Source organism: Syntrophorhabdaceae bacterium (genome assembly GCA_036504895.1).
Taxonomy (GTDB): Bacteria; Desulfobacterota; Syntrophorhabdia; order Syntrophorhabdales; family Syntrophorhabdaceae; genus PNOM01.
On sequence record DASXUJ010000024.1, the window covers coordinates 1 to 55,504 of the forward strand.

At 54.5% G+C, this 55,504-nt stretch carries 60 protein-coding genes (1 of these 60 cut by a window edge); 19 read left to right on the forward strand and 41 right to left on the reverse strand.

The features are described 5' to 3' along the window. Positions 1-638, forward strand: a 638-nt coding sequence (locus VGJ94_02975) for a hypothetical protein (protein HEY3275558.1), incomplete at its 5' end; no start/stop codon positions are given. A gap of 178 nt (positions 639-816) precedes the next feature. Here VGJ94_02975 and VGJ94_02980 read toward each other — a convergent pair. The 6 genes from VGJ94_02980 to VGJ94_03005 form a co-directional block, all read right to left on the reverse strand. Beyond that, positions 817-1,362 (reverse strand): arginine decarboxylase, pyruvoyl-dependent, encoded by a 546-nt coding sequence (locus VGJ94_02980; protein HEY3275559.1) that lies wholly within the window; start codon positions 1,360-1,362, stop codon positions 817-819. 193 nt (positions 1,363-1,555) lie between these two features. Further along, a complete protein-coding gene (locus VGJ94_02985) occupies positions 1,556-2,110 on the reverse strand; it encodes a hypothetical protein (protein HEY3275560.1) in 555 nt (184 codons plus the stop codon). A 193-nt stretch (positions 2,111-2,303) separates the two neighbouring features. After that, on the reverse strand, positions 2,304-3,602 hold the full coding sequence (locus VGJ94_02990) for a hypothetical protein (protein ID HEY3275561.1): 1,299 nt from the start codon (positions 3,600-3,602) through the stop codon (positions 2,304-2,306). A gap of 983 nt (positions 3,603-4,585) precedes the next feature. Next, positions 4,586-5,704: a hypothetical protein gene (locus VGJ94_02995; protein HEY3275562.1), complete on the reverse strand. Its 1,119-nt coding sequence runs from the start codon at positions 5,702-5,704 to the stop codon at positions 4,586-4,588. A gap of 1,283 nt (positions 5,705-6,987) precedes the next feature. After that, on the reverse strand, positions 6,988-7,077 hold the full coding sequence (locus VGJ94_03000) for an LPXTG cell wall anchor domain-containing protein (GenBank protein ID HEY3275563.1): 90 nt from the start codon (positions 7,075-7,077) through the stop codon (positions 6,988-6,990). Positions 7,078-7,259: 182 nt separating this feature from the next. Further along, positions 7,260-7,439, reverse strand: a complete 180-nt coding sequence (locus VGJ94_03005; GenBank protein HEY3275564.1) for a CsbD family protein — start codon at positions 7,437-7,439, stop codon at positions 7,260-7,262. Positions 7,440-8,014: 575 nt separating this feature from the next. On the opposite strand from VGJ94_03005, the gene VGJ94_03010 reads away from it, so the two are divergent. Continuing rightward, on the forward strand, positions 8,015-8,416 hold the full coding sequence (locus VGJ94_03010; protein HEY3275565.1) for a nitrilase-related carbon-nitrogen hydrolase: 402 nt from the start codon (positions 8,015-8,017) through the stop codon (positions 8,414-8,416). Continuing rightward, on the forward strand, positions 8,388-9,353 hold the full coding sequence (locus tag VGJ94_03015) for a transposase (GenBank protein ID HEY3275566.1): 966 nt from the start codon (positions 8,388-8,390) through the stop codon (positions 9,351-9,353). Before VGJ94_03010 ends, VGJ94_03015 begins: the two co-directional genes overlap by 29 nt. A gap of 356 nt (positions 9,354-9,709) precedes the next feature. Here VGJ94_03015 and VGJ94_03020 read toward each other — a convergent pair whose 3' ends face one another. Both VGJ94_03020 and VGJ94_03025 read right to left on the reverse strand, forming a co-directional pair. Continuing rightward, a complete protein-coding gene (locus tag VGJ94_03020; GenBank protein ID HEY3275567.1) occupies positions 9,710-10,267 on the reverse strand; it encodes a hypothetical protein in 558 nt (185 codons plus the stop codon). Further along, the gene (locus VGJ94_03025) at positions 10,264-10,683 is read right to left on the reverse strand and encodes a hypothetical protein (protein HEY3275568.1); all 420 of its coding nucleotides are present in this window, start codon (positions 10,681-10,683) and stop codon (positions 10,264-10,266) included. The genes VGJ94_03020 and VGJ94_03025 overlap by 4 nt, the downstream gene beginning before the upstream one ends. Before the next feature lie 535 nt (positions 10,684-11,218). Here VGJ94_03025 and VGJ94_03030 point away from each other — a divergent pair. Beyond that, positions 11,219-12,013, forward strand: a complete 795-nt coding sequence (locus VGJ94_03030; GenBank protein HEY3275569.1) for a DM9 repeat-containing protein — start codon at positions 11,219-11,221, stop codon at positions 12,011-12,013. A 146-nt stretch (positions 12,014-12,159) separates the two neighbouring features. On the opposite strand, the gene VGJ94_03035 is transcribed toward VGJ94_03030, so the two are convergent. Continuing rightward, positions 12,160-12,585 carry a helix-turn-helix domain-containing protein gene (locus tag VGJ94_03035; GenBank protein HEY3275570.1) on the reverse strand — a complete coding sequence of 142 codons (426 nt, stop codon included), beginning with the start codon at positions 12,583-12,585 and terminating at the stop codon, positions 12,160-12,162. Positions 12,586-12,742: 157 nt separating this feature from the next. On the opposite strand from VGJ94_03035, the gene VGJ94_03040 reads away from it, so the two are divergent. Together VGJ94_03040 and VGJ94_03045 are read left to right on the forward strand one after the other, a co-directional pair. Continuing rightward, on the forward strand, positions 12,743-13,780 hold the full coding sequence (locus VGJ94_03040; protein HEY3275571.1) for a 4Fe-4S double cluster binding domain-containing protein: 1,038 nt from the start codon (positions 12,743-12,745) through the stop codon (positions 13,778-13,780). Positions 13,781-15,170: 1,390 nt separating this feature from the next. After that, positions 15,171-15,446, forward strand: a complete 276-nt coding sequence (locus VGJ94_03045) for an NHLP leader peptide family RiPP precursor (protein HEY3275572.1) — start codon at positions 15,171-15,173, stop codon at positions 15,444-15,446. A 222-nt stretch (positions 15,447-15,668) separates the two neighbouring features. Here VGJ94_03045 and tatA read toward each other — a convergent pair whose 3' ends face one another. The 3 genes from tatA to VGJ94_03060 all read right to left on the reverse strand — a co-directional run bounded on the left by tatA (position 15,669) and on the right by VGJ94_03060 (position 18,368). After that, entirely contained in the window at positions 15,669-15,833 is a 165-nt protein-coding gene (gene tatA / locus VGJ94_03050) for a twin-arginine translocase TatA/TatE family subunit (protein ID HEY3275573.1), read from the reverse strand. A gap of 109 nt (positions 15,834-15,942) precedes the next feature. After that, positions 15,943-16,482, reverse strand: a complete 540-nt coding sequence (locus VGJ94_03055; protein HEY3275574.1) for a cytochrome c3 family protein — start codon at positions 16,480-16,482, stop codon at positions 15,943-15,945. Positions 16,483-16,565: 83 nt separating this feature from the next. After that, on the reverse strand, positions 16,566-18,368 hold the full coding sequence (locus tag VGJ94_03060) for an FAD-binding protein (protein HEY3275575.1): 1,803 nt from the start codon (positions 18,366-18,368) through the stop codon (positions 16,566-16,568). 235 nt (positions 18,369-18,603) lie between these two features. Here VGJ94_03060 and VGJ94_03065 point away from each other — a divergent pair, with 235 nt between their 5' ends. Both VGJ94_03065 and VGJ94_03070 read left to right on the forward strand, forming a co-directional pair. Then, on the forward strand, positions 18,604-20,154 hold the full coding sequence (locus VGJ94_03065; GenBank protein ID HEY3275576.1) for a sigma 54-interacting transcriptional regulator: 1,551 nt from the start codon (positions 18,604-18,606) through the stop codon (positions 20,152-20,154). A 414-nt stretch (positions 20,155-20,568) separates the two neighbouring features. Continuing rightward, a complete protein-coding gene (locus tag VGJ94_03070) occupies positions 20,569-21,339 on the forward strand; it encodes a radical SAM protein (protein HEY3275577.1) in 771 nt (256 codons plus the stop codon). A 107-nt stretch (positions 21,340-21,446) separates the two neighbouring features. Here the strand turns inward: VGJ94_03070 and VGJ94_03075 are convergent, their stop codons facing one another. The 3 genes from VGJ94_03075 to VGJ94_03085 all read right to left on the reverse strand — a co-directional run bounded on the left by VGJ94_03075 (position 21,447) and on the right by VGJ94_03085 (position 23,331). Then, on the reverse strand, positions 21,447-22,307 hold the full coding sequence (locus VGJ94_03075) for a hypothetical protein (protein HEY3275578.1): 861 nt from the start codon (positions 22,305-22,307) through the stop codon (positions 21,447-21,449). Positions 22,308-22,612: 305 nt separating this feature from the next. Further along, positions 22,613-22,822: a hypothetical protein gene (locus tag VGJ94_03080; protein HEY3275579.1), complete on the reverse strand. Its 210-nt coding sequence runs from the start codon at positions 22,820-22,822 to the stop codon at positions 22,613-22,615. Between the two features lie 170 nt (positions 22,823-22,992). Further along, entirely contained in the window at positions 22,993-23,331 is a 339-nt protein-coding gene (locus VGJ94_03085) for a hypothetical protein (GenBank protein HEY3275580.1), read from the reverse strand. A 225-nt stretch (positions 23,332-23,556) separates the two neighbouring features. Here VGJ94_03085 and VGJ94_03090 point away from each other — a divergent pair, with 225 nt between their 5' ends. Together VGJ94_03090 and VGJ94_03095 are read left to right on the forward strand one after the other, a co-directional pair. Beyond that, a complete protein-coding gene (locus VGJ94_03090) occupies positions 23,557-24,537 on the forward strand; it encodes a hypothetical protein (protein ID HEY3275581.1) in 981 nt (326 codons plus the stop codon). 3 nt (positions 24,538-24,540) lie between these two features. After that, complete coding sequence (locus VGJ94_03095) at positions 24,541-25,368, forward strand: site-2 protease family protein (GenBank protein HEY3275582.1); 828 nt, start codon at positions 24,541-24,543, stop codon at positions 25,366-25,368. A gap of 547 nt (positions 25,369-25,915) precedes the next feature. Here the strand turns inward: VGJ94_03095 and VGJ94_03100 are convergent. From VGJ94_03100 to thrS, 9 genes are all read right to left on the reverse strand, one after another. Then, on the reverse strand, positions 25,916-26,533 hold the full coding sequence (locus tag VGJ94_03100) for a hypothetical protein (protein HEY3275583.1): 618 nt from the start codon (positions 26,531-26,533) through the stop codon (positions 25,916-25,918). 1 nt (position 26,534) lies between these two features. Continuing rightward, positions 26,535-26,843 carry a MerR family transcriptional regulator gene (locus VGJ94_03105; GenBank protein HEY3275584.1) on the reverse strand — a complete coding sequence of 103 codons (309 nt, stop codon included), beginning with the start codon at positions 26,841-26,843 and terminating at the stop codon, positions 26,535-26,537. Between the two features lie 6 nt (positions 26,844-26,849). Beyond that, positions 26,850-27,137, reverse strand: a complete 288-nt coding sequence (locus tag VGJ94_03110) for an integration host factor subunit alpha (protein HEY3275585.1) — start codon at positions 27,135-27,137, stop codon at positions 26,850-26,852. A 12-nt stretch (positions 27,138-27,149) separates the two neighbouring features. Continuing rightward, positions 27,150-29,534, reverse strand: coding sequence for a phenylalanine--tRNA ligase subunit beta (gene pheT, locus VGJ94_03115; protein ID HEY3275586.1), 2,385 nt, complete (start codon positions 29,532-29,534; stop codon positions 27,150-27,152). 9 nt (positions 29,535-29,543) lie between these two features. Further along, positions 29,544-30,554, reverse strand: coding sequence for a phenylalanine--tRNA ligase subunit alpha (locus tag VGJ94_03120; protein ID HEY3275587.1), 1,011 nt, complete (start codon positions 30,552-30,554; stop codon positions 29,544-29,546). Between the two features lie 99 nt (positions 30,555-30,653). After that, entirely contained in the window at positions 30,654-31,025 is a 372-nt protein-coding gene (gene rplT, locus VGJ94_03125; GenBank protein HEY3275588.1) for a 50S ribosomal protein L20, read from the reverse strand. Between the two features lie 20 nt (positions 31,026-31,045). After that, positions 31,046-31,243 (reverse strand): 50S ribosomal protein L35, encoded by a 198-nt coding sequence (rpmI, locus tag VGJ94_03130; GenBank protein ID HEY3275589.1) that lies wholly within the window; start codon positions 31,241-31,243, stop codon positions 31,046-31,048. A 13-nt stretch (positions 31,244-31,256) separates the two neighbouring features. Further along, positions 31,257-31,781, reverse strand: a complete 525-nt coding sequence (gene infC, locus VGJ94_03135; GenBank protein ID HEY3275590.1) for a translation initiation factor IF-3 — start codon at positions 31,779-31,781, stop codon at positions 31,257-31,259. Further along, a complete protein-coding gene (thrS, locus tag VGJ94_03140; protein HEY3275591.1) occupies positions 31,778-33,493 on the reverse strand; it encodes a threonine--tRNA ligase in 1,716 nt (571 codons plus the stop codon). The genes infC and thrS overlap by 4 nt, the downstream gene beginning before the upstream one ends. 248 nt (positions 33,494-33,741) lie before the next feature. On the opposite strand from thrS, the gene VGJ94_03145 reads away from it, so the two are divergent. The 4 genes from VGJ94_03145 (at position 33,742) to VGJ94_03160 (ending at position 36,959) form a co-directional block, all read left to right on the forward strand. Continuing rightward, the gene (locus VGJ94_03145; GenBank protein ID HEY3275592.1) at positions 33,742-34,527 is read left to right on the forward strand and encodes a hypothetical protein; all 786 of its coding nucleotides are present in this window, start codon (positions 33,742-33,744) and stop codon (positions 34,525-34,527) included. Between the two features lie 237 nt (positions 34,528-34,764). Continuing rightward, complete coding sequence (locus tag VGJ94_03150) at positions 34,765-35,097, forward strand: hypothetical protein (GenBank protein HEY3275593.1); 333 nt, start codon at positions 34,765-34,767, stop codon at positions 35,095-35,097. A 191-nt stretch (positions 35,098-35,288) separates the two neighbouring features. Then, positions 35,289-35,489: a cold-shock protein gene (locus VGJ94_03155; protein ID HEY3275594.1), complete on the forward strand. Its 201-nt coding sequence runs from the start codon at positions 35,289-35,291 to the stop codon at positions 35,487-35,489. A 198-nt stretch (positions 35,490-35,687) separates the two neighbouring features. Continuing rightward, entirely contained in the window at positions 35,688-36,959 is a 1,272-nt protein-coding gene (locus VGJ94_03160) for a dicarboxylate/amino acid:cation symporter (protein ID HEY3275595.1), read from the forward strand. Positions 36,960-37,241: 282 nt separating this feature from the next. Here the strand turns inward: VGJ94_03160 and VGJ94_03165 are convergent, their stop codons facing one another. The 12 genes from VGJ94_03165 to VGJ94_03220 form a co-directional block, all read right to left on the reverse strand. Continuing rightward, entirely contained in the window at positions 37,242-38,003 is a 762-nt protein-coding gene (locus VGJ94_03165) for a hypothetical protein (GenBank protein HEY3275596.1), read from the reverse strand. Next, the gene (locus tag VGJ94_03170; GenBank protein ID HEY3275597.1) at positions 38,000-38,557 is read right to left on the reverse strand and encodes a GspMb/PilO family protein; all 558 of its coding nucleotides are present in this window, start codon (positions 38,555-38,557) and stop codon (positions 38,000-38,002) included. The genes VGJ94_03165 and VGJ94_03170 overlap by 4 nt, the downstream gene beginning before the upstream one ends. Continuing rightward, positions 38,538-40,088 carry a PilN domain-containing protein gene (locus VGJ94_03175; GenBank protein ID HEY3275598.1) on the reverse strand — a complete coding sequence of 517 codons (1,551 nt, stop codon included), beginning with the start codon at positions 40,086-40,088 and terminating at the stop codon, positions 38,538-38,540. Before VGJ94_03175 ends, VGJ94_03170 begins: the two co-directional genes overlap by 20 nt. 48 nt (positions 40,089-40,136) lie before the next feature. Then, a complete protein-coding gene (locus tag VGJ94_03180) occupies positions 40,137-41,177 on the reverse strand; it encodes a helix-hairpin-helix domain-containing protein (protein ID HEY3275599.1) in 1,041 nt (346 codons plus the stop codon). Next, positions 41,167-41,895: a prepilin-type N-terminal cleavage/methylation domain-containing protein gene (locus VGJ94_03185; protein HEY3275600.1), complete on the reverse strand. Its 729-nt coding sequence runs from the start codon at positions 41,893-41,895 to the stop codon at positions 41,167-41,169. Before VGJ94_03185 ends, VGJ94_03180 begins: the two co-directional genes overlap by 11 nt. Next, entirely contained in the window at positions 41,892-42,314 is a 423-nt protein-coding gene (locus tag VGJ94_03190; protein ID HEY3275601.1) for a prepilin-type N-terminal cleavage/methylation domain-containing protein, read from the reverse strand. The genes VGJ94_03185 and VGJ94_03190 overlap by 4 nt, the downstream gene beginning before the upstream one ends. Positions 42,315-42,322: 8 nt before the next feature. Beyond that, entirely contained in the window at positions 42,323-42,781 is a 459-nt protein-coding gene (locus VGJ94_03195) for a prepilin-type N-terminal cleavage/methylation domain-containing protein (protein ID HEY3275602.1), read from the reverse strand. Positions 42,782-42,788: 7 nt separating this feature from the next. Then, a complete protein-coding gene (locus VGJ94_03200) occupies positions 42,789-43,982 on the reverse strand; it encodes a type II secretion system F family protein (protein ID HEY3275603.1) in 1,194 nt (397 codons plus the stop codon). After that, the gene (gspE, locus tag VGJ94_03205; GenBank protein ID HEY3275604.1) at positions 43,982-45,508 is read right to left on the reverse strand and encodes a type II secretion system ATPase GspE; all 1,527 of its coding nucleotides are present in this window, start codon (positions 45,506-45,508) and stop codon (positions 43,982-43,984) included. Before gspE ends, VGJ94_03200 begins: the two co-directional genes overlap by 1 nt. A 175-nt stretch (positions 45,509-45,683) precedes the next feature. After that, entirely contained in the window at positions 45,684-46,121 is a 438-nt protein-coding gene (locus VGJ94_03210; GenBank protein ID HEY3275605.1) for an arsenate reductase ArsC, read from the reverse strand. A 21-nt stretch (positions 46,122-46,142) separates the two neighbouring features. After that, a complete protein-coding gene (locus VGJ94_03215; protein ID HEY3275606.1) occupies positions 46,143-46,601 on the reverse strand; it encodes a metalloregulator ArsR/SmtB family transcription factor in 459 nt (152 codons plus the stop codon). Further along, a complete protein-coding gene (locus tag VGJ94_03220) occupies positions 46,598-47,395 on the reverse strand; it encodes an arsenite methyltransferase (protein HEY3275607.1) in 798 nt (265 codons plus the stop codon). The genes VGJ94_03215 and VGJ94_03220 overlap by 4 nt, the downstream gene beginning before the upstream one ends. A 366-nt stretch (positions 47,396-47,761) precedes the next feature. Here VGJ94_03220 and VGJ94_03225 point away from each other — a divergent pair, with 366 nt between their 5' ends. After that, a complete protein-coding gene (locus tag VGJ94_03225) occupies positions 47,762-48,151 on the forward strand; it encodes a hypothetical protein (GenBank protein HEY3275608.1) in 390 nt (129 codons plus the stop codon). A gap of 134 nt (positions 48,152-48,285) precedes the next feature. On the opposite strand, the gene VGJ94_03230 is transcribed toward VGJ94_03225, so the two are convergent. Further along, a complete protein-coding gene (locus VGJ94_03230) occupies positions 48,286-48,732 on the reverse strand; it encodes a universal stress protein (protein ID HEY3275609.1) in 447 nt (148 codons plus the stop codon). A gap of 465 nt (positions 48,733-49,197) precedes the next feature. Between VGJ94_03230 and VGJ94_03235 the strand changes: the two genes are divergently transcribed. The 4 genes from VGJ94_03235 (at position 49,198) to VGJ94_03250 (ending at position 52,357) form a co-directional block, all read left to right on the forward strand. Then, on the forward strand, positions 49,198-49,587 hold the full coding sequence (locus VGJ94_03235; GenBank protein ID HEY3275610.1) for a hypothetical protein: 390 nt from the start codon (positions 49,198-49,200) through the stop codon (positions 49,585-49,587). A 104-nt stretch (positions 49,588-49,691) separates the two neighbouring features. Then, the gene (locus tag VGJ94_03240) at positions 49,692-50,081 is read left to right on the forward strand and encodes a hypothetical protein (GenBank protein ID HEY3275611.1); all 390 of its coding nucleotides are present in this window, start codon (positions 49,692-49,694) and stop codon (positions 50,079-50,081) included. Positions 50,082-50,263: 182 nt separating this feature from the next. Next, the gene (locus tag VGJ94_03245; protein HEY3275612.1) at positions 50,264-51,772 is read left to right on the forward strand and encodes an Ada metal-binding domain-containing protein; all 1,509 of its coding nucleotides are present in this window, start codon (positions 50,264-50,266) and stop codon (positions 51,770-51,772) included. Between the two features lie 51 nt (positions 51,773-51,823). Further along, a complete protein-coding gene (locus VGJ94_03250; GenBank protein ID HEY3275613.1) occupies positions 51,824-52,357 on the forward strand; it encodes a methylated-DNA--[protein]-cysteine S-methyltransferase in 534 nt (177 codons plus the stop codon). A 168-nt stretch (positions 52,358-52,525) separates the two neighbouring features. On the opposite strand, the gene VGJ94_03255 is transcribed toward VGJ94_03250, so the two are convergent. The 4 genes in view from VGJ94_03255 to VGJ94_03270 are tightly spaced (at most 49 nt apart) and all read right to left on the reverse strand, a layout consistent with a single transcriptional unit that may run on beyond the window. Beyond that, positions 52,526-53,032 carry a nitrous oxide reductase accessory protein NosL gene (locus VGJ94_03255; protein HEY3275614.1) on the reverse strand — a complete coding sequence of 169 codons (507 nt, stop codon included), beginning with the start codon at positions 53,030-53,032 and terminating at the stop codon, positions 52,526-52,528. A 49-nt stretch (positions 53,033-53,081) separates the two neighbouring features. After that, positions 53,082-53,825 (reverse strand): ABC transporter ATP-binding protein, encoded by a 744-nt coding sequence (locus VGJ94_03260; protein HEY3275615.1) that lies wholly within the window; start codon positions 53,823-53,825, stop codon positions 53,082-53,084. Then, positions 53,822-55,015, reverse strand: coding sequence for an ABC transporter permease (locus tag VGJ94_03265; GenBank protein ID HEY3275616.1), 1,194 nt, complete (start codon positions 55,013-55,015; stop codon positions 53,822-53,824). Before VGJ94_03265 ends, VGJ94_03260 begins: the two co-directional genes overlap by 4 nt. After that, positions 55,012-55,504, reverse strand: the 3' portion of a protein-coding gene (locus VGJ94_03270; protein HEY3275617.1) for a hypothetical protein. Its footprint extends 173 nt past the window's final position; the window shows 493 of its 666 coding nt (coding positions 174-666); its start codon lies off the right edge, out of view; the stop codon is at positions 55,012-55,014. The genes VGJ94_03265 and VGJ94_03270 overlap by 4 nt, the downstream gene beginning before the upstream one ends.

Sequence of the window (55,504 nt, forward strand, 5' to 3'; positions counted from 1 at the left end):
GTCTTTGCGTAATTGCGGGGCTGTTCGTCCAGAGTTGCGCATTTACTGATTCCGTGATCAAACTTGATTACACGCCTAACTATTCGGTTAAAGTCGCTTTCCCAACAGAGATTGTTGTGAAGAAACTCTCGGATGAGAGAGGGGTTGAACCAACACTTATAGCGCAAAAAGGGGTTGTACACAAGACCTCGGGCCGATATCTGAGCGAGCAGGAAATAGGGGATTTCTTGAGCGATGGAATAAAGGCGACGTTATCCCAATTAGGATACACAATTGTCAGAGACGGCGGCAATTTCACCTTGTCCGGACAGCTTATGAAGTTCGACTCCCACGGCATTATGGGTTTTTGGAGCGGGGCACTCGAAGCCAGTATCCAAGCCAATATGAAGTTGAGTGACGATAAAAGCAACACCATAGTCTGGCATGAAGTTGTAAGCGGGAACGGACGCCTGGAAAGTCTGCAGATGGATGGGGACGATAATAGAAAGGAAGTCACCGAGAAAGCTGTCGTAAACTTCATGAAAAGACTTGTTGAATCGGAAAGTCTAAAGAATGTTTTGGAGAGTCGCCAGACGGGAACAACGGCGAGAGGCACGAATCAATCTGCGGCGGTAGAGAAGCCCGAGAAGACCCCATAAACCAAGCAGAGGGGTCACCCATTGGAGGTGTCAAGAGATAAAGGAGCTCGACGCCCTTTACTTTTTCACTTTGTGTTTCCCTTGTCACAAAAGGCTGTAAGCGAGTTGCTTCTCAGGGATCATATGTCAAGGACGTCCCTCTAATATCTCCATGGTTTTTCTTTGCCTTCATTGCCTTTCAATCTATAATAAATACTGCTGACGCTAATACCGTGGTCCATAGACCGTCTTTATTTCCCTCTGCAGACTGGCAAATATTCGTAGTTTTGAATATGTGGCCGCTCGCAGTATAAACCTGTTTCCGCTCATCCCACGCCTGATTGGGGTCAAAAGGAACACCGAGGGTCGTAGCAAGCATTGTGGCTGCGATGTCTTCTGCATAGTCCCCAGATACCGTGGCTTTTTCACCGAAAGCATGATGTTCCGAGATATAACCATAGTAGGATTTATCCGTCGGTTTTGCGAAACCAACTGCTGCAGAAATAAGGCGGTTCGGTTCGCTTGTCTGATTTCGGGACATTACACAATAGGTAATTTGACCGGGGTTGAGAAGTTTTAAGCCGGCACGCTTGGAAAGAATCCTGCACTGGGGCGGAAATATGCTTGATACATACACAAGGTTACACTTCTCAATGCCTGCGTTTCTTAAGGCGACCTCGAAAGACGGTAGCTTGTCTTTGTGAACACCCACCCCTTTCGTAAAGAAAACCTTTTTGGGGGTCATTCCTGTGCCTCCTGTTAGATCCTGGTCTTAAAAACCAGTCCGGGAAAATGAAAGCAAGAATCATAGGGGACGTCCTTGACATATTGACATTTGGTGCTTTTTCAATTAAGGAAGCTGTTTATTCATGGACATCCCCCTAACCCCCCATCGTTATACAGACACAAGGGAGTACGATCCTGCCGCTGCAGCCTGCCTAGGGTACATACGTAGAGCCGCGGTCCACGAAATCCAACTTGTACGCGCGGTATGCGTCGCCGGTGTCATCCCAGACAACGTTGCCGGTTGTCTCGTCTGTCGACTTCAATTGCTGCACGACCACCACCATGTCGACACTGTTCGCGGTGTAGAGGGTGACCATGAGCTTGGGACCGATGAGGGTCATGACATTGTGCATGGCCAAATCGTTTACCGGTGTCGCCCAACGTCCATAGGACCAGGTATTAGCGGGCGCCCAGGCTTGCTTCGTTGTTTTTTCATGCGGGCTTAACGCTATCCAGGTGCCATGCTCAAGGACACCGTCTGCCTTCTGATCTTCGAAAACAAGGTCGAAGGCCCAGTCCTTGAAGCCCGTCGAATAGAGCGTTATTCTCCCGTCATATATGATTGGAGCAGCAATGAATCCCCGATCGCAAAGCCACATCTTTGTCCGGTACGGGTCTACCTGCCAATCTGTGCCGGCGTCCAGCATGGGCTCCCCCGTGTTACCAACCCATGGATAGCCGTAGGCATCCGGCTCAGTGTTTCTCATGTACGTCAAAGGGTAGTCCGTCAGATTTACAAGCGAGATGCTCCAGTAGCTCATATACTGCCATATCCCCGCGCCGAGATGTGTAGCGGCTGATGCGGTGCGCGGACCCCAGACAAACAGCGTCGACAGGATGACGACAACCACAAGAATGTTCTTTTGTATTTTTGTTGACATGGCCTGCTCCTCCTTTTGGCTACCGGTTGTCCGGGCTGAGTTTGATCTGTCCCTTCTGCATGGCAGAGATTGTTTTCTCCAGGAGGACGACCTCCTGGCGGGTCAACGGGTTGTCGCGCAGAAACGCCTCGATTGCCTCACGGAGCGTGTGGCGCTGTGATTTGTTGAGGGACTTGTATATGGAAGCGAACTGTTTGTATTTCTGCAGGTTTCCCGTCGCAAGCGCCTCGCCCAGCTGCGCGCCCAAGTAATGCGACGTCATTTGCGTTACGGACGCGAGCTGCGCATACGTGTATTGTTCCGGTGTCCACAGCGTCACATGCGCAATCGGGAGCCTGTAGTCCTGGAAGCCATAGTTGCCGTACTCGAGCCCGTTGTCTTTTCCCCGGAGCAGGTGCGTGGTGACGATGATCTCATCCGAGTAGCTGCCGGTTTCGCTGGCCCATTGCACGTCCACCGCGTCAGTGGTGCCCTTCGAAGACTGAGTGACCGTCTGCGGCGCACACCCGATGCAGTCCGGGTTACCCACCTTGCCGTCCGGTACGACGTAGGCAGCGAAATACATTTTGTCAGCGTCGGTCGACGTGTCTACACTGTTAAAATTGTTAAATGTCGCGTTCGCCAGCTCCTTAGCCCCTGCAAAGGCGTTAATCCAGGCGGCCGGATTCTCAGGCATAACGATCACCCCAATGAGTTTGGCAGCCTCTTTGACGGCAGAGCTGATAAACCCAAAGAGGTCGCTGTTGATAGCTTTTTTGGGATCGTTACGGGTGAACCACATGCGTAAGGGCACGTCTTTTGTGACCGGCCCTTGTCCTGCAGCATGGACCCCCTGGATCGTCCATCCCATCTGACTCTTCGTTACATTTCCGCCGTGATCGTCCCAGGCGACAACGAAGTTGTGGGGATGCACCCAGCTATTGGTAGCATCGGGCGTGAACAGCCAATTGCCGGTGCCTGGAATCTGTGACCAGGTTCCGTGCAGGCCACGCAGTGCGTCTGCTCCTCCCGGCCAGCCGACCGGAGCGAACATTCCGCTCTTGGCAGTGTGACGGTTTAGATCAGTGGCGCCGCTCATTGTGGAGATATGTGTCGTGTCTTGGACAACATTATAGGGCGTCATGTTGAGCAGGCGAATCACAAGCGTCTGGGATCGGCTTTTCATCATTACTAGATCTGCCGGTGTGGGTATCGCGGCACTGTCCCGTGAGTATTCCGCTCCCGCACCGGTCGCCAACCCTGAGGTAAGGGCCAGGACGAGTAAGGCCCATAACCACCGGTGTCCGGAAAGTCCTCTGCAAATTTTGTTTGCTTTCATTTCACTTCTCCTTTCTGATGGAGCCAATTGCGAGCCGCTTGCGTTGTTGATCCGGTATGCCCGCTTCTTGTCAAGAAATTTAGACAAACTCACCAGTGTTATGCATGCCCCGTGTTCTTATCTGCGAATCAAATAACACCACCTCCTTTCCTGACTGCAGACCCGCCCCTCTCAATGCGGGTGATTCGCGTTGAAAGGGCACTGCTCGTCAGACGACCTTCCAAGATAACCAAAATGGCCCCATATCTGCCTTGTCCTTTCTTACAATGAAGCCCCGGGATTAGAGCACCCTTGCTGCCGGCCGGGCCCGCTGAGGTCGGTCACATCGTACCCAACCGGTTGGAGGCGGTAGAGCAGTATCCTCTACTTTCCTCCCTTCGCCCGTTGCGACCCGCGTTACCAATGGCCGCGTTCGTCCATGCGTCAGAATCGGAAAATTTGCGCTGCTTCTTAAAAGAACTATAAGGAGAAAAGTGTCACTGTCAATTGTAGTCCCCAAAAGCCTGTAAAGGTGAGCGCAAATTGAAACTTAGGACACGGTCAGGGACGCTCTTAAAAACTTAAAACTCCAAATCATCGAAAGAGTTACTTCTCAGAAATCATATGTGGGCCAGGGAACAAAACACTATCCTTCTGCTGGAAAAGGTGCCGTCGCATACGTTCCGTCACACCAAGGCGATGCATCTTTCGCAGGCAAACGTGTAACCTGAGAAATCGGACGTAGCAACTTCGTCAAGTCGAAGTTTTCGCCAAATACACTTTAATTTCGCAGCCTTTCCAACGAATAGCAGTGGGTGCATGGGGATATTGATGCACTTCCACCATCCAATAATACCAGTAGTCTACAACCTATTTCCACGTTGAAGACCAAGAGTCACGCCAGTCACCTCGGCACTTCCACAAGACAACTTTGGGGACGCCCTTTCCTTTTTCACTTTCGGTACAACAAAGTAAAAAGGAAAGGGCGTCCCCTCGATCACCCATCATTTTGCAATAGGGATCGTGATTACCTTACTTGACGTATTCGCATTGCCTGACGCGTCCGCGCATCGTGCATAGTATGTATAGGTCACCCCGCATGACCACGTGAGAGGAACCGAGTGCGTTGTTCCTCCTGTTGTTGCGAATGTATACTTCATTGCGCCATAGCTCGCATCGGACGCATTCAGCTTGCACGTTGCCGCTTTATCGGTCGAGATCGAGAGAGTGCCGTTGCGGGGATTAGCGGTGCAGGCCTGGGTACCTGTCGGTGAAACGTTTGATATAACGGGAGGCGCATTGTTAGGTGGAGCAATCGTTACCGCCGCAGTTAATGGAGTCGACAGATTTCCTGCGGCATCCTTTGCCCAGGCATAGGCCGTCTGACTCCCTTGAGCGGTGAATGTGTAGCTTGCGGGTGCGGAGCCGGTCCATGTGCAGGCAGATGAATTATTCGCAGAGGTTACACAGTAGCCGGTTACTCCTACGTTGTCGATCGCGGTAAATGTCGTGACCGGTACCGTAAGCGAGGTGGAGGTGGCCGGCACACCGAAGGCAGTCACCGTGGGGCGAGTGGTATCTACAGGGCTTGCAGTGCCGACAGGAATCGTGATTACCGTACTTGAGGTGTCTGCGTTGCCCGCAGCATCCGCACATCTTATAAAATATGTGTAAGTTGTTCCGCACGCCAAACTGAGGGGGACCGAACTCGTGGTGCCGCCCGTCGACGGAAAGGTGTATTTCATTGCTGCATACGCTGCATCGGAAGCGTTTAGCTTGCAGGTGGCCGGCTTATTGGTAGCAACCGAGAGAGTAGTGGCTACAGGGCTGGACGGGCACGAGAGAGTGCCTGACGGGGGGGATATGGGGGTTATCACCGGAGGGGCGTCAGTAGCCGAACCATACTGGTTCGTGCCGTATATCGATAATTCGTCGATCCACATAACCTGTGCTACGGTAGAACCGCCCCCCATGTAAGGGCCTAGGAACAGCTGAGCGAATTTCTTCGCAGGCTGCTGCGCCGTTCGATACACAATGTTGTTGAACGATAGGGCCTGAGCGCCATCAACCCAAAGTTTGAGAACGCCATCCGCCCGTGCCGCGTTGTTCGATATTGTATTCATTTGGAGATAGTATTCGAATTTATGCCAGACGTTCTTGGTCAACGTCACCGAAGAAGCCCGCCATATTCTCCCATTGTACCAATCACCATTCAAATAACACGTCGGCTGGCCCGGATCGCCCAGATCGCCATTGCAGCCTGCGACCGCACGATTTTCGGTAACCGTTACGAGATTGTTCGGAGGGGTCCCATGAGACGTATTGATAAGCGCACTGTCCTGGATCGAAAATATCGGATTCGGTGAGCTCCCGTTGATCTCGAAGTAACTGTCCAGGTAAGAATAAGCCGGCCCCTGATATGCAGCATCCTGGTCACTTAGTATTTGGATCATATGAGGACCATAGGTAAGACCGTTTCCTTGCCAATTCGAGGCAATTTTCAAATAGAATCTAATGAAGACCTTGTCGTTGGGAGTAAAGAGGCGACGAACACCCGCTCCGTTGGTCGGAATCGTCGCACCGCTGGCCCACGACCATTGAAGACAATTTCCCGCGTAACAACCGGAAGTTGCCAATAGGCCGTGGGAGGTATTATCGTACCACCCGCGGGAAGACCAATTCAGGTTCTCGAAGCTTTCGGAAAGAAGCGTCTGCGCAAAGCAGCTGCCCACAATGAACACACTAAAGATGATCCCAAGAAACGTTGACCCCGACAACCTTTTCATACTCTTTTCTCCTTCGCCTTTATCGCTCTGGTCTGCATCGGTCCTATGCCTCCCAACCTTTCAGCTCCTCGCCAACAGGGTTGGGTCCTACTCATGGCCATACGCACGCTCTCCGTCCGTTTTTCCGCTTCAGACCGTACCCGCTTGTGTACCACTTGAGCAATTAAGCAAGTACCGTGCCGAAAAACGAAGGACGCGCCGGACAGACGCTCAGGGATCATCCGCTCCTACGGGAAAGCGGGCTCCAAGCCAGTGAAGTACCAGGCGGAGGGAGCTCTCATCACCCCTGGAGCAGCGGAAGGTGAACGATTTCACCTGAAGATCGGCGGTATGAATGACTGATTTTTCCGTACAAATTGGAAGGAGACTTTGCCTGTTTTCAGGCAAGTCGTGAACCTGCTTGATAACCTTTTCCTCCAGGACCACTAGCAGAGGTCCCTTGATCCACCATCAAAATAAAACCTGGGCGAATTCACCCAGCAGAAGGGAGTGCGATGGAGGCATCCATAACTACATCACTGGCTCAACGTCACCATTAACGGAGTTATTTAGTTATGGGATGTCCCCTTCGTCCCCCTATCGGGAAATTTCTTGCGTCAAAATAATGCGAGAAGTGGCCCCTACCGTCGCCTGGTCCAATAATAACCTCCACCACCACCGAACAAGAGGACCAGCACAATGACGACAATGATGAGTGTTGTGGTATCCATGGTAGCTTCCTCCTTTTTCTTCGTTTAATGCCTGTGTCAGGTTTGGTTTCTTCCGTTGGCCACGTGCTTCGCATCCTTCATTGACTTTGAGCCTCTACCTCTCGCTTGAGCCTTTTGCCGCCGGCAGGTCGCATACAGATCGCCGTCCCTATCCTGACTTGAAACATGGTGCAGCTCCTCCGCTACTTCCCAAGGACCTTTTTGACCTCACCGATCTTTCGCTGCATTTTGCCGGCTACCTTTTCGGCCTGGCCTTTGGCCTCCAGTTCGGGATCATCGACGATTTTCCCGGCCATTTCCTTGGCCTTGCCCTTTGCTTCGTGAAAGTTGCCTTCCGCCTTGTCCCTGATGCCAGATTTCATGGTATTCCTCCTTTAGAAATTCTATCTGACCGCTGCTACTTTAGCCGCAGTTGACTCCGTGATCAAAGCCTTATCTGAGGCGCGATTCTATTGCCTCTATATTCATGATATGTCAGATGTCGTCTCTTGTCTGTCGCAGAACCAACTGCTATTGTGTAGCGCTTTTAATACATCAGCGATAACTTACCCTTGACTTGCCTTTGGGCTCATGATTACACATCCGTTATGGAATATCGACGGCGATACTAAATCGGCTGCGCCGCGCACTTCGGATCCCTTATCGCGATACCGATTCTTGACGGAGGCACCGTATGGGACGGGTCGCTGTATCGCCGGTTGCAGTTGCAGCGCCGGCCGGCGCGATCGCCTGGTGGCCCCCATCTGGACAGGCCGCTGGAATTCGCGAAACGATACGCGGGCGCGACGCCTCATCAGCGAAGGAGGATCCCCATGAAACGATGCAATGCCGGGGCCGGATTGATTGACCCTACCCCTTTTGGTTCTCTCCATGTTGCATGGGCGATATGCTCGTCCCGGGTATTTCATGCCCCTCCTCGCCAGCCGGGGAGGTGGCAATGAAAGTCGTTAAGGCCGCCGCGGTTCAACTGAGTCCCGTCCTCTATAGCCGCGAGGGAACAATCGAAAAGGTCGTGCGGAAGATCCACGAGCTTGGCCGACAGGGGGTGCAGTTCGCCACGTTCCCGGAGACCGTGGTGCCTTACTACCCGTATTTTTCGTTTGTCCAGTCCCCCTACCAGATCATTGTCGGACCCGAGTACCGCAAGCTGCTCGACCAGGCGGTGACAGTGCCCTCTCCTGCCACCAACGCTATCGGCGACGCGTGCAGGCAGGCGGGCGTTGTCGTCTCCATCGGCGTCAACGAGGGGGGTAACTGGGGTCAAATCTTTATTCTTGACATTCATCTCCTCTCCCTGATATCCTTCCCCCATGAGCCGCCCTCTTCGCATCCAGTTTAAAGATGCATATTATCATGTCACCTGCCGGGGCAATGGAAGACAGAGTGTCTTTCTGTCGGACCAGGACAGGAAGAAGTTCCTTGACCTTCTAGAGCGCTCCCTTGACATATACCAGGTGAATCTCCTCGCCTTCGTGCTCATGACCAATCATTTCCATATGATGGTAACCACGCCGCGAGCCAACCTTCAGGAGTTCATGCGCCATTTCACCATCTCCTATACCTCCTATTTCAATAAGAGACATCAAAGATCCGGCCATCTCTACCAGGGCCGCTACAAATCCTTTTTAATCGAGACAGACAGCTATCTTCTCGAAGTGTCACGATACCTTCACCTTAATCCCATCCGTATAAAGCAGTTCTCGGAATCCTCCTTCGAAGAGAAGAAGGCCTACCTTGATAAATACCCGTGGAGCAGCTATCGCGATTATCTCTCCTCTTCCCGGTATGATTTTCTCTCCCGTACCGATATCCTCTCCCGCTTCAGTACTCAATCATCCTATAGGGACTTTGTGGAAGAAGGCATCCAGGGTGTGGTCAATCCCTTAGAAAGAGGACAAGGACATGGGATAATAGGTACTGCGCCGTTCATTAAGGAAATTCTCAAGATGAAGATGTTGAGTTCTTCCCGCGAACAGCCTGAAGCACGGCGTATTATCAAAGAGGCGGGACCCGATGAGGTCCTGGCGATCATTGCGAAACATTTCAAAATTACCCCGGAAGAGGTGCTTGAGAAAAGACCCGCCAAAAGTGTGGCCATGGAATTTCTCTACCGCTATGCGGGCATGAACCAGCGGGAGATCGGGGAACTCATGGGCCTGGACTACAGTTCCATAAGCGTGGCGAGGAAACGACTACGGGAAGCAGCCGTAAAAGATAAAAAACTCCAAAGGCATATGAAGGTGATCGAGGATGGTATTTCTCAAGTAAAGATTTGACACCAAGCTCTCCCCACATGGCAGGGGCACGCCCAGGGTGGGGCGAGCGTTTAAAGAGAGATTTTTCAACTGCTTTAGAGGACCTCGGAAGGCCCTTCTGTTAGTCTTCACGAGGCGCGACGGGTCGGACGTTCCTTTGAAACTCATGGATGGTTTTCTCGGGGAGATAAATCCCCAATGATTTCGCGAAAACGAACCGACACCCTCCCTCCCCCCCATGGTGAGTCACAAGAGGCACAAGAGTGTCCGCTCCACGGGCCGCGGCGGAAGCACTGCTCTTTGACAATTGAATATGGGGCACTTCTCGCGCCCCCCATAGGGCCCGATCAGCCATTTAGGGATATGGGGAAATGATATTATCGACCCTGCGGTCTTCCTGGAGTTTTCGGAAACAAAATGACATTGTTTCCCTGTGCCGGACCTTCGGGCTCCTCGGCCATAAGGCCGAACGCATCTCGCGGGTACCCATATTTGAGAGATGACATAGGGGTCTTGTTAAGGAGGGACGAAACATCGAAAGGCGATATTTCGTCCCTGATCAAATGATACTTCCCACGCCAGATCATGTCGTTCATCGAACCGGTCACGGAACGGTTGGCGGTTTTCGACAAAAGAAATTCACCAGTCTCGGGTCCTATGCGTTTTTCATATATCGATTCAAATCCATCTTCCGTCATAATGTCCCGCAAGCTATCGAGCACCCGGTTAATCAGCTGATTTGCGTCGGTGACCCCTTTGCCGTAAAAAACCGCAGAATACAAGGCGGAGGTATTGGAAACGAGGATATACTGGGTACGATCCGCCGTGAAAAGACGGGCCGTCCAGTCGGCAAACGGGCTAGAACTCGGAGGTACAGGCGGCAACACCGTCTCTTTTATTTTCTTCGCAAGGGTATTCCCGAGCCGGATAATCATTGCCCCTCCTCCGTTATCCTCACCTTTATCTGCCATCCCTCGTGCATGGACAATACCCGCCCCAAGTCACCCATGCTCATCTTTTTTCCGTCAACCACGAGACACGCCTCATGGATTTCCGAATCCGTTGTTATGCTTCCCTTGAAGTGGTCAAAATTCATGGTGCCGAAAGCCTCGCCCGCCTCTTCGGTGAAATAGCGGGTATTGAGTTCCTGAGGTATGCGCTTCCTCAGTTTGAAGAGAGCATTCCACGGACTCGCGGGATCGTAGGCGCTGAACACTCGAGGGTATTCGCTTTTTGTCACCTCCCGCGCCCGGAGTGAAAAGATGTTTCCGGCATCGATGAGATCATATCTGAACCTTATCGTCTTCCCGCGACAATCCTGAAAAGAATCGAAATCCGGAACATCATCCATCTCACTTCTCCTTTCTCATTTTGGTGAATTTTACAGACTGCGGGGGAAAAATGCAAACATTCCTCTGACGGCATATGTGATCGTCTTCTTGGAGGTCGGGTGTGGTTCGAATCTTTATTGATAAAGGGTTGGCCTGGATGCGTCTTTTATCCCGTTTCCGAAAATACAGGAACAGAACTGACCCCAATAACGTTCCGACCGTCTGTGTGTCCAAAATATTGCGGAAGGATCAGCCCCTTGACAGCGGACATAAACGGTATTAGGTCACATTTGTCTCTCTGTCAATTCTATGGGAATCAATTGTATGTGAGCTTTATAGGGAAAGATGGGAAAGCAAATCCTATCTGGCAGATGTTGAAGGGAAATGGTGCAACTATGGCCCTTTGCCTCGTGAGCAAAATCAACAGGTCTTATAATGATACGCAATAGGCAATGCCAAGAGCCAGGATCTTCAGGTGATACACTTCGGAGAGCACTTTCTCTCTACCGCTGCGGGACGTCCGGCACGGTAAATATCAACCAAAGGAGGAACGGTATGAAAAAGTGGGCCTTGGTTCTTCTCATGATTTGTGTGGTGATCGGAGTGGAACACTATGCACTTGCTCAAGTTCAAACTGGCATAGACTGTCCTGTAAAAGTCAATGCAGTTGTTCAGTCGCAGGAGAAGTGGGAGCCATCCACATTCATTCGTTGCGATTTGATGGGTGCGAATATCTATACCGCACCCAGTGGCAAACACGTGCTGAATTGCAGTTACGATTCTCACATTGCTAATTACACGCACGGCTTGTCTAAGGAAGTGCCGGTAGGTTGTTCAAACTGCATCGTAAGGACGGACAACAAAGGATTTACATGCGCGTGCACCACTCAAACACCTGTTGCACAATGGATCAGATCTTCATCCTCTGTCCCTCCAACAAATGCCTTAGTAGGCGGCCATATCTCTGACACGCCCTATCAAGTATATATTTGCAGAGCTAATCACAATGGCAATCTTCATCCGGGTAAAACAGCTTTTTACAATGGACGCTGGAGCTGCTTTATTGGCAATGGAGGAAGAGAAGAACGATATGAAAACTACGAAATATTTGTTGCGAATTCGGCAGAATACGTTTGGTCAACAGGAGTGACAAATTCTTTGCCAACCGGTGCTGTTCAAGGTGGTCACATTTCAGATACTCCCCAGCCTGTTTATATAGGCAGAGCATATCACAATGGAAATGCCCATCCCGGCAAGGTGGCAGTTTACGACGGGCGTTGGAGCTGCTTCATAGGTAATGGTGGTAGAGAGGAACGATATGAAACGTATGAGGTCCTAGTGAAAAAATAGTTTCGTCGAGTGTGTCAACGCCGGTGGTATACGTGGGGAAAATGAGGGACGCCCAGGGGATAGGGGATGGCCCTAAATAATAAAATAACTCTCAAAGAAAGGGGATCGTATGGGATATCCCTGCATTAAGTTCTTAAGAGAATCCCCTACCGGGCCTCCCCTTCCCTCGCTGCAAGCCGTTTCGACATCTCCTCTATGGCGCCCTTCTTATCCTTCCTGATTTTTCCGGCAAGCACGTGAATTTGCTCCGGGGTTTCGAAGTACTTGTCGCCCCATAGGATGATCTCAAAGAGGATGGGCATCAGATCGATCCCCTTGGGAGTCAGTTGGTAGAGATTTTTTACCTTGTTTCCGGGAAAGGCCTTTTTTTCAATGATCCCGTTTTGTTCCAAAACGAGAAGGCGATCGGCGAGGATATTGGTCGCGATCTTTTCCGGGGACTGGAGAAATTCGCCGTAGGTTTTTTTTCCGCTGAACATGAGGTCCCGTATGATCAGCAGGGTCCATTTATCGCCCAATATCTCGAGGGTAGAGCTGATCGGGCATGCCGATCTCCGGATAATTCTCTTCATGTAAAAATATATACAAATTGCTTGCATAACACAAGTTAATGTTTTATACTACTTTTAAATAGCAAGTACTATGCCGGACCGGGAGTGATAACCGCCGCCGGTTCCCGCAAAGCAGGTAGTTTCAGAAAGGGAGACCATCAGAAGGAGGATGTGTGATATGGAACACAAAATACGGGAAAAGGCCCTGGAACTTGGATATGAAGACTGCGGCATCGTAGGGGTTGGTGCGTTGGCCGGTTATCGCGAAAAGCTGGAAGAGCGTATCTCGCGGATACCCATGGGAGAGAATATATATGGAAGGTTCAGGGATTACGCGGACCCCTCGGCGGCCAATCCCGCGATAAAATCGATCGTGGTCGCCATCGTCCCCAATTACAGGTACAAGGTGCCCGGCGAATTCGACGGCGTCTACGGCAAAGCCTACATGTTCGACAGCAGAACGGATGAAAATGCCCCTTTTTTCAGGATAGGCAGGGAATTTGCCCGATTTCTGGAGGGTCTCGGCCTTAAGGTTACGATGGGGAGCGGCCATGGCCTCCCGGCGCCGGCACGGTGGGCGGCGTATCAGGCAGGGCTCGGAATCATTCGGAAGAACAACTTTTTCTACACGGCGCAAGGGTCGCATAATCATATAGAGATGTTCGCGATAGACCGGGAGCTCGAGCTCGTTCGCGACATCAAGCTCAAAGCATGTCCTGAAAAGTGCGGCAAATGCATCGAAGCCTGCCCGACCCGAACGCTCAACGCGCCCTATACCATGTCGATGATCGGGTGCATCAGCTTTCAGACCACCTTATCGACGAACATGGGAATGGGGGTACCTTCTCCCGAGATGGCGGAACAGATAGGCGGAAGGCTGTACGGGTGCGACGCGTGCCAGGACGCATGCCCTTTTAACAAGGATAAGTGTACGGGCGAGGAGGAGTTTCCGGGGCTTGGCGCCCTGGCGCCTTCAATGCGTCCGGAACAGATTATGGCCATGAGCTACGATGAGATCGGGAGCACATTGGCCCGGAAATTCTGGTACATAAAGCCGGAAAATCTCTGGAAATGGAAACTGAACGCCCTGACCGTGATGATGAACCGTTACTGCAAAGAATATGAAGCGCCCATAAAGCTCGGTCTCGAAGATACCAACGAAAAGGTGCACGCTTTCTCGCGCGGCGCCTGCTCGAAGCTCGGGATATGGCATTGAGCTGGAGCGATGGAGGGGCCATCCCCATCGCTCCCTGATTCTACCTTCTATGGTCCGACTCCCCCCCTTCGGGTCTTCCCTGGGGTTGAGAGTGTTGCGGCTGCTGGGCTTCAGGTCTTTGCTCCTGCTGAGGATGCGGAGCCTGAGGCTGGACGCGTTGCGGCTGCGGAGCCTGTGGCTGAAAGTGTTGGGGCTGCGGAGCCTGAGGTCTTTGGTCCGGTCTTGGCGTCTGCGGACCCTGAGGCTGGACGTGTTGCGGCTGCGGACCCTGAGGTCTTTGGTCCGGCCTTTGTGGCTGCGAGGCCTGGGGCTGAAAATGTTGTGGTTGCTGAACTTGAGGTCGCTGCTGTGGCTGCGGGGCCTGAGGCCTTTGATCCGGCCTTTGTGGCTGCGGGGCCTGAGGCTGCATTCGTTGCTGATGTTGCTGGACCTCGGGCCTCTGGTGGTATTGCTGCTGCCTCTGGCTTCTTAGCTCCTGTCTCTGTTGCGGCGGTCGGGGTTGATAGCCCTGGACGCCCCACGCATGCTTTTCCCAGCGGCGGTCGTTTTGCCAGGTCCTCCAGTTCTGTTGAAGCCGTCTGTTGGGAATTCGTTCGTACCTCCAGGGATGGCCGTACCAGTTATGCTCTCTGTAGTGTCCCCTCCAACCTGGATCTATGTCAAAATAGAAGCTTGGAACACTGCGATAATAACCCCAGCCACGGTTATAATAGTGCGATCGATACCAACGGCCTTCCCACAGACGCCACCACCAGCCGTTCCAGAAGAACAGTTCTGCATCGATATCAGGGACAACATAGACACCGGTCGTATCAGGCAGGACTATTACATCGGGGGGCGCCTGAAATACGATGGGCGGCGGCAGACCAATCCTCACGCTAATGTCTATCTGCGCCATGGTTGGAAGGGGAGTGAAGCCCGCCAATACAAAAAGCATTGCGCCAAAAAGTAGCTTCTTCGTCTCGTTTTCTCCTTATTTCCCGAATTGAGCATAGATGTCTTCAAGTTCAGCGACGCACCTCCATAATGGGCCAATCTATTGCGAGAGCTATATATCTTTGTCTTTCCATCGGCCGAAACCGAGTCGATCCGTTTATGCCGGTCCTTTCTCAATGTAAGGCATCTTCGGCAGGACCGCAACCGGGGAAATCCCGGGCAAATTCTTTAATTGTTCACTTTCTTTCGGCCCTTGTGCGTGCGGGGCCGGATCGGGTCCGGTGGTCGAAAGAGGAGGACCAACCTGCGATCAGGTGAAGAAGGTTGGAGCCTTCAACAAGGAGATCGACTGTACTTGTTGAGTTTATTCCCTGAATATGTGAAAATATGCAGCCGGCCTCCCGATAATCACGGGACAAAGCATTCGTAGTAGAGTGTATAAGGAGTGGGTGAGATGAAGAAAGACACCAAAGAGTATAGAAGAAGAATAGCGCAGGTGATCGAGAAAGCGGGCACGGATGCATCTTTTAGAAAGAGATTTCTTGCCGAGCCTAAGGCGGTACTGGAAGAGCACGGAATCATTCTTCCAGATAATTTTGAAGTGCAGGTCGTGGAGGAGACGGAAAAGTCCAAGTATATTCTGCTGCCCTACAAGCCGATAGATGCAGAAGGCGGGGCATGGTTATGTGGGGACGACTCCTACGATGCGCCGTGCATTCGATGTAACTGAAGCGAAAGCGCCTCATCATACGACAATTCTCATGGGAAGCAGCGGTATGGGCGAATCTATGCGGGTCAGCTGCACCGGGCCGCGTGTTTTATTCGAATCCGTCATCGGGAACTGTCCGTTCCTGTTGGTATCAAACCTGATTCATTTCAACAGCATGCAGCCGGTCAGGGTTAGATGGCTACCGGGGTGGAGCGATTATCTCCCGTGAGTGGGGACGCACCCTTATGCCCTCGGCCGGTTTTCCTTGTCGGGCTCCTGGATCGCCCTTTTAAAACCCCTTATCGATTTTCCTAATCCGGAGGCGATTTCGGGAAGCTTACCGGCTCCGAATATAAGAATGACGATTACCATAATGATAATAAGCTCCTGCATTCCCAGTCCGAACATTTCCTCTCCTCTGTCTAGGGTATGGTCTTTTTGCTCCCATGGCCTCTATCCGGACCGGTAGCGGCCTTGGCCCTCTGGGTCTCCCGGCTAACCGCGGTTTTCGGCGCGATCAGGAATGGCATTTGGCGCAGGCGAATTCCCCGGTATGGTGGCACCCCATACAATACTCCATGGAATTCGGGTTTGCCTTATGCTCTTTGTGGCAGTTGGCGCACTCGTCCACTTTTGCATGCTTCGGGATATTGGGGATATCGTGGGGGTTGACCACTTTCCCCCTGGTATCGGTCAGGATTTTGCTTTTTGCCGTTGCTTTCGCAAGTTCGGCAGGCGTGCCGTGACATTTGAGGCAAAACTCCCGGGAATACCGGCGCGCCTTTACAGGCCGGCTGCCGGTCACATTGACGTGCGATTTCTTGAGCGCCGCCTCCTCATGGCAGCCGGTGCAGGTATCGACCCCTTTATTCGCATGGGAGGACACGTGCATGGCGCTGTCTTTCATCGACTTCACCTGTTTCTCGTGGCAGGCGGAGCAATTCGCGGCCCCCGGTGACGGGGCGTCCGCCCGCAAAGGCCCTTCGCAGACGGCAAAGGTCGCCCACCACAGCACCAGGAACGCCACGGCAAGGAAACTCCCTATCCCTCTTATCATTTCATGCTCCTTTGTTCCTGTCGTCTATGGGCGGGAGCCCGGACAATTTCGGGCTCCCGCCTCACGGAAAAGCCGGATGCCGCTTATACGGGTACGCCTGCCGCATATTTGGCGGCAAGGTAGCCGGTTACGCAGCACCGGGCGAGACTTCCGATGTCGGCGTCCATGGAGTATTCGTACTGGTTGAATCCGCCCGCGTTATTTCCGCACGCGTAGAGGCCGGAGATCACCTTCCCTTCCTTGTTCATCACCTGGAACTTATCGTTGACCAGGGGACCAGCCTGGGCGACAAGGATGCCGACCGTGGTCCTCACCGCATAATAGGGCGGCTTGTCGCAGGGAAAGAGGGTTTGGGGGTCCTTTCCGAAATCCTTGTCCCGCCCGGACTTTGCAAGCTCGTTGTACCGCGCGACGGTAGCCTTGAAGACATCCACATTCAGATCGCCGCCGATGCCCAGGGCAGGGCCCTCCTTGATCATCTTCGCCGCGAGCTCTTCGATGGAATTCGCTTTTATGATGATACCCGCCTCGATCATTTTTTCCGTGGCCTTCTTGCTGTTCATGGGCAGGACCAGGGGGATCCTTCTGGTGGTCATCCTCCTGCAGACGGTGCCCGCGAGGTTCTCCAGCACATTGTCGTCCTTCCACCTCTCGTCGAATATGGTCCACATCATGCTTTTGGGCTGCATGAACATTGCTTTTCCGATACCGCTGAAGGGGGCGTTCTCATTCATGAACCTCTCGCCGAAGGCGTTCACATAGAGCCATGGCTGCCGGGCGATACCCACGTAGTCGAGGCGAAGCTTCTCCAATGCCTCGGGGTTCATGCCGTCCCACGTCATGGGGCAATGTGGCCAGGGGTCCATGCGCGCGCCGATCCATTGGGACATCAGGTACCCGTCGCCCGTGTTGGTCTTCTTGCCGAATACCTCCTTGTATGCCCCTGCTTCGGGCAAATACTTCCTCATCATCTCGGGGTTGCCTTCATAACCGCCGGTGCAGAGGATGACCGCCTTTTTGGCGTTGATCCTTACATAGCCTTTAGGGCCCTTCGCAATGAGCCCCGTAACCCTGTCCCCTTCCTTGATGAGCTGCTCAGCCGCGGTCCCGTAGGTGATCTGGAAGCCCATTTCGTTGAGGTGCTTTTCGAGGGCGGGCTCCACCCGCACCGCGGTGATGATGTGAGCCCCGGGGTGCCAGTATATCCACTGACCCGGCCTGGAATGGGCCTGGCTCGGAAGGGCCTGCTGGTTCATCTCGCCGTGGACCTCTATGGGGATGGAATCGGGGTTTATCCCCTGCCCCTCCAGGATGTCGAGCCACCAGTCGGCGACTTTTCTGCCGTAGTTGACGACCTTATTGATCTGCCTCTGGTCGCACCTCCAGAGCGAGGCTCTCACCTGGGCCCCTGCCTGCAGCTCCTTATCCTTTTTGATCCCTCTCTTTTCCATGAGCCTGCTGTCGGAGAAACCGTACCAGGCGCCTATCGCCCTCGATTTGTAGATCCTTCCCGGGCTCTTTATGTATTCTTTCGTCAGTTTCTCGATGGCGATCACCTTCGCCCCTGTCTCGACGGCGGAAATGGTACACGGCATACCGGAGGCCCCCGTGCCGACCACCACGATATCGGCAGTCAAAGTCTCCACAATGGCAGACGCGGGCACGGCTCCGGGTTGCTTCTCAAATTCCCATACCTGCTCCTCGAGTGGCAGGTTTCTCAATTTTTTTGGCTCGACCCTTACCGCGTCGTCATTTCCCGCTGCCTTCACCCGTGTAGCGCCTGTCGCGGCAAGTACGCCGGCCGCAAGTGTGGCGCCCGCGCCTGCCAGGATCTGGCGTCGTGAAAGAAGCTTCTTTTTTTCCTGGCCCTTTTCCTCTTCGGACATATAATCCTCCCCAATCAATAATTTTGTAAATCCTCGATAAATTGTGTGTGCCAACAGGATGAGGTAATTGCCGTTGAAATATCCAAAATGCGTGCCAATGGAAAAATGTCGCAGATTCAAGGAAGATGGAATCGAGAGAAGAGCCATAATGCGAAATATGGTCGAAATGCAGTGCCATATATGGTATGTCAGTAAGTGGAATGTCAAATATCGCATTTGCCTTTTCTTCGGAGGAATGATGATCAACGAGCTCGATTTCTTCAACCAGGCGACCCTTCGCATCTGCAGCAGCCTCGATATCGATGAGGTGGCCCAGGAATGCCTCGATTACCTGGAGAATTACATCCCCCTCGACGGGGTCACCATGAGCTACTACGACGAGAAGAGCAAATCTGTGGTCATGATGGCCATCAAAACACGGATTCCCCTCAACACGCAGGTGAAAGTCATACCCATCTCTCCGGAAGGGCAGCAGGATTTTAAGACAACAAAGAGCGTCGTCATGATCCACAATAACCCGGAGCAGTACCCCGTGCCCCGGGCGGTGTGGCAGGCCCTCGGGCTGATGGAGAAATCGAGCATCGTGCTCTTTACGTGGTCGAAGGGGCGCCGGCTGGGACAGGTAGGCTTCTTCGTGCGCGGGCGCAACCGATATACGGAAGAGCACACTCGCCTCATCAAGCTGCTTCACCGGCCTTTTTCCATAGCGATGGCAAACGCCCTGCAATACCAGAAGATCGTGAACATGAAAGAGCTTTTTTCCGCGGACATCCGGCGGCTGCGCCACGAGCTGAAACAGATCTCCGGCGCCGAGGTCATCGGTGCGGACGGCGGGCTGCACAATGTGATGGAGGTGATCTCCCAAGTCGCGCCTTTGACGACCCAGGTACTCCTCCTTGGTGAGACCGGGGCGGGAAAGGAAATCATTGCCAACAGGATTCACCTTTCCTCGCCCCGCAGGGACGGCCCCTTCATAAAGATCAACTGCGGAGCCATTCCGGAGGGACTGATCGACAGCGAGCTCTTCGGACACGAGAGAGGCGCCTTTACCGGGGCTGTTTCCCAGAAGCCGGGCCGCTTCGAGCGCGCCCACAGGGGCACGATCTTTCTCGACGAGATAGGAGACCTGCCCGCATCGGCCCAGGTGAGGCTTCTTAGGGTGTTGCAGGAGAAAGAGATAGAGCGCGTGGGAGGTTCAAATCCGATAAAAATAGACGTCCGCGTCATTGCCGCGACCCACTGCGACCTCGAGACACTGGTACGGCAGGGAGTATTCAGGGAGGACCTCTGGTTCCGGCTCAGCGTGTTCCCCATCAAGATCCCGCCGCTTCGGGAAAGAAAGTCCGACATACCGATGCTGATCTATTATTTTGTGATGAACAAGTCGCGGGAGCTCAACCTCAGGATCAATCCGGAGCTTGCCCCGGGAGCCATGGAACGTCTCGTCGCCTACGATTGGCCGGGGAACGTGCGGGAGCTGCAGAATATCGTGGAGCGGGCCCTGATCCGCGCCCAAATTACGGACCCTTCGCAGCCTCTCAGGTTCGACGAGCTTTCCCTCGCGGCGGGCGACGCGAAGCAGGACATCCTGCCCGAAACAGACGGGACATTTTCTACCCTGGACCAGGCGATGAAAGGGCATATCGAAAAGGCCCTTCACATCACGAAGGGAAGAGTTCAGGGTAAGGGCGGAGCGGCAGAGCTTCTGGGAATAAATGCAAACACCTTGAGGCACCGGATGCGCCAACTGGAGATACCTTTCGGCAAAGGGCAGAAGAACGCGTAAAGAGCAGATTAAGGCCCTTCGCTTTTTCGCCTTCCCTCTTCCCTTCCGGGGAGGGGTTGTGCCGACGGTGGATACCTTATTATTCAATATCTTGGGCGACAACGAGATTATTCACTCACCCGCAAAGCGCGACCGGCCATGCGCCTGCCAATGACCCATGTACCCGAGGTTTCGAAGAGCGCCTTGTCACGGCCATTTGTTCCTCCACGGTCTTTAATTATGGACAGATTATCATGGGGGAAAGGAACATGGACTCGTCGTATATATGAGGGCAAATTTTTGCAAGAGGATGGCCTTCGGGAGTGCAGGACCGGACGCGGAGGCCGAACCTTCCCTCCAGGGATCGTGCCATGGCGGAAAATGGGTGAATGTGGTAAAATAAGCCCATCGCGATTGTCGCGATATTCCCTCAGCATGCAAGAAATTATCCGAAAAAGCCTATTATACCGGACCGCCGTCGAGTATGGCGATTACACCATCAACCATGTGAGTGGGTGCGGCCACGGCTGCACCTATCCCTGCTATGCATTTATGATGGCGAAGCGCTTCGGCAAGGTCAAAGCCTATGACGAATGGTGCAAGCCCAAGATTGTCGGCAATGCCCTCGATCTGCTCGACAGGGAACTCCCGAGGCTTAAGCATAGGATACGGTATGTCCACCTCTGCTTTTCCACCGATCCGTTTATGAGGGGCTATGATGAGGTGACCCGCCTTTCCCTCGAGATAATTGCCCGGTTAAATGCCAATGGGATCAGGGTCACCACCCTGACGAAGGGACTATATCCTGCGGCGCTTTCAGACAAGGGCTTTCTCCGGAATAACGAATACGGCATAACCCTGGTTTCTCTCGCGGAAACACACCGGGAGAAATATGAGCCCTATGCCGCCTCCTGCATGGAGAGGATCGAGCGCCTCAAGGCCCTGCACGACGCGGGCCTCCGGACGTGGGTCAGCATCGAGCCTTACCCGACTCCGAATATTATCGGGCAGGACCTGACGCAATTGTTGGCCGAAATCGATTTTGTAGACAGGATCGTATTCGGACGCCTCAATTATAGTAAAGAAGTCGGTCTTTACGGCGATTCTGCCGGTTTTTACAATAGATGTGCAATGGAGGTAAGGCAATTTTGCCGCGACCACGGAATAGAAGCCTATATCAAGCGGAAAACTGCCGCGCAGAAATAAGAGGTCTTCTCCCGGTTATCGATACAAATAGGGGGTGAATACCCCGTGCTCAACGAGACATCCACCCCGGTACAACCGCTGCAAGATGAACAAAGATGGGGGCGTTTTCACGTCACGGGGATCCTCCTTCCTTCGGGAGCTTTTGCCTCCCGCCCGGGCTTTGCCTGAATCGATACCAGCTCGAGATCTTTCTCGTAACCCGGGGCTACCGCCTCCCAGGCGAACTCATAAAGGCTGCCTCGTCCCGGTCCGTAACCGATGCCTCCCTCCGGTAACCCGGCCCCCGAACGTTTACCTGAGAATGTTATCTCGTTCGTGACAAAATCCCAGAACGGTTCTTTGACGCGCATCAGCGTGAAGAGGGGGGCCATGTCCTTCTCCGCCACAATTGAGACCAATTCGCCTTCCTGTTTTTGCACTTTCAGGTTCCCGTGGGGATCGGCCAGGCGGTCGAACACTGTATTTGCCGGCCCGGTCAATACCATGGCGGCTGCTTCCGAATCGGCCAAAAACAGCGTGGTACTGCCGGACCTCACGACCCTGTCCACCACCGTATAATCCCTGCTCCATCGGTTGATCCGTGCCAGTTCCCGCACTGCTTCCGCGATCTCGGCCTTATTTTCGATCTCATCCACGAAACATTCCATGGCGTCGAAACAGAAGGCGCCCTGACAGGCGAATGTGAGCGCAGCCGTGCTTTGTGCGGGCAATGGAGCCTCTTCTATGGATGCACTCGATTCGCAGAGAAGATTCGCGTCCGACCGATAAGAAAAATCCATCGGCTCAAGACCCTTGCGAACCTTGATTTTCACCCCAACTTTCTCCAACGAGGTAAGGCGGTGAAAAAAGTGGCCGTCTTCTTTTCGCCCGATATCGCCCAGTTGGGGAGATAGGCCCGGAAGCCATGCGGCAAAATAGTTAAACTTGCGATACATCTCTTTTACATAATGGTGACCGACATTTGGCATGATACCCTCCTTCGTTTTTTAGATTGCAAGGTATGAAGAGCGGCGGATGACTGGAGAGCCCACTGCGTGGTCTGACGACAGAAGAATAAAGGTAAGCTGGGAAACTGCAATCTGGTTTTAGGGACTATAAGTCTCCGGGGGAAACCTGTCAATGAGGTTAGTACTGCCTTTTTGCTGCGAGATTATCTATCGGGAAGAATGACCTCTCGTCCCCTCGACTGACAGGGTCGTTTAAAAGACCCTTTCGGCCCTAAATCCCTGTAATGATATTATTTGCCGCAGCCATGACCGGAAAAAGGTGATTTTCAGGAAAGCTCACGCCCGTCCCGCACAGAGCCATGATAGGGTCTTTGCTGTGAAAAGTTCTTACATCGCCTGCAAATCGTTTTTATTCTCCCTTTCGCTTTTTCCATCAACATCCCATATCGTTCGGCCGCATGGAGCAGTATCGTCACCTCGCCATTGCACTTGTGGGTAAAGATGTTCTCGCAATTGGCAAAACCATACTCGTTCATACACCACCTCTTGGTAAATCGTTGAATAAAACCCTTATCGGCTGTTCAGATCTAAAGAGTATAAGAAATCGAATCACTCCCTACACCGTCCGAACATGGAACAGTTACCGTAGTGAAAACCTAAGGACTTTCTTTTCTGATTTCAACCGGTCGTCACAAATATTCTTACTTCAGCCCGGCCTGTTGAGAAACTCTTCCACCTTTCCGTTCCACTGGGGGAGGGTTTGGGCGATGGTCTCCCACACCTGTTTCGCGTCCACGCCATCGAAGGCGCCTGTGCTACGGTTCCATGTGCCGGTCAGGGCATTCCAGTCGAGAGGTCCCAGCTCCCGTCGCACCTGAGCGGGAAGCCAGGCCCACCTTTCCTTCATAATCAACAACCGTTCGACTGCGGATTTCAACGTCTTGGGGTCAGCGGTAAATTTTTCGTAGGGCAGGCCGCCGAATTCCCCGGTCAAGGTCCCGATAAGCTTGTTGATGTCGTAAAGGTATAGTTTTTCAGCTCTCATACTCTCACCTCTTTTTGGGGCTATAGGACCCCGCACACCCCCTGTGTCCGGCGCCCTGACTGTCTCTAATCGAAAAGTAATCCGCCGGCTATTTATTATCAAGGGCAGGGCGACCAATAGTCTCCCGTCCCGGAGCGGGCCTTTCCTTGAAAAAATCGAGCCGGTATAGTAATCTAGCTGAGCGAGGGACTTATCGGCCCCGACTAATTCGTCATGACGCACAATGTGAAAGAAACCCATCAGGGAAATGAAGTCATTATCGCAGTGGGCTCCAAAGATACTGCGGCGGAGGATATCCATATCCTTTCACACGAGTGGTCCAAGTACCCTGAGGTGGATATTGCCGCAGGGAAGGATATCAAGGCCAGGGTGGTCGAGCATGCCTCCGCCTTATTCCTCAACCCCGACCTCGTGCTCGTCCTCGTAGACCCCGACCGGGAGACGCTCCACGACGTAAAAAAGCAGATCCTTTCACTTAAGGAGCGGGCCCATGTGATCGTCTATCTCACCGCGCCGGCCCCGGCGGGACACCGGCTCATCGAGGGGAAGACCATTGTCCTCGAGCAGAAGAAAGAGCGGCGCATCGAGGAGAGGGTCCGGGCATTCATCAGAAAACACGACAAAAAGATGACCCACCAGGCCCTCCAGCTCCTGACCAACCGGATAAAAGACGAATCGATCCTGGAAATGGAGCTCGAGAAGCTCGTCACCTACGTGGGCGAGCGGGGCGAGATCCGCTCCAAGGATATCCTTGCCGTGGGCACCGAAACCCACGAGGAGAGCCTCATCACCCTCTTCGACGCCTACGCGCGTAAGGACACGTTGGGCGCCCTCGCCATATTCGAGAACCTCCTCTCCAACGGGCTGCCGGTCCTCGCGGTCCACAGTTTCCTCACCAAGCAGATACGCCTTCTCCTCCACGCCAAGGACATGGAGGAGATATTCGCTGCAAGCTCCGAGTTCGGGGTTTTTTCGAAGCCTTTTACCAAATGGAAGGACGGCATGGAGATAAAACCCCTGGAGAAGAAGCAGTACCTGCCCTTCCAAAAACCTTATTACGCCTTCAACCTTTCGAAGACGAGCCGGAAGATATCGAAAAGGGAGCTCATCGCCTTTCTCGATATGCTGGCGGCCCTCGATTTGAGTATAAAGAGGGGCAGCAAATTCGACCGGGTCCGTCTCGAAGAGGGGTTGATCGGCTCATAACCCATGGTCCTCAAGGTCATCCTTTTTCTCCTCACCTGTGCTTCCACCTATTTCGTGCAGGGCTTCGCTTACAGTGTGGCCCTTATGGCCATACTTCTCTCCCACGAGATGGGCCACTACTTTATGACCATGAGGTACGGCATACCCGCCACCCTCCCCTATTTCATCCCCTTTCCCCTTTCTCCCTTCGGCACCTTCGGGGCGATCATAAAGATGAAAGGTGTGGTCACGGACAAAAGGGCGCTCTTCGATATCGGTGTTGCAGGCCCCCTTTCGGGATTTATAGTCGCCATCCCCTTCATCGTGCTAGGCATAAAGTGGTCTACGGTGCGGGCCATCACCCCTGATATGGATGGATTTATCCAATTGGGAGACCCCATGATGTTCAGGCTCCTCGAAAGCCTGCTCGTGGGACCCATACCCGCCGGTCACGACCTGGTGCTCCACCCTTTCGGATACGCGGGATGGGTGGGCCTCTTCGTCACCGCCTTAAACCTTCTGCCCGTCGGCCAGCTCGACGGCGGCCACATCCTCTACGCCCTCTTCGGCCAACGAAGCAAGTGGGTCTTCATGGCCGTAATCTTCGCCCTCGCCGCAACCGCCATCCTCTACAATCCCGGCTGGCTCCTCCTCGTAGTCCTCCTCCTCATCTTCGGCATGCGCCACCCCCAGCCCACAGACGCCTCCACTCCGCTCGACAAAAGAAGAAAGCTCTTCGCCCTGGTGATCCTCCTAATATTCCTCCTCTCTTTCACCCCCGCCCCCTTTCCGGAAACCACCTTCGATAAAATTTTCGAGCCCGAGCCCGCCACCGAGAAAATAGAAGTGTAGATTAAAGGCAGTCTCTAGTCTCTAGTCTCTAGTCTCTAGTCAAACAATAAGGTAAAAGTCTTCGAGCTGCGCGAGCGAAAAAGGAGGTTTTTGTTAGCTTTTGCGGATTGGCTAAACCATGTGAGTCGTGACGGGCTGTATTCTTTCGCTCAGCTAGGCGACTAGGAAAAGCGAAAGAAAGTCCGCCCATGGCGACAGCACATAAGCGTGAATTGGAAGTGGGAACTGTGAGGAATATTCCAGCGTGATGTAGCTCGCACAGCGAGCGAGAGGGGGAGGCTCGGTCGGCTTTTGCCGAGCGAGGGGGCGACGTGAGCCCCCTTAAATTGCACGTCGAGGAGAGGGACGACGCGGGCAACGACGCTGTGCGGAAGAAGACAGGGCGGCCACAGAGCGAAATAGAGTTCGCTCCTCCCGATCGCACACCAGCGGATATCGAAACATGTAAATTATTGGAATTGTCCTAGCGTGATGTAACTCGCACAGCAAGCGAGAGGGGGAGGCTCGTTCGGCTTATGCCGAGCGAGGGGGCGACGCAAGCCCCCTTTTATTGGAAGACGGGGGTGTAGTGGGTGGGGGGCCCCATGTTCAGGCTTGCGATTACTTCCGAGTCGGAGACGGTCTCCGCGAAGCTTTTGTTGCCGTTCCTGATGTTTTGCAGGTCGTCATTGCTCAGGTAGAGGATGACGTATTCTATGAAGCCGCCTGCTTCCTTGCATTGAGAATAGTCGCGTACGGGCCAGAAGATCCCTAATGCCAGGCCTTCGGCGCCGCTTTTCTCGATCTCTTCTTTTTTCGCATAGGCCAGGTATTTTTCGGCGTAGGCGCCTACGACCTTGGAGAACCTCTGCTCTGGCTTGGTGGAGGCCTCGTCGAAGACGATTTCGGAGGGCCTTACGCTGACCATGAGGTAGTAATGGGGTACATCGACCTCGTCTTTCAGGGTGGTAAAACCGATCCCTTCTTTATAGACGTCTATTTTTGCCCTTGTGAGGCGGGTATATATCTCATGAAGGAGGGGCTTGTTCTTTTCATGGAGGGTCCTGAGCTGGGCTTCCGCGTAGGTGGTCTTTATGCCTTCCTGCTCGTTCTTCGCCATTTGTACGGGTCCCGCGGCGCAGGAGAGGACGGACAAGGAGAGAAGGATCGGGATGAGAAATTTCATGTCATACTCCTTTTTTTAGGATCTCCACGATCTGGATCAGCTCGTCCCTGATCTCGTCGAGGATGTGGCGATCGGTCAGGTACTTCTTTGCCCCGTCGATGGTAAACCTTTTTTCATAGAGAAGTTTCTTGATGGCGATGATTGCGTCCAGGTCTTTTCGCTTATAGAGCCGCTGTCCCTTCGAGCTCTTGGCGGGTCTGATATCCTTGAATTCCTGTTCCCAGTACCGGAGCACATGAGGTTTCAGGCCCGTTATAAGGCATACCTCCTTGATCCGGTAGAACATCCTTTCAGGGATATTTTCACGCATTTTTTATCATTTTCTGCTTCTGCTATTTATCTCATCCTTAAGAACCTGGCTCAGCCGGAAATTGAGCACCTTTCGCTCCGATATCTCTATCTCTTCCCCTGTCTGGGGGTTTCTGCCTCTTCTGGCCTTCTTCTGTTTCACGATAAAATTGCCAAAGCCCGATATTTTTACGTTTTCCCCATCGGCGAGTGTCTTCTTTATCGATTCGAAGAAGGCATCCACGATATTTGCACACTCCCTTCTGGAAAATCCGAGTTTCTCATATAAATTAGTTACGATTTCTAATTTTGTCATGCTCCATCCTCCTTACGTTCTCAACGTGACGCCGTTTATATTAGTAAGCTCTCTTATGATCCGCTCCTGCAGCTCATTCACGGTCTCGTCCGTGAGCGTATCTTCCAGGGATTGGAAGATTACCCTGAGCGCAATGGACCGCATCTCCTTCTTAAATACATCGAATATCCCCACATGACGTATGAGGGGGGAAACTTTCTTGATGATCTCCACGAGATCCGCCACCGGGACCGAATCTTCGGCGAGGAACGAAAAGTCTCTCGATGCCTGGGGATACCGGGGTATGGGACTATATTGCACCCGGGCCGGTCCTCTCGCGAGCATTATATCAAATCTCAATTCCCCGCAGTAGACTTTTTGCTCGATCTCATAGGATGCGGCCACCTCGTCCTTCAGTTCGCCTATCCACCCCGCGTTCATGCCGTTATCGAGGATCACATCTCCTGCCCGGCTCGCATTCAGAAAAGGCTGGCTGCTTCTTACGAGGGTGAAGCCGATGCCGAAGCGCGCGAGAAGCCCTTCAAGCACCCCCTTCAAATCAAAAAAATCATCCTCCGCGACAGGCTCCCTCCAGTAATAGTCCCTCTCCTTACCGGTCATGACAAAGGAGATGGAAGGGTGTTCGCGGGGCAGGTCTTTGCCGGGGTCCGGAATAAAGACCTTTCCCGTCTCGAAAAACCTGAGGTTTTTTGAGCCCCTGTTGATATTATATCCCACCGCCTTCAGGATGCCCGGAGTGATGAGGGTCCTCATTACGGCATAATCCTTGGCCAGGGGGTTCATGATGGGGACGTAGGAGGCCCTCTCGTCCGTAGGGGGCAAAAGGAAATTGGCGATATCGGCGACGCCCGAGAAGCTGAAGTTTATGAGCTCGTAAAAACCGGCGGCGATGAGGTATTCTTTTACCTTCGCCCCATAGCGCTCGGTATCACTTATTTTCGGAGGTTGGACGGTGATGACGGGCATGGTGGCGGGAATGCGGTCGTATCCGTAGATGCGGGCCACTTCCTCTATCAGGTCCGCATATTCCACGATATCATGCCTGAAGGGCGGGATGGAGACGGTAATCTTCCCCTGGGCCTCTTCGAGGACAAAGACATCGATCGATTTCAGGGCGCTTATCACCTGGTGCTGCTCTATGGGCGTCCCCACGATCTCGTTTATCCGTGCGAAGCTCAAGGTGATGGTCCTCTTTTCACTCCGCTCGTAGACCTCCTGCTTTCCCTTTACCACGGCGCCGCCGGAGATGGTGTGCATGAGGTAGATCGCCCTCTCGGCCGCGAGATCGGTGGTATCGATATCGATACCCTTCTCGAACCTCAGGGATGCTTCCGATTTGAGCCCAAGCCTTCTGGCGGTCCTTCTGATATAGAGGGGGTTGAAAAAGGCGCTTTCCAACGCGACGTTCGTGGTATTCGCGCTGATCTCCGAATTCTCGCCGCCCATGATGCCTGCCACGGCAACCGGGCCCTCGCCGTCACATATGAGGATGTCGCCGGCGAATAGGTCGCGGTCCTGACCGTCCAGGGTCCTGAACTTCATGGCGTCTTGCGCGACCCTCACATCGATTCGTGTGCCCCTGATCTTGTCGTAATCGAAAGAGTGGAGAGGCTGGCCGAGCTCGAGCATGATATAATTGGTCACATCGACAATGGAATTGATGGGCCTCATGCCCGATTTTATGATTCTGTTGCGCATCCAGAAAGGCGAAGGCACGATGGAGATGCCCTTCAGCATCATGAGCACATAGCGGGGACAGGCGGCGAGGTCGTGGATCTGAAGGGAGATATGATCCTTCACGTTCCCTTCCCCGGAGTCGATCTTGAAGAGCGGCAGCTTCGCCCGCTGTTTCAGGATGCTTCCCACTTCCCTGGCTATGCCGTAGATGGAAAGGCAGTCGCCCCTGTTGGGGGGCACGCTCACGTCGAGCACCGTGTCCCGGATACCGGGCTGGTCCGCGAGTGCCTGGCCGATCACGAATTCTTCCGGCAGGATGAAGATGCCGCTATGGTCGTCGGAAATGGTGAGCTCCTTTTCCGAACAGAGCATGCCTTCCGACTCTATGCCCCTGACTGGCCTTTTTTCAATCAGGAAGTCGCCCTGGAGCCGGGCGCCCACAGTAGCCACGGGGACCTTGTCCCCAACCTTGATATTACTTGCGCCGCAGACGATCGAGAGGGCGTCGCCCCCTGCATCCACTTTGCATAGAGTCAGCTTGTCCGCTTTCGGGTGCTTCTCCATGTGGACGATCCTTCCCACCTTCACGCCTTCGAAGGAAGGAACGATCTCCTCCACGGACTCTACTTCAAGGCCCCTCATGGTAAGCCTTGACGCCACCTCATGGGGACCCATCTCGATTACCACAAACTCCTTCAGCCACTCGAACGGGATTCTCACGATCTTACCTCAGAACTGGGAAAGAAATCTGATGTCATGGTAGTAAAACTGCCTGATGTCGTCTATTCCAAATTTCAGCATGGCAATCCTCTCGACCCCCATCCCGAAGGCGAAGCCGCTCACCTCTTCGGGATCGTAGCCCACGCCCCGGAGCACCTGGGGATGGACCACACCGGAACCAAGTATCTCGAGCCACCCCGTCTCTTTGCAGAGCCTGCACCCTTTGCCCTTACAGATGACGCACCCTATGTCTATCTCCGCGGAGGGCTCGGTAAAGGGAAAATAGCTCGGCCTGAACCTGACGGGCGTCTCCGCCCCGAATATCTCCTGGATAAAAAGGGTGAGAATGCCTTTCAGATCGGAAAACCTTACTCCCTTGTCCACCATGAGCCCCTCCACCTGATGAAACATGGGGGTATGGGAGACGTCCTGATCGCATCGATAGACGGAGCCGGGTGAGATAATCCTCACGGGAGGCAACTGGGACTCCATCACGCGCACCTGCATGGGCGACGTATGGGTGCGAAGCACCACCCCCGGCTTTACGTAAAAGGTATCCTGCATGTCCCGCGCAGGATGGTCCTGGGGAATATTCAGGGCCTCGAAATTGTAGTATTCGGTCTCGATATTCGGCCCTTCGGCCACGGAGAAGCCGAGAGAGGAGAAGATGCGGACGATCTCATCGAAGGTCTGGGTTATGGGATGTTTCCTGCCCACCACAGGCTGCTTGCCGGGCATGGTGATATCGATCCACGACCGTGCCTGCTGCCTCGCCTTCTCTTCCTCCACGAATTGGCTCTCGATCCCGGAGAGCCTCGCCTCTGCGCCTACCTTTAGGTTGTTGATCTCTTTTCCGAAGACCTTCCGCTCTTCTTTATCGAGGGATTTCAGCCCTTCCAGGTACTCCGCGAAGAGACCTTTTCTTCCCAGGAGGGAGAGTTTGAGGTTCTTGAGGTCTTCAATAGTCCGAATAGACGATATTCCGCCTTCGACCTTCTCACTCAACTCTTCTATATTCAAGATTCACCTTTCACGTAGAAAACGGGCAGGACCCGCCTGCCGACAAAAAATCCGGAAGTTGACGGGGCCTCATACGAGCGTCTCTCTTCCGGATTCCGATCATGCTGACGGCTGCGCCACCATCACCTCTTTCACCTTCGTCACTACCTTCGCGAACCCGGAGGGATCGTTGATCGCCATATCGGCGAGGGACTTACGGTTAAGGTCTATACTGGCGGTCTTCAACCCGTTTATGAACCTGCTGTAGGTGATTCCGTAGGGTCTGCATGCCGCGTTGATCCTCACGATCCACAGGGCCCTGTAATCCCTTTTCCTCTGCTTCCTTCCGCTGTATGCGTACTTGAGCGCCTTGAAGACCGCGCGCTTGGCCACGCTATAGGTAGTCCTCCTGCTCTCATACATACCCCTCGCCAGCTTAAGGATCTTCTTCCTTCTTCTTCTCGCTTTTACTCCACGTTTTGCCCTTGGCATGTTCTACTCCTCAAAAATTATTATAGGTAAGGTATGAGTGACCTGATCCGTTTCGCATCGGTGGAATGGACCGTGTCGGGCTTGGACAGCCGTGCCTTCTCTTTCGGTGACTTGGAAGAGAGGAGGTGGCTATGGTACGCCTTTGACCTCTTTATCTTTCCCTTTGCGGTGATCTTCACCCGCTTTGCTAATCCTCTGTGCGTCTTTACCTTCGGCATCTAAAATCCTCCTCTATATCGGAGCGAATACCATCACGATATTCCTTCCGTCGAATCTCGGCTTCTGTTCCAGGTCTCCTATATCCTTCAAAGATTCTATAATCCTTTGGGCCATCTTCTCCCCCATATCTACATGGAGAACTTCTCTGCCCTTAAACATTATAATGATCTTCACCTTATCTCCCGCTTCAAGAAAATCCCGGATATGCTTGATCTTGAACTGGAGATCGTGTTCTTCGATCTTGAGACCGAGCTTCATTTCCTTGAGCTGGATTATGGTCTGCTTCTTCTTCGCTTCCTGCGTCTTCTTCGCAGTCTGGTACTTGAATTTCCCGTAATCCATGATCTTGCACACAGGGGGAACTGCGGACGGTGAGACTTCCACCAGGTCCAGTTCCTGCTCTTTCGCCATCCTCATGGCGTCCAGCGTGGGAACTACACCCATCTGGGTCCCGTTTGCGTCGATCAGCCGCACTTCCCGTGACTTGATCTTCTCGTTGATATTGGCGTCTTTACTGTCCTTTGCTATGGAGCTCACCTCCTGGAGATATTTTCTTCCCTGATCCTGTCTATAAAATCTTTTATTTCAATATTCCTGAGTTCTTCGCCATCGCGGAGACGGACGGTGATAACCCCTGCTTCCATCTCTTTTTTGCCCGCGATCACCATGTAAGGTACCTTTTTTACCGTGGCCTCTCTTACTTTAAGACCGAGCTTCTCGTTGCGCACGTCCATCTCCACCCGGATCCCCTCGTCGATCATCCGGTCATAGAGGGATTTTATATAGCCTTGCTGGTCGTCGGTAATATTCATGAGCACCGCCTGGACAGGCGAGAGCCACACAGGGAAACGGCCGCCGTAATGCTCGATGAGGACGCCGATGAACCGCTCCAGTGCGCCGAGGATCACCCTGTGGAGCATGACGGGCCGCTTGCGCTTGCCGTCGCTGTCTACGTAATGGAGGTCGAACCGCTCGGGCAGGGCAAAGTCGCACTGTATGGTGGCGCACTGCCACTTCCTGCCGATGGCGTCTTTCAATTTAATGTCGATCTTGGGTCCGTAAAAGGCGCCGTCCCCTTCATTGATATCATAAGGCAGGCCCTGGTCGTCGAGCACCTCTTTCAGGACCTTTTCCGCCTTGTCCCAGTCCTCGATGGAGCCTATGAATTTCTCCGGCCTCGTGCTGATCTCCATCTCGAACTCGAAATTGAAGATCTTCATCACGTCCTGGACAAATTTGATGATGGCCACGATCTCCTCATGGAGCTGATCCTGCCTGAGGAAGATATGGGCATCGTCCTGGGTGAACTCCCTCACCCTCATGAGGCCGTGGAGAACGCCCGATTTTTCATGCCTGCAGACCGTGCCGAGCTCGAAATATCTGAGGGGCAGGTCGCGATAGCTTCTGATCTTCGATTTATAGACCATGATATGGGCGACACAGTTCATCGGCTTTATGCCGTAATCGACCTCGTCCACCTTGGTAAAATACATGTTTTCGCGATAATTCTCGTAGTGGCCCGATTTTTTCCAGAGATCGACCTTGAGTATCTGGGGACCGACGACGAATTGATACCCCCTCTTCAGGTGCTCCTTCCTCTCGAAATCTTCGAGGAGGTACCTGAGAAGCGCGCCATTGGGGTGGTAAATGACCAGGCCCGCGCCCACCTCGTCGGAGAGGCTGAAAAGCTCCAGGTCCTTCCCCAGCCTCCGGTGGTCCCTCTTCTTCACCTCTTCGAGGAACTGGAGGTACTCTTTTAAAGAAGCCTCATCCGGGAAGGCGGTGGCGTAAATCCTCGTGAGCATCTTGTTTCGCTCGTCGCCTTTCCAGTATGCTCCCGCGAGACTCAGGAGCTTGAACGCCTTTATTTCACCCGTGGAAGCGAGATGGGGTCCCCTGCAGAGGTCCGTGTACCCTTCCTGGGTATAGGTGCTCACCTCGTCATCCTCAATGGATTCGAGAAGCTCCACCTTATATTTTTCGCCCATTTTGGCGAACATTTCCCGGGCTTCCTCCCGTTTTATCACTTTTCTGACGATAGGAAGGTTCCTCGCGGCAATCTGCCTCATCCGTTCCTCGATCTTCGGGAAATCCTCTTCCGTAAAGCCGGGGTCGTACTCGAAATCATAGTAAAATCCCGTCTCTATGGCGGGTCCGATCGCCACGAGGGCTTCGGGATAGAGCTCCTTCACCGCCTGGGCCATGAGGTGGGAGGCGCTATGTCGCAGTACTTCGAGGTCTTCTTTCATCGTTTCCGCTCTTCTCCGGTACTGATAAATAAAAGCACGCCGGACCTTAGGGTCAAATCAAGAGATATTATTACCATTTTTATCTTTCCCTTGTCAATTCTTATAGTTAACTCCGGCAAAAGAAAAATGGCGGTCTCGCCGGTTTTCCACGCCCCTGTCGGGCCCCGGGTCCTTGCCCCTCAAAAAAGCCTGTATTACAGTTATCGGAAAAGGCCGGGTTTTCGAAAGAGGCCGTGAAGGACAGGGAAATGAGAATCGGAATATTTTCCCGGGGGGCGCTCGCCGCATGGACGGTCATCCTCTGCCTCCTCGTCAGCCCCATTCATGCCATGACCCCGGACCAGATGCGCGAGCTGCCCGGGGGAGACCTCATCTCCTCAAACCCCGAGACCGTGTTCAGTCAATACGGCCTTCCCGCCGCCATCATCGATTTCGGCGTCATCAGCCGAAGACCGGTGAGGACCCTGCGGTGGGGCGGGAACACCATTCGGCTCACCGACGACGATTGGACCCTCATCTATTCCCGCGAAGGGGAAAAGAGGAAAGACCCGACGTACTGGATCAATCCGGGGCCGGTCATGCCCGAAAAGCTCGCGGGCCTCAAATCCCTCACCCTCTTCACCTACGGCAGGGAACGCATGGTAATCGAGAGGAGCCGCCGCACGAATAGGCTCGTGATGAGAATCCCCGCCAACCTCTTCGAGGCCCATATCGTCTACCAATTGATTGGCGTTCCCCTGGACCCTTTGACCTCTCCGGATATCGTAAAGATTTACGGAGCTCCCCAGGAGGAGGTTCGGGATAAAAGGGACCGTAGGGTCCTCAGATACCGGGTCGCCGAAAACCTGGCAGACTTCCCTCCCAATATCTACGTCGTCGATTTTACCTTTGAAGAGGGCGGAATGCTCGCAGACTACGGCATACAAGGCGTCAGCGTAGACCACGTGAGGGAAAAATACAGAAGACCGATTGAAAAGTTCAGGCCGGGCTGCGAGGAAGACGAACAAGGCAGAGGCTCGTGCTCCCCCATATGATCTCAAAAAAACCGATGGAATCATTATTTTTTATGCGGTGAAATTCCTTTTGCCGGAGGAGTCCGGCAACAATCCGACACCTCCTGTCTAAAGGGTGACTCTTTTTCGATGCCCGGGGCGCTGTCTTTTCCCTTTCCTTGAATTGGCCGCCTTTTAAGAAACGGCATCTATCTTGCTCGGTTTTTAATAAAGTTCTGAAAAGGGGGCTTTAACTATCGCAGTTTTCAGGAGGATCACATGGGAAGACGAGACACCACGATAACCGGAGTCATGACCCTCTCAGGCTCCTATCCGACCCCCGAGGCTTTTGCGAGCGGCCTCTTTTTCCCGTCTTTTCCCCGGTGTCTCAGGCCCGGCTGCGGCGAAGGGCATGCCGACGGCTCGCTGCCCTTAGAAGCTGATCCGCTGTGGGAAGGCCCCGATGAATCGACGACCCTGACGGGGGCGACGCCCCATAGTGCGTGCGAATTCGAGGATTTCTGCAATCGTGTATATGGGGCGGATCTTTTGTGCGATTGCGAAAAGGCATGGAAAAGAAGGGCGGGCCTTGTCCTGCCCACCCTCACGTGAGGGGTAAAATTAAAATATTAAAAAAAATTAAAAAATTATTTGCATTCGAATTATTTTTGTGTATACTAAGTGTTATAGAGAAGTATCGGAATATTCTGTTATTAGAGTACCACAGGAATTTTCTATTTTTGTAGTCCCTGTAACACAGTTCCGTATCCTTCCATTTTAAATTTCAGGAGGTAGTAGATAGCATGGCAAAAGGAACTGTGAAGTGGTTTAATGAGTCCAAGGGTTTCGGCTTTATCACGAAAGACGATGGCTCGGATGTATTCGTTCATTATTCTTCTATTCAGGGCAGCGGCTTCAAGTCTCTCTCCGAAGGCGACAGCGTAACCTTCGACGTCACGAGCGGCCCGAAAGGCCCCGCCGCAGCAAACGTAGTAAAGAGCTAAGCCTTTTACGGCGGGTTCGGTAAATCCGAACCCGCCATTTTTTTAATCTGCCGCAACGATAAGGGCATGCCCGTCTTCAGGGGACCTTCTTTTTTTCCTCCCCTTCCGACCTTTCCGGCAGCGATTCCCCCCTATATTAGGCTTTACATCACCCGCCGCCTCGCATAAAATAGATTCGATCACATGCACATACGGTAAATGCCGGCGTTATGCCACAGGGTTTCCCGGCACAAATGGGGGTTCGAGCTGACCGCTTTTCTGAGATCCTACGGGTTTTCCATCCTCTTGATACTCTCAATCTCTCTGGGCTCGCTCCTGGGGATTCTTTTCGGACCGAAAGCGGCAATCTGTAAGCCCTTCGGCGACATATTCCTGAACCTTCTCTTCACCGCCATCGTGCCCCTCGTCTTCTTCTCCATTTCGTCTTCGGTGGCCGCCATGTCCGATATGCGGCGCCTGGGCAGGATCATCGCCGCCATGCTGGCAGTCTTCATCCTTACCGGGATCATCGCATCGGCGCTGATGCTGGTCGGGGTAATCCTGTTTCCTCCCGCTCAGGGCCTCGCACTCGATCTGGGCGCGAAAGTGACGGTCGATCATTTCAAGGCGTCGGAGCAGATAGTCCGCGCCTTTACCGTCGTCGATTTTCACGAAATCCTTTCGAAGAAGAATATGCTCGCCCTCATTCTCTTTTCCATTCTCGTCGGGCTCGCGACCGCCTCTTCCGGACAGAAGGGCAGGGCCTTCTCCGATTTCCTCTCCTCAGGCAATCACGTGATGATGAGGCTCATCTCCTATATCATGTATTACGCCCCCATAGGATTGGGGGCCTATTTCGCTTATTTCATCGGCGTCAACGGCGCCCAGCTGGTGGGCTCCTATTTCCGGGCCATGGCGCTCTATTATCCCCTGGCCCTTCTCTATTTTTTCCTCGCCTTCTCCCTCTACGCCTACAGCGCGGGGCATCTGCCGGCAGTGCGAAGGTTCTGGAAAAATATCGCCTCTCCCGCCCTGACGGCGCTGGCCACCGGCAGCAGCATGGCAGCCATCCCTCTTAACCTGGAAGGGGCGCGTAAAATAGGGGTACCGGAAGACATCCGGGAGATCGTCATCCCCATTGGCGCCACCATCCACATGGACGGCTCCTGCCTGGCGGCGGTCCTCAAGATCGCCGTGCTTTTCGGCATCTTCAACCTCAACTTCTCGGGAACGGAGACAGTCCTCACCGCAATAGGCATCGCCCTGCTCACCGGCACGGTGGTAAGCGGCATCCCGGCGGGCGGCATCATCGGAGAGCTGCTGATCATCTCCCTTTATGGATTTCCCGTCGAAGCCTTCCCCCTTATCACCATGATCGGCACCCTGGTAGACCCCCCGGCGACCATGGTCAATTCAGCGGGCGACAACGTGGCGAGCATGATGGTGACGAGGATGGTGGAAGGAAAAGGGTGGATGAAGGAAAAGCCCTGAAACAATTTTCCCATAACAATTTCAAAAGGTATTATTATTGTGGAGAGCGCCCGCATATCAGGAAGATATCCGTAAGAGCAACGCCTGCATCCGGCAGGCCCTTCACGGGCGACGTCGGATGAACAGGGAAGAAAGATTTCACATTTTAAGCAAAGGGTCTTTTGATGGACCGGGTTACCGGCCGCCTCCAATTCCTCAGGCACGTCTTGTAAGGAAAGGGATCATGAAGAGGCGAGGGTTCTTCGCCGCCTTGCAAAAAAATCAGGAATAGCCAAAAGGGCCTTACTGACCCATGAGCCCGTCCCTGCGGCTCCGGGTCGGGAGCTTTTGCGGGGATTGGGAGCCCGGAAGAGCGCCCTGTCCGACAATGGGCGGAGGGGCAACCGGCTGAGCAGACGTCGGGGCGGGCCTCGGGGGAAAGGTGGGCTGGGCAGCAGGTCTCGCGGGCGCCGTCTGTCTTCCGGGCTGGGTTACGCTGCTTCCCGGAGGAGAGGTCCCGGGGGCGCCAGGGACGCCGCCTCCCCGCCCCTTTTTTTCCTGGGAGAGCTGGACCACCATAGTCTCGTCGCCTCTCAGGAGGACTATTTTATCCGCCTCGATCTCTCTCACCACAAAACCGCTCAATATATCCCCCTTCTTGACCGCCGTCTGGCGATTTCCCCTGCCGGGGGTGGTCTTGGGCGATTTCCTGTCCTCTATGTAGGCAATCGTGGCGCCGTCAGCGATAATCGTTCCGTACAGCACGAGGTCCGGCCTGGGAAGGGCCTGCTCGTCCGTCTTGAGGGGCGGGATTTTCCGCTCGGGATGGAAAAGGTTGTTCTCCCCTATCATGGCGTAATCGACGGGCGAGGGGGCAGGTGTTTTTTCCGCGGGGGCAGCCACCTCTGCCACAGGCTTCGGTTTGACCTGGGGCAGGGTAAATTTCGCTCCCATACGAAAAAGGGGAATGACGGCGAAGACAATGATCGCGATCACGGAGGCAAGGATGGCCAGGTTGAGGATATTTACGTTGGTATAGAGATAACGCAAAAACCGGATCATCATTTCCCACCCGTAAGCGCGGCCACCCGGAGCTTGACCATAAGCTCCCTCGGCTCCCTGAAATTTCTCACCCGTGAATCCATCTCTTTGATCACGATGTAAGGGGTCCTCGTCTCGATGCCGTAGATCACATCGGAAAGCGCCCTCGCGTCGGGCAGGACCACATCCATGGCAACATTCACTATTTTGAATTTACCGAGGTCCTCGGGCTTTTCCGCTCTCTCGCTCGTGATACTGCCTCCCTTGCCGGTGATTATGGTCTTCACCGTGTCGACCAGGGTATTTGCGGCAAGGGACGGGGTCTGGGCGTCTATGATTTTCGAATCTCCTTCCCTTCTCTTATCCTTGAGGGCCGCAAGGTTCGCCTCCAGGGACGGCTTCTCCGAAATGATGCTCATATATTTCTGAAGGGTCTTGATCTTCGTACGCTCCATATCCTTTATTGCCGCCATCTGCTCGCTCACCCTCTCGTAACCGTATTCATAGGCGGTAACGCAGAAGAGCACAAATATCAGAGGGACCGCCAGCTTTAAGATCCTACTCCTCTGTTGTTCCATTCTTTTCCTTTTCCTTTTCCTTTGTTACGGCAAAGCCTTCTATTTCCATTCTGATGACAAACCTGTCCGCATTGAGCCTCGTATCCCTGATGGTGGGAGAGGCAAATTCCACCTTTTTAAAGAATTTCGATTGCTCGAGCTTCGGCAGGATCTCCGATGCGGAGTTCGCGTAGCCCTCGATATCGGCGGTGGTCTCCGTGATCCTCGCCCGGGTCAGCCATACGGTTTTCGGAAGGTTGGTGGTAAGCTCCTTCAGGAGCACAAGGGCCATGGGTCGGGTTTCTTTAAAATCGTCGATGGCGGCCACTTCTTTACCGAAGGCAGCGACCTCCTTCTTCAGGGCTTCCACCTTCTTCACTTCGTCTTTTCTGATCGATATCTGCCGGTTAATCTCCTGGAGCCGTTTCTCTTCCCGTTGAAGGGGCAGGACCACATAGGGGACCCATGCGGCAAAGAGGAGAAGAATCAGGACCATGGTCATCGCCTTGGGCACATTCACTTTCCTGCGGACCCCTTTTCCCAGGATATTGAGCCCTTTTTGCCCGTCGAGCAAAGATTCCAGGGCCGCTCCCACCGCGGTATGAGAGATATCATCATCCATGGAAGGCACCTTCCGGCCGAAGTCTTTCCTGTCGAGTACGGTGACCGGCACATCGAGGAGATCGCCGAGGCCCGCGTCGGTCTTGTCCCGGGTGGAGACGAAGACCTGCGGTATGAGGCCCAGGCTCTTCGCAAGCTCGACGGACGGCCCGACAGCCCGCGCCATGGTTTCAGCTTTGCCGGCCGATTCCTGTTCTAAGAAGGCTCCTCCGAAAGCCTGGACTATCTCGTGGTTATGGATAAACCCGCCCTCATAGCCGAAGGGATCGATCTGGAGGCAGATGCAGTCCGCGGCCGGGTCGAGTTCGCTGCAAAGGGCGTTCAGGCCGGCGAGGTTGGTGCTCACCCGCTCCACTACCAGGTTCTCATTCCTCAGGGCTTCCAGGTATTGGTTCAGAAGGGCCGCTCTCGCCGCCACCACCAGAACGTCGAGCCTCCCCTCCTTTTCGCCCAGGATCTTAAAGTCATAATATGCGTCGTCGGCGCTTAAGGGGGTCAGCCTGTCGAGCTCGTATCCCATGACATCGATGATATTCTCTTTCACTGCGGCGGGAAGCTCGACCGTCCTGATTATGGCCCAGTCCCTGGGGATGCTCAGGGTGATTCCCACCCGTGAGGCCCTGAGCTCTTTGCCCGCCATGGCGAGGGTCGAGGCAAGCGCGTCGGGCCGGACATACTTTCCCTCTTCGAAGGTATATCTCCTGAAACCCTTGATCTTGAGCCTGCCCAGGAATTTCGATGCCGATACCACCCACACCGCTCCCCGCTCTATCGAGACGGAGAGCGACCTTCTCGGAATGATGACCCCATCCATCAGGCTGAAGGTGAGGAATTCCCACACCGGGGTCCACCATTTTCGAATCCTGTTCAAAAAATTGATCCTGTCCGCATAAAAACCGGACAGCCTTTGGATGACTTCCGTTCCTATCATCTGTCTCTTCCTGTAATTTTCATTCCCGGGGGCCCTTCATTCCTCTGCTCACCTTTTTTCGAGCGTAGAATCGCCGGTCGGCGCCTGCGTGATTCCCGAGGGGCTCTTATAATATATGCATCGGTACTTCCCCTCGCCTTGTATTTCGACGATGGCTTTCACTGAAAGCCCCTGGTGTCCGCCGGCCTTGAACCCCGTCGATTCAATATCATATATGCTCGCTTCGCTTGCCACGGTCACACGGTCGGAGACCGCCCTGAACGCTTCTCCCAGCGAAGTCTTCACCTGCTCGATATCTTTGATCTCCCCTGCGGCGCGCAGCGTGATGATCTGGTCCGCCATTTCCGGCGTCATGTTGGGCAGCGCCTGGAGCAGCTCTTTCGACGCATAATTGAGGTTGATCTTATCCGCTCCCGATTTCGTATATACGGTAATCACATTGATGAGCCCAGGCGTAGTCCCGTTGCCGTAGAGGATCTCCGGGGTCATTCCCTTTATGAGCAAGAACTCTTCCACCGACTCGAATTTTCCGTTTCGCGCCTTGTACGGGTTGGGCAGGCTCATGTAATACTCGTTTTCCGCTCCGTGGAGCCGGTGATTATCGTCCGTATCCATCCAATCGAGGACGGAATCGACTATAATGTCCGCCTGTTCTTTCGGTATTTTTCTGTTCACGAGCAGGTTGTTCAATATTATAGCGGACGTGTCGGACAAAAGGTTGACATTGAGCTTTGCCGATTCGTCGAGGACGGAGTAGACATAATAGTCATTTCCCAGCTTGCCCGTATATTTCGTGCCGTCGAGCTTCACTACCTCGCTGCCTTCCAGGGTTGCAGGCTGGTTCTTATACCACCCCTTGTAGAACATCTCCATGACCGCCCTCTGCATCCCGGCTTCGGCGATAAATTTCTTCTCCGCCCCTTCTTTGAAGAAAAGGGTCGCCTGGCTCTCGCTTTTCGTCATGAAGGTGAAGGAAAGGGCGATGACCATGAGGATGGTCATGACCCAGAGCACCATGAGGAGGGCTACGCCCTTTTCGGAGCCGAATATCGCCCCTGCCCCTCCGGGATTGCGCGATTCAGGCGCCATATGACTGCCTCCACCTGCCGGATATCCCGCCCAACGCCGCCAGGAGGACCGGCCTCATCTCCATGGACGCGGGCCCAAGACCGGCCTCGTTTTGCAGACCCTCCGACCTCATGGGCATAATGAGGGAGATAACCCTTTGGCCGCTTACGACCGACAATCTCACCTTAAGAGGGGTCTTCGTATCGTCGGCCCACTGGTCCACCCATTTCCCTGCCTCGTCCGTGGCCTCCTGGGAGAAATATTCGAATATTATCTGATCGAAACCTTTGAAAAGGGTCGTGGTCCGCTTGTTCGCCGCCCCCACGGGTGATTCGGCAGCCAAAAGGACCGCTTTGCCGTTTTCATCCGTCTGGACCCTGTATTCGGCGACCACATAGCCCCGTCTCCCGCCCCAGATCGAATAATTGGTCGCCATCCTGAGAAAATCGCGCCCACCTTCGAAATAGGGTCTTTTGTTGCCGAGATCGTCGTAGGTAAGGGGCACCGCGGATTGCACCTGGGCGTCGACGATGGTGAAAGAAGCCCTGAACCTCTCGAGGTTTTCTATCTTCTTTTCACCGCTCGCGATAGAACGGGTGCCGAGCCTCATGGCGCCGGCGATCACCACGATAATCGCCGCCACCATGGTGATCGCGATTATGACCTCGAGAAGGGTGAAGCCCTTGTCCGTCCCCTCGATCTTCCCCGTCTGCCGTCGCGTCGATAGCCGCGCCATCATGTCACCTTTTTCGGGATCATCTTGATGGTCCGCATAGTCATGACCTTTGTCCGGGAGTCTTTCACCCAGTAGATGGTGAGCATGACGTCGAGGAGCTGGACCTGGAGGTCCTTGGTCCTTTCCGGCAAGGCGGGCGCCACCACGACGTCGACCCTGTACCCTTCAGTGGTAGTCTCGCTCCACGCCTTTTCGGTAAGGGTTTCATCGTCGACGATCTCTCTCAACCTCGCCTGAGCCCGGATTGAGGCAGCCACGTAATCCTCCGAAGCCCTTACCGCCCTCAAATCAGCGGCAAAAAGCTGAAAGACGACGGTCACCGCCATGCCCAGGATAGCGAGCGCCACCAGGACCTCGAGGAGTGTGAACCCCTCCTCGGCCGGACGTCTATTTGTGTTATGGGAGGGATTATATAGTTTCATTTTCCGGATCATTGGCGCAGCCTCACGACCCCCACCACCGGGTCGGTCTCGATATAAATTGCTTTCTTTTTGTACGAGAGGACCACCACTCCGCCTTCAATTCCCCCTGTGGAGGAGAAGTTCATGGAATACCTTCCATTCCGCATAATGCCGCTATAGGGATCGACTACTCCGAGGGAAACCTCCGCGGGCAGTTTCCGTACCCCCACGCCCTCAATGCCGTAGAGGCGCCGGTCTAGGTCGAATACGAGGGCCAGGTCCATTCCGCGGTTCTGGGCGAGAAGCCGCGTCTGCCGTATGGCGGCCGAGATATCGCGGGCAGTGGAGGCGAGACGGGCGGAAGGGAGGGTGCTCGCCACGAATACGCCCCCCAATCCGAGCATAAGGCTCGCCAGAAGCATGACGATGATCAGCTCGAGGAGGGTAAACCCCCCGGAACCGGCGACGGATATAGGTCGATTCTTCATAAAAACCTCAAAAAGGCAGGTCCGTAATGCTGAAGATGGCCATGAGCATGGATATGACGATGAAGGCGATGACAAGTCCCATTACGAGAATCATGGCGGGCTCGAAAAAACCGACGAACCTCTTTACCGCGTCCCTCAAGCTTTTTTCATAGGCGGTGGCGACCTTGAGGAGCATCACGTCAAGCTGCCCCGTCTCCTCTCCGACCTTTATCATGGAGAGGGCCAGCGCCGGGACCACCCTTGCTTCCGCGAGGGGGCCTGCAATGCCTTTGCCTTCCTTCGCGCCTTTTGCAACGCTGTCGAGGCCGGAGGCGATCACCTGGTTCGTGATCACGTCCTTCGAGTTATTGAGGGCCTGAAGAAAAGAGACGCCGCTTCTCAGAAGCGTGCCCAGGGTCCTGCAGAACCGTGCGGTCTCGAGCTTCCTCAGGAGGTCCCCCATGAGCCTCAACTTTATCCCATCCCACTGGTAGCGCCCGTTCTTCGATTTGATCCAGCTCTTGAACAGGAGCCACAGGGCTGCCATGCCCGCGAAGCCGACCCACCAGTAGGACCTCATCCCGTCGCTCACGGCGAGAAGTATCTTGGTATTGAGCGGCAGAGAGCCGCCGAGCTCGGCGAAAATAGTCGAAAATTTGGGGAGCACGAAAGTGAGGAGAATAATTATGGAGACCCCTCCCGTAATGCTCAGGATCAGGGGATAGATCATGGCGGAGATGATATGGTCCTTTAATTCCTTTGATGATTCCAGAAATTCGTTCAATTTTTCAAGCACCACGTCGAGCACCCCGCCCGTCTCGCCCGCCCGGACCATGTTGACGTAGAGCCTGGGAAAGGCCTTCGGGTGCTTCTGCAGGGCATCGGAGAAGGAGCTTCCCTCCCGTATCGATTTGAGCACCGATTGGACGATCTCCTTCATATCCTTGCCTTCAGATATATCGGAGAGGATATTGAGGCTTCTGTCCAGGGGGAGCCCTGCGCTCAGGAGCACGGACAATTCGGAGGTAAAGGTGAGGAGATCTCCTTTCGAACGTTTGAAAGATATGCCTCTCAGCCCCTTCTGCCTCGGGGCCTGAACCTTGAGGGGTATGACGCCGGTGCTTCTGAGTCTCTCTATTGCGACCTTTTCGTCGGCGGCATCGATCACTCCCTCGATGGTTTCGCCGGCCATTGTAGTTGCCTGGTAAGAAAAAACAGCCATTACACCTCCTGGGTCACGCGGAGGATTTCGGACAGGGTGGTGATTCCGTTCCTGACCTTTATCACGCCATCCTCAAGAAGGGTCCTCATACCCCGCTCACGCGCCGCCTGCCGCGTCTGGATCGAGTCCGCGTTTCTGAGGATCATCTTTCGTATCTCCTCATCGATCACGAGAAGCTCGAATATGCCCTGCCTTCCATAATAGCCGGTATAGGCGCATGCCTCGCAGCCGCGCCCCCTGAAGAGGGTCACGTCTTTCGACAGCCCCATGATGTCGAGCTCCGCCTGGTCCGCGCCGGACGTGTCGATCTCTTTGCATTCCCGGCAGATGACACGCACTAGGCGCTGGGCGAGGATCCCTCGCACGGTGGACGAAAGAAGAAAACTTTCCACCCCCATGTCGAGGAGCCTCGTGATCGCGCTCGGTGCGTCGTTCGTGTGGAGGGTGGAAAAGACGAGGTGGCCCGTAAGGGCCGACTGTATCGCGATCTCCGCCGTGGCAAGGTCCCTGATCTCGCCGATCATGATGATATCAGGGTCCTGCCGCACGATATGACGCAGAGTATTGGAGAAATCGAGTCCGATCTGGGTTTTCACCTGGATCTGGTTTATGCCCTTGATCTGATATTCCACCGGGTCTTCCACGGTAATGATCTTCTTGTCCGGGGAATTGACCTTGTCGAGGGCGCCGTAAAGAGTAGTGGTCTTTCCGCTTCCGGTGGGCCCCGTTACCAGGACAATGCCGTTCGGCTTCTTGATAAGGCCGTTAAAAGTCGTCAACGTCTCGGGCAGAAAGCCCAGGAGGTCGAGATTCACCACCACGGTCTCCTTGTCGAGTATCCTCATGACCACCCCTTCGCCGTGGACGATGGGGATGGTGGAGACCCGGAGGTCTATCTCCCGCTCTCCCACGCGAAGGCGGATCCTGCCGTCCTGGGGGAGCCTCCGCTCCGCGATATTCATCTTGGACATGATCTTTATTCGGGAGACGATCGCTGCCTGGAGCCTCTTTGGCGCGGTCTCCACGTCGTGGAGCACGCCGTCGATGCGGTACCTCACCTTGAGCTCGTCCTCGAAAGGCTCGATATGGATATCACTCGCCCTGGCCTCCACGGCCCGGGTGATGAAAAGGTTGCAGAGCTTGATGATGGGGGCTTCCGACGCCAGGTCCTTGAGATGGCCCACGTCCTCTTCCTCGTCCTGGATGAACTCGAGACCATCCTCGTGGATATCTTCTATGATCCGGTTGATATTCTGGGTTTCCTGGCCGTAGAATTTTGTAATATATTCCTCGATGAGGGAGCCGTCCCCGGTATAGACGACCACTTCCGCCGCGACCGCCACCCGCAGCGCGTCGATCACCTCGCGGTCCGAGGGGTCCGCCATGAGGACTTTCAATATATTGTTCTTCAACTCGAGGGGGATAACCCTGTTTTCCTTCACGAATCGCGATGAAAGCCCGTCAAGCACGAAAGGCACTTTGGGGAAATCATCAGGACTCATGTACAATGCTTCTTCACCTATCATTATGCTAACTCCTTGAAATTGTGGAAGTGGGACAATAGTTAGTATAACACAGGAAAAATCCCGGGGCAATCCACTCCGGAAAAGGCGCCCGATAAGCTTTGCGGATGGTGTCTGCCTTTCGGAATTCGCGGGAGGCTCCATATGCGCCGCCCGCCTCCGGCCGGGTTAGAGATTTTTATTCCAGCCCTTCCGGCAGGGTCTCTATATAGGCCATGATCTCATCCCTTACCCGGCGGTAAGGGGACATGGCTTCTTCCTCGCTCGCGGCGCCCTGGGCGAGGCGGGGAGGGTCGTCGAAGGCTTTGTGGATGAGCCGGGACTTGCCCGGGAAGACGGGGCATGCGGCTGCCGCGTCTTCGCACAGGGTGATGACATAATCGAATTCTATGCCTTCCACTGCGGCAAGAGATTTCGATCTCTGTCCCGAGAGGTCTATCCCCGCCTCGGCCATGGCCCGCACTGCCCGTGGATCGATGCCTTTCGGTTCGACCCCGGCGGAGTAGGGCTCTATTAGGCCGGCCTTCAGGCGACGCGCCCACGCCTCGGCCATCTGACTCCTGCAGCTATTTCCCGTGCACAGGAAAAGGACTTTCTTCTTTTCTCCCGGGGCCATACACCCTCCTTTGCCCTGTCCTTATGCCCGTGCCGCGCAGCAACGGCCGGCAGGGAGAAGGGGCGGGGCGCTCTCTTTCATGAATGCTGCAAGTCTTATCCTGTCCTCCCTCACCATCTCATCCGGGACCTTCTCCACTACGGACAGAACCAAAAGACGCCTGAACAGGTCCGAATCATCGATCCTGTAGTGCATCCACTTCCCTTCTTTCCTGTCTTTCACCAGACCCGCTGCCCTGAGCACGCCGAGATGAAAGGAGACCTTCGACTGGCTCATATGAAAGGCAGCAACCACATGGCAGACACAGAGCTCGCCGTTGCCGAGGAGCTTCAGCATCCTGAGGCGCGTCTCGTCCGAGAGGGCCTTGAATAAGGAGAGCATCTCTTTTACCGGCTCTCCGCTGCGCTCCGGTCCCACAGGAAGTTCTACCGTCTCTCCCTGGGCCGCACCGCCTGTTCTATTCGTCCCCCTATGGCTCACTTTCGGGCCTCCACGTAGACGCTTACCGCGTAGTCGTTAAGGGACTCTCCCTCTCCGAGCCACTTGAGGAACTCTTTGCCTATCGGGTCTTTCGTACCGGGATCGGCGCAGGCCGATTTGCCCGCTGCGATCACCGTGATCTCCCTGAAGCCCGCTTTTTCGACGAGACCCCTGTATTCATCCAGCGTCACGGCCCCCGCAATGCAGCCCACGTATGCCTCGGCGTTTTGTTTCACCCTACCCGGCAGGTCCCTCGTGAGGGCCATATCGGAGACCGCGATCCTGCCTCCCGGCTTGAGGACCCTTCGGACCTCGTCGAAAACCCGCGCCTTATCCACCGAGAGGTTGATGACGCAATTGCTGATGACCGCGTCAACGGCATTGTCCGCCACGGGAAGGTTCTCGATCTCCCCAAGCCGGAACTCCACATTGGAGAAGCCGCCCTTTTTCGCATTCTCCCGCGCCTTCTCCACCATGGCAGGAGTCATGTCGACGCCTATCACTTTTCCCGTTGCGCCCACCTTCGGGGCGGCGACAAAACAATCGAAGCCTGCGCCCGAGCCGAGGTCGACCACCACTTCCCCCTCTTTAAGGGAGGCCAGGGCCGTGGGGTTTCCGCAGCTGAGCCCAAGGTTGGCCCCCTCCGGCAGCGTGGCAAGCTCCTCGTCCGAATAACCGAGTACTTTCGCGAAATCGATCAGGTCCCCTGCGGAGCCGCCGCAACACGATTTGCCCTGGGTCGCGATGCTGCTGTATGCCTCCCTCACCGTTTTCTTCGTCCTTATATCATCCATGTTCCCTCCTCATGCACATATCATATCAACTATTATTGATATGATATTAATTTTTTAATACTATTGTCAATAGGTTAAGCTTACTACATATCAATATCTATAATACCATCGTCACAACGGGCCTTTATCGTACCCCTTTTCAATTCCCGATTCCCGGTCAGGGCCGATTCGGCACGTTCTTTATTGTTGATTTAAGCCCTGCCAACCGTTTATAATAGGGACCGGCAGGGGAAGCAAAAGCTGGCGTTTGGATCTCTTTTCAACACAACAAGGACAAACCTGATTACCTCATCTTTGATCAAGATCCCTTTCCGCTTAGTTCTATCCATTCCGGTACATTCATAAATTTGATGAAGAGAGGGCGTCATGAAGAAGATGTTACTGTATTGCCTCGTTCTGGGGAGTCTCTGCGGATGCTCCGTAGGTATGGCGGTCTCCGGAAAACCTGAGCCCAATCTGTCGGTAGTGAAAGAGAAAGCGAAGATGGGGGAAGTCGAGCTCAATATCGGCTCCGCTCCCGTGAAAATGCTCTCCTTGCCCAACGGATATCTGCTCTGCGTCTATAAGTATGAGGTCGGGAATACCCCAAGTCCGGGAAGGGCGGCACTTCACGGCGCATTGGACATCCTTACCCTCGGCGCATGGGAAGTAATCGGCACTCCGGTGGAAAGTCTCGTAGGGCAGACCCATTACGTGGCGGTCACCTATGACAATGATGACAGGGTCGTGGAAGTAAAGCCCACCAGGACCCCTTGATTGATCACGGGCATCGCCGGCGGGTATTTTCCGGCGAAAATCCCGGACAGGCCGGGTTCACTGGTCCCGCCCTGTCCTGAAGGGCGGCCCGGCCTCCTTGCGGCCCCCTGACGGCTGTCCTTCAAGGCAAAAGATCATTTAGTCAGCAGGACAGGGCACGTTGCGCGCTTCACCACGTTGCGGGCTACTCCTCCTAAGGCATATCTCGCAAAGATCGATTTGCCCCGCGAGCCCATCACGATGAGGTCTATTCCCCTTTCCTTCTCTTCCTCCAGGATAGCCTCGTAAGGAATGCCCGTTATTACGCGGGTAGTGAGCTGCACCTGATGTGCTCCGGAGAATTTCTCCACCTGTTTCGCAAGGCTCTCTTCCGCCGCTTCCATGCTGTTCCTTTTGAATGCCTCCAGCATATCGTCGCTGAACGAGAATTCGAGGGACCCCCTGTGTATCTTCTCCTGAATTACGTGAGGAACATGCACCCTGGCCGCACACTGCACGGCAATGTCCAGGGCTTGCCCCAATGCCTTATCCGCGTATTCGGAAAAATCGGTCGGTACCATTATACTTGTCGGTTTAAGCATCGCCACCTCCAATTTTGGAATAAACTGACGGTTTCATTCAGTTCGTCCTGATTCTTTTGGGGACCGGCCGTCACTTCCCGGTCCCTCCCTATGTCATCCGGCTCGTGCGTTATCCATCCCGAAGCTGTCGGGCCGCAAGGAGGCCGGGCCACATCGCACGTGCCGGTTACCGGTTCATAGGGGTTATTCCCTTTTTCGGGTCTTCGATTTTCCATCCTTCAACTCCTGTGCATTGGTCCATCGGGCGCTATCGACGTGAACCTTTTGAGGGCAGCTTTTTGTGTGGGGTGGTTAAAAGCGCGAGCCTGGGGTACTCTTCTTCCTTTTTCCTTTGATAAGCACCTCCGGAATGTCTGTCAAGGGACCACGGAGAAGGCGAAGGAAAGGGTTACAAATGAATGAGGATTATGCTTTACTATCCCTTAGCCGGCTATTACGGATTTTGTTTCGAAGGAGAGGGGGTTCATGAAAAGGATAATATTCTGTTGCCTCATTCTGGGGAGTCTCTCAGGATGTTCCGTGGGCATGGCGATTTCCGGAAAACCTGAGCCCAATCTGACGGCAGTGAAGGAGAAGGTGAAAAGGGGCGAAGTTGAGCTCAATATCGGCTCTGCCCCGGTGAAATCCATCTCTTTACCCAATGGCCGGATGCTCTGCGTGTATAAATATGAGACCGGAAATACCCCCAGCCCCGGAAGGGCGGTATTCCACGGCTTGATGGACGTGCTCACCCTCGGCGTCTGGGAGGTGATCGGCACGCCCGTGGAAGGCTTTACCGGGGATACGCGCTATGTTTCCATAACCTACGACGGCGACGACAGGGTGGTGGAGGTCAAGCCCGTGAAAACCCCGTAAATCTTCTAGCATGCACTCCCCGCTTTCACACGGGCAGTTGACATCCCGGTTCCCCAATCCCATAGTAAGAATAACCTGGAATAATATACAGGGAGGGGGAGAATATGAAGAAATTGATAGTACTGATCGTGGCTCTCGTCATTAGCCTTTTCCCCGCGGCAGCCTCGTTTTCGTTGACGGCACTGGCCGCGGAAGGAGAAAACGAAAAGCCGGTGCAGGATAAGGGGCCGAGGACCGATGCCCTGACCTTCACGGGAATAGTGCAAAAAGTGGATGGCGCGCTCATCTCGGTCAAAAACAGGAAGGGCACGACAAAGACCTTCGATGTGTCCGAGGCGAAGCTGAAGGGTTACAAAGATGATGCCGAGATCAAGACCGGCGACGTGGTGAAGGTCGCATATCAGGAAAAGGACGATAAATTGACTGCCACGATAGTGACCAAAATCCGCGCCCGCCTCACGAAAGCCGGCGCCCCCCTGCTCAAAAGCATATAAAGACGAGCAAACCAGGACAAAATCCGCCCGTCCCTTGTCATCACTCTTATCGAAACATATGAATCCGTTCTGCTTTTTCTGTTTTTCATGTACCTGGAACAGGCGCTCACATTGATGTCCGAAAATGGCGGGCACCATGTTTTCGGAAGTGCTATCCTTACCGGATTGGATGACAATATGAAATGGGGAATAATCGTATGATGCTCGATGACGAGGCCTGTTATGCCGCACTGCGAGCCCGCAACGCAGGGTTCGACGGGCGATTTTTCGTGGGGGTGAGCTCGACCGGGATCTATTGCCGGCCGGTCTGCCCTGCCCGTACCCCGAAACAGGAGAACTGCTCATTTTATGCGAGCGCGGCGGCGGCGGAGGCGGCGGGATACCGGCCGTGTCTGAGGTGCCGGCCGGAGCTGGCTCCGGACCTTCTCCGTCTCGAAGGGGAGTCGCGCCTGGCGGGACTCGCCGCGAAAAGGATGGAGTCGGACGGGCTCTCCGATGAGACCCTCTCGGGTCTCGCGGGATCCCTGGGCATCACGGACCGCCATCTCCGGCGTCTCTTCGTACGCGAATACGGAGCGCCGCCCGTGGCGTGGCTTCAGACCCGGCGGCTCCTCACCGCCAAGCGGCTTCTCACCGATACGGGTCTGTCCGTAACCCAGGTTGCCATGGATGCCGGATTCGGCAGCGTACGGCGATTGAATGCCCTTTTTCGGTCCCGCTACACCCTCTCCCCCACGGATTTCCGGAAGAAAGCCAAGGTCGGTCCCGGCCCCGAGTCGCCCATTGCCCTCTCCCTCGCCTACAGGCCGCCCCTCGCGTGGGAGAGGCTGCTCCGCTTTTTTGAGCTGAGGGAGATCGCGGGCGTGGAGCATACGGAGGGCTCGCGCTATATGCGCACCGTCTCGGTGAGCCGCAAAGGAAAGACCTGCAAAGGCTGGATCGAGGTCAGAAATGTGCCGGAGCGGAACATGCTCCGCCTCAGCCTCTCTTCGTCTCTTTTTCCCGTCATAAACCAGGTGCTCATGCGTGTGCGCTTCCTTTTCGACCTCGACTGCTCCCCCGACGAGGTCCAAAAGGGAATCGGCGGCATGCGGGTGGGGGAAGAACCCATTTTCGAGCCCGGACTTCGGGTGCCCCATTCCTTCGACGGCTTCGAAATGGCCGTGAGGGCCGTCATGGGACGACAGATCACGGTGCGGGCCGCCCGGACCCTCGCCACCCGGGTTGCGGCCCATTTGGGCGAGCCGATCGAGACCCCTTTTAAAGAGCTGACCCTTATTTTTCCTTCCCCCGAACAGATCTGCGGCCTCGGCACGGAAGTGGAGGACCGCCTGGGCTCCCTCGGGGTGACCGGGGCGAGGTCCCGCTCGATCATGGCAGTGGCGGAGGCATTGAGAAAGGGAGAGATACGGCTCGGCCCGGACAGCGATGTCGAGGAGGAGATAAAACATCTCGCAACCCTGACCGGCTTCGGCCCCTGGACGGTTGAGTATTTGGCCTTACGCGCCCTTGGCTGGCCGGACGCCTTCCCCTCTACCGATTACGGGGTGAGAAAGGCCCTCGGGAACCCACCCCAGGGGGAGGTCGAGGCATTGGCCCGGACGTGGTCCCCGTGGCGGGCCTATGCGCTGGTGGCCCTGTGGGACTATCTGCAAAAGGCCCGCCGGGAAAAGGCCGGTCCGGTTCTATAACGCGTTACTGATGAAACACATATAACTTCGATCATATCAAGGAGCAAAAGAATGGAATTAAGGAAATGTACTATCTTCACCCCCTTGGGGGAAATGAGGGCTGCCGCGGAAGGAGACGCCCTGGTGGGACTCAGATTTTCCGGTCAAAAATATGACTGTAATTACGGGAAAGAATGGTCCGAAGAACCCGATTACCCCCTTTTCAAGGCCCTGGGCACGCAGCTCGACGCCTATTTCAGTGGCCGGCCCGAAAACTTCGACATACCTCTGTCGCTACGGGGCACTCCGTTTCAAAGGGCGGTGTGGGGACTGTTGAGAACCATACCCGCAGGAAAAACATCCACTTACGGGGCGCTCGCGATTCAGCTCCGCGAGCAGGGTCGGGCGGCTTACCCGCGGGCCGTGGGGGGCGCAATAGGGAGAAATCCCCTCTCCCTCATTGTTCCGTGCCATCGCGTGATAGGGTCGAACGGCCGACTTACCGGGTATGCAGGAGGCCTCGACCGTAAGGCCCTGCTGCTTGATTTGGAGAAAGGAGCCGATCCCGGCATGGCGTATTCGCCGAGGGGCGGGCAAAAGACATAGTTTCATTGACTTTAGGGCCCTATCGTCACAAAATGGAATATCCTGTGCCCTCCGATACAATTCTCTACGGGTTTAAATTCAAACAATGATTGAAAACGGCAAGGGGCGCACGCCTTTCTGCGGTCCTTGCCTTCAGTACCGTGCGGGGATTGCAAATCTAACCTGAAATCAGGGCTTCATGCCTTCGGGCATTCCTTTGCCGCCCATCATCTTTCGTCCCTTGCCCATCTCTTCGCGGGCCGCGGCTGTTGCTTCCTTGAAGGTCGCGAGATTTCCCCCGTTGGTTTTAATGAATACCTCGGCGTCTTCTTTCTTTTCAAACGCCCATTTTCCCACTCTCGCCATCACGCCCGGCCTTTCTCCCCCCACTACCCAAAAGGCCTTCTCCGCGTCGATGAGCTTTTTGGTATTATAGTCGGCGACCTTGATCGACTTTACAGCCTTATCCTGGTGCCGCCCCATTTCATCAATCGCACAGCGGAGGCTGCAGACTGCCTTTGTCGTGCCGTCGCTGAATTCGACGACCATGCGCGATGTATTGAATCTCTCCCTGTCCATGCCGCAATTGCTGCACGCCTTGTGGGTGGCGATATCCGGCTGCATCTGGGCCCATGCCGCTATGCCGGAGAGGAGACAAAACACTGCAATTGCGACCCATGTAAACTTCCTTCCCATCCTGTTCCTCCTGTATTTGAGTTTCACCCGGTTCTTTTCCCGGTTTTGTTTAAGTGACGGCTGCGGCAACCGGACCGGTCTTCCCTTTGCCTTGCGATATATCGATCTCGCCGATGTTCCCGTCCCGCATCTCGAGCATCCGGTCCGCGTAACGGGCGAGCTCCGGGTTGTGGGTAACCATTATGACGGTAAGACCCACCTCTTTATTCAACTGCTTGAGGACCCTGACGATCTCCTCCGACCGCTTCGTGTCGAGATTGCCTGTAGGCTCATCGGCAAGGAGTATCTCCGGCTTATTGACCATGGCCCTCGCGATGGCTACCCTCTGCATCTCGCCGCCCGAGATCTGGCCCGGAAGATGGTTCTTCCTGTGGTCGATCCCGAGAAGGGCGAGGAGCTTGTCTGCCTCCTGTTCCGTGCCCGGCTTTTGATAAAAGGTCAGGGGAAGGAGCACGTTCTCCCGGACGCTCAGGGTGGGAATAAGGTAGAAGTTCTGAAAGATATAGCCGAAGGCCTCCCTCCTTATTCTCGTCAGCTCCCGCTCGGAGAGTCTTTTGCCTCCGCCGAATATCATCCGGTCGTTGATGAAGAGCTCCCCGCCGGTCGGGTTGTCGAGGCAGCCTATCAGGTTGACGAGGGTGGTTTTTCCCGACCCGGAAGGGCCGATGATCGAGATGAAGTCGCCCTTCATTATTTTGAAGGAGACATTGTTCACCGCGACCACTTCCTCGATCCCCCGCGAATATACCTTGGTCAGTTGTGCCGCCTTTATGGTTTCCCGTGTTTCGCTCATCTTCCCGTCTCCCCCCGTATGGCCTCTAAGGGCCGGATCCTTCCCGCTCTCCATGCGGGATAGAGCCCGCTCAGGAGCCCTATCACAATAATCCCGATGAGGGTCGTCACGATGAGCTCCCCGTCTATCCGGACCAGACCGCCGCCCGGCGCATAGGGCAGGACGCGGCGCATGACGATATCCGTGACCCTCGAAAGGATGAGGGCGAAGATGATGCCGAGAACGCCGCCCACGGTGCAGAGCATGCTCGTCTCCAGCCAGATCAGCTTGAATATGTCCCACGGCATGGCCCCTATGGTCTTTAAGATCCCGATCTCCTGAAACCTTTCCCACACGGAGGTGAGGATAGTATTAATCACCCCCACCATGGCGATGACGATGGCGATGACCGCGATGGAGAGGACCATCACCTTTGCCGTGGAGATGAGCTTCATGATCGTATCTTTCACCTGGGCGAGGCTGACGATCTGTACGTCCGGGAGTTTGTAGAGCTTCTCCTCGAGGGGGCCGCTGTTCGCCCCCTTCTTGAGCTTGATGCCGATGGTGGTAATCTCGTTGGGCCTCTTGAAGATGGTTTGCAGGGTTTTCATGGGCACGAAGATGGTGCCGTCGTCCTGGGTGCCGGTCCTTTCGAGGATGCCCACCACTTTGAACTGCACGTTCTTTTCCGGCATGAGGATCATATCCCCTACCTCGCGCTGCTCGAGTTCGGCTGCCTCGAAGCCCATGACCGCCTCGTTTCCTTCCTCGCTCTTGAACCAGCCGCCCTGCCTGAATTTCAGGAAGGGCTTCATCTCCGAAAAGCTTTTCGGATCGACCCCGAAATAGGCGGCGATGCCGCCGCTCTCCCCCTTATTCGGATCGAAGACCGCAGACATGAGTATTGGCGTGATCTTGTCCACCTCGGGCTCCTTCGTGATATCCTTCATCACCGATTCGTCCATGTAGCGGAGCCCCGTCCCCCCTTTGAGCATGAGGGTCGCCGCCTCATAAGGGCAGCCCTTCGCCATGATCATGAGCTGGAACCCCATGTTGTCGATATCCTTATTTAAAGATGCTTCGTAGCCCTTATTGAAGCCGAGAAGGCTCACGAGCACCCATGCGGAAAGGGCGATGCCGACGACGGTCAGCACAGTGCGCACTTTTTTTCTCAAAAGGTTCTTGTATGCAACCTGAAACTTGGTAATCATTTCCTGTTACCCTCCTGCGCGGATTGCGCTGAAAAGACGAATTCATCCATGAGTATGAGGTTCTTCTTGGCGGCCCTGAGGGCTGCCCTGAAATCCCCTTCCGCTTCGGGCGCCGGGTTCTTTATCTCGCCTGCCTTCCCCGCGGCCTTGCCCGAGGCGACATCATACTTCTCGAAGTCTTTGAGATCCAGGCCGACGAACTGTTTGGCGAATTTAGGGTCCCTCAGCTTTCCCGCGTACTGGCTCGTCATCTTCTGGATGTAAAAACCCTTTATTGTCCCTTCGAGGTCCTGCACCAGGAAGACCTGGATACCCCCGAACTGGCCCTTCTGATTGACCCCGTGGATATAGCCCACTTTCTTCTTTCCCTGGTTGACCTCGTAGATTGTATAGGGCACGTCTATGGTTTCATAGATGCCGTGGAACTTGTCGCCGAGCCGCCGCTCCACGGTGGCGAGGAGCTTTTCCCCTCCTTTCTTCTGAATCGAG

What these genes read in the sequence shown, in the direction of transcription:
- thrS (HEY3275591.1), bottom strand. Translation starts at nt 33,493, where the DNA reads ATGAAAGAAGACCTCGAAGTACTGCGACATAGCGCCTCCCACCTCATG.
- VGJ94_03030 (HEY3275569.1), top strand. Translation starts at nt 11,219, where the DNA reads ATGAAAAAGTGGGCCTTGGTTCTTCTCATGATTTGTGTGGTGATCGGA.
- VGJ94_03165 (HEY3275596.1), bottom strand. Translation starts at nt 38,003, where the DNA reads ATGATGATCCGGTTTTTGCGTTATCTCTATACCAACGTAAATATCCTC.
- VGJ94_03195 (HEY3275602.1), bottom strand. Translation starts at nt 42,781, where the DNA reads ATGAAGAATCGACCTATATCCGTCGCCGGTTCCGGGGGGTTTACCCTC.
- VGJ94_03265 (HEY3275616.1), bottom strand. Translation starts at nt 55,015, where the DNA reads ATGATTACCAAGTTTCAGGTTGCATACAAGAACCTTTTGAGAAAAAAA.
- VGJ94_03045 (HEY3275572.1), top strand. Translation starts at nt 15,171, where the DNA reads ATGAAGAAAGACACCAAAGAGTATAGAAGAAGAATAGCGCAGGTGATC.
- VGJ94_03225 (HEY3275608.1), top strand. Translation starts at nt 47,762, where the DNA reads ATGAAGAAGATGTTACTGTATTGCCTCGTTCTGGGGAGTCTCTGCGGA.
- VGJ94_03110 (HEY3275585.1), bottom strand. Translation starts at nt 27,137, where the DNA reads ATGACAAAATTAGAAATCGTAACTAATTTATATGAGAAACTCGGATTT.
- VGJ94_03015 (HEY3275566.1), top strand. Translation starts at nt 8,388, where the DNA reads ATGAGCCGCCCTCTTCGCATCCAGTTTAAAGATGCATATTATCATGTC.
- VGJ94_02985 (HEY3275560.1), bottom strand. Translation starts at nt 2,110, where the DNA reads ATGAGAAACACTGAGCCGGATGCCTACGGCTATCCATGGGTTGGTAAC.
- VGJ94_03240 (HEY3275611.1), top strand. Translation starts at nt 49,692, where the DNA reads ATGAAGAAATTGATAGTACTGATCGTGGCTCTCGTCATTAGCCTTTTC.
- VGJ94_02990 (HEY3275561.1), bottom strand. Translation starts at nt 3,602, where the DNA reads ATGAAAGCAAACAAAATTTGCAGAGGACTTTCCGGACACCGGTGGTTA.
- rpmI (HEY3275589.1), bottom strand. Translation starts at nt 31,243, where the DNA reads ATGCCGAAGGTAAAGACGCACAGAGGATTAGCAAAGCGGGTGAAGATC.
- VGJ94_03060 (HEY3275575.1), bottom strand. Translation starts at nt 18,368, where the DNA reads ATGTCCGAAGAGGAAAAGGGCCAGGAAAAAAAGAAGCTTCTTTCACGA.
- VGJ94_03255 (HEY3275614.1), bottom strand. Translation starts at nt 53,032, where the DNA reads ATGGGAAGGAAGTTTACATGGGTCGCAATTGCAGTGTTTTGTCTCCTC.
- VGJ94_03200 (HEY3275603.1), bottom strand. Translation starts at nt 43,982, where the DNA reads ATGGCTGTTTTTTCTTACCAGGCAACTACAATGGCCGGCGAAACCATC.
- VGJ94_03160 (HEY3275595.1), top strand. Translation starts at nt 35,688, where the DNA reads ATGCCGGCGTTATGCCACAGGGTTTCCCGGCACAAATGGGGGTTCGAG.
- VGJ94_03260 (HEY3275615.1), bottom strand. Translation starts at nt 53,825, where the DNA reads ATGAGCGAAACACGGGAAACCATAAAGGCGGCACAACTGACCAAGGTA.
- VGJ94_03070 (HEY3275577.1), top strand. Translation starts at nt 20,569, where the DNA reads ATGCAAGAAATTATCCGAAAAAGCCTATTATACCGGACCGCCGTCGAG.
- VGJ94_03010 (HEY3275565.1), top strand. Translation starts at nt 8,015, where the DNA reads ATGAAAGTCGTTAAGGCCGCCGCGGTTCAACTGAGTCCCGTCCTCTAT.
- VGJ94_03040 (HEY3275571.1), top strand. Translation starts at nt 12,743, where the DNA reads ATGGAACACAAAATACGGGAAAAGGCCCTGGAACTTGGATATGAAGAC.
- VGJ94_03020 (HEY3275567.1), bottom strand. Translation starts at nt 10,267, where the DNA reads ATGATTATCCGGCTCGGGAATACCCTTGCGAAGAAAATAAAAGAGACG.
- VGJ94_03065 (HEY3275576.1), top strand. Translation starts at nt 18,604, where the DNA reads ATGATGATCAACGAGCTCGATTTCTTCAACCAGGCGACCCTTCGCATC.
- VGJ94_03055 (HEY3275574.1), bottom strand. Translation starts at nt 16,482, where the DNA reads ATGATAAGAGGGATAGGGAGTTTCCTTGCCGTGGCGTTCCTGGTGCTG.
- rplT (HEY3275588.1), bottom strand. Translation starts at nt 31,025, where the DNA reads ATGCCAAGGGCAAAACGTGGAGTAAAAGCGAGAAGAAGAAGGAAGAAG.
- VGJ94_03175 (HEY3275598.1), bottom strand. Translation starts at nt 40,088, where the DNA reads ATGATAGGAACGGAAGTCATCCAAAGGCTGTCCGGTTTTTATGCGGAC.
- VGJ94_03185 (HEY3275600.1), bottom strand. Translation starts at nt 41,895, where the DNA reads ATGATGGCGCGGCTATCGACGCGACGGCAGACGGGGAAGATCGAGGGG.
- VGJ94_03005 (HEY3275564.1), bottom strand. Translation starts at nt 7,439, where the DNA reads ATGAAATCTGGCATCAGGGACAAGGCGGAAGGCAACTTTCACGAAGCA.
- VGJ94_03105 (HEY3275584.1), bottom strand. Translation starts at nt 26,843, where the DNA reads ATGCGTGAAAATATCCCTGAAAGGATGTTCTACCGGATCAAGGAGGTA.
- tatA (HEY3275573.1), bottom strand. Translation starts at nt 15,833, where the DNA reads ATGTTCGGACTGGGAATGCAGGAGCTTATTATCATTATGGTAATCGTC.
- VGJ94_03000 (HEY3275563.1), bottom strand. Translation starts at nt 7,077, where the DNA reads ATGGATACCACAACACTCATCATTGTCGTCATTGTGCTGGTCCTCTTG.
- VGJ94_03035 (HEY3275570.1), bottom strand. Translation starts at nt 12,585, where the DNA reads ATGAAGAGAATTATCCGGAGATCGGCATGCCCGATCAGCTCTACCCTC.
- VGJ94_03155 (HEY3275594.1), top strand. Translation starts at nt 35,289, where the DNA reads ATGGCAAAAGGAACTGTGAAGTGGTTTAATGAGTCCAAGGGTTTCGGC.
- VGJ94_03075 (HEY3275578.1), bottom strand. Translation starts at nt 22,307, where the DNA reads ATGCCAAATGTCGGTCACCATTATGTAAAAGAGATGTATCGCAAGTTT.
- VGJ94_03250 (HEY3275613.1), top strand. Translation starts at nt 51,824, where the DNA reads ATGGAATTAAGGAAATGTACTATCTTCACCCCCTTGGGGGAAATGAGG.
- VGJ94_03150 (HEY3275593.1), top strand. Translation starts at nt 34,765, where the DNA reads ATGGGAAGACGAGACACCACGATAACCGGAGTCATGACCCTCTCAGGC.
- VGJ94_03235 (HEY3275610.1), top strand. Translation starts at nt 49,198, where the DNA reads ATGAAAAGGATAATATTCTGTTGCCTCATTCTGGGGAGTCTCTCAGGA.
- VGJ94_02980 (HEY3275559.1), bottom strand. Translation starts at nt 1,362, where the DNA reads ATGACCCCCAAAAAGGTTTTCTTTACGAAAGGGGTGGGTGTTCACAAA.
- VGJ94_03025 (HEY3275568.1), bottom strand. Translation starts at nt 10,683, where the DNA reads ATGGATGATGTTCCGGATTTCGATTCTTTTCAGGATTGTCGCGGGAAG.
- VGJ94_03085 (HEY3275580.1), bottom strand. Translation starts at nt 23,331, where the DNA reads ATGAGAGCTGAAAAACTATACCTTTACGACATCAACAAGCTTATCGGG.
- VGJ94_03190 (HEY3275601.1), bottom strand. Translation starts at nt 42,314, where the DNA reads ATGAAACTATATAATCCCTCCCATAACACAAATAGACGTCCGGCCGAG.
- gspE (HEY3275604.1), bottom strand. Translation starts at nt 45,508, where the DNA reads ATGATAGGTGAAGAAGCATTGTACATGAGTCCTGATGATTTCCCCAAA.
- VGJ94_03170 (HEY3275597.1), bottom strand. Translation starts at nt 38,557, where the DNA reads ATGGAACAACAGAGGAGTAGGATCTTAAAGCTGGCGGTCCCTCTGATA.
- VGJ94_02995 (HEY3275562.1), bottom strand. Translation starts at nt 5,704, where the DNA reads ATGAATACAATATCGAACAACGCGGCACGGGCGGATGGCGTTCTCAAA.
- VGJ94_03245 (HEY3275612.1), top strand. Translation starts at nt 50,264, where the DNA reads ATGGGGAATAATCGTATGATGCTCGATGACGAGGCCTGTTATGCCGCA.
- VGJ94_03230 (HEY3275609.1), bottom strand. Translation starts at nt 48,732, where the DNA reads ATGCTTAAACCGACAAGTATAATGGTACCGACCGATTTTTCCGAATAC.
- VGJ94_03220 (HEY3275607.1), bottom strand. Translation starts at nt 47,395, where the DNA reads ATGGATGATATAAGGACGAAGAAAACGGTGAGGGAGGCATACAGCAGC.
- VGJ94_03095 (HEY3275582.1), top strand. Translation starts at nt 24,541, where the DNA reads ATGGTCCTCAAGGTCATCCTTTTTCTCCTCACCTGTGCTTCCACCTAT.
- VGJ94_03100 (HEY3275583.1), bottom strand. Translation starts at nt 26,533, where the DNA reads ATGAAATTTCTCATCCCGATCCTTCTCTCCTTGTCCGTCCTCTCCTGC.
- VGJ94_03080 (HEY3275579.1), bottom strand. Translation starts at nt 22,822, where the DNA reads ATGAACGAGTATGGTTTTGCCAATTGCGAGAACATCTTTACCCACAAG.
- VGJ94_03210 (HEY3275605.1), bottom strand. Translation starts at nt 46,121, where the DNA reads ATGGCCCCGGGAGAAAAGAAGAAAGTCCTTTTCCTGTGCACGGGAAAT.
- VGJ94_03180 (HEY3275599.1), bottom strand. Translation starts at nt 41,177, where the DNA reads ATGGCGCCTGAATCGCGCAATCCCGGAGGGGCAGGGGCGATATTCGGC.
- VGJ94_03145 (HEY3275592.1), top strand. Translation starts at nt 33,742, where the DNA reads ATGAGAATCGGAATATTTTCCCGGGGGGCGCTCGCCGCATGGACGGTC.